This window comes from Fusibacter paucivorans, assembly GCF_018390735.1.
Taxonomy (GTDB): Bacteria; Bacillota; Clostridia; order Peptostreptococcales; family Acidaminobacteraceae; genus Fusibacter; species Fusibacter paucivorans.
On record NZ_JAHBCL010000013.1, the window covers coordinates 1 to 57,671 of the forward strand.

A 57,671-nucleotide genomic window follows, 5' to 3' on the forward strand; every position below is an offset into this window, starting at 1 on the left:
TCAATACATATATGCTATATGTATTGTAACAAATGACTACGGCAAAACAAGGGAGCTATTTCACCGTGGCATTGACAAAGACAAAGAGCAAGGCAAAGTCAAATCACGTGGACTAAAACATTCGATTGCGCCAGCTATTTTCAAATATGCGGACTTCTTCTTTTGCAAGCGCTCTGGAAAGGCCATACTCTTTTTCCAGCATGTCGATTAAAACATCTTCCTGATTAAAAACTTGGTCGAGATTGGCATTGTCCAAACGTTGCCATTTTGCTTGCATTTCATGTCTGATTTGTTCCCATTTGCTTTTAACATCATTGAGTAACATTTTATAACACTCCCTTCGTTAATTAACTCTAATTGTGAAGGTATTATGCTATAGTCTATCTTTCTGATGTAATACAAGATTATGTGACCATGAGGGTTTACATAATACTCGTTCTATTTGTTAGATACCCGAATAGAATGACATATAACCCTGTAAACGTGACTAAATCGTAAAAGAATTGTGAATAAATTATGTAAACTAAAATCAAAAACACCTGAAAATGCAGCTTTTTAAGTTATTGCATCTTCAGGTGTTTCTATTAGAATTGGTGAGTAAATCTATAAGCCGAGTTCTGTATTGGATAATCATCTATCTAGGCCCATCGTTGCCGAAGGGCTCAAGCGACCTACCATTAGGGCGGGACGAGCCGTCCCTTTTTAAAGCCCGTTCTTGGTCTTGCTCCGGGTGGGGTTTACAGAGCCGCAAAGTCGCCAGTGCGCTGGTGAGCTCTTACCTCGCCTTTCCATCCTTACCCTTTCGGGCGGTCTATTTCTGTTGCACTATCCTTGGAGTCGCCTCCACTGGGGATTACCCAGCACCCTTGCTCTATGGAGCTCGGACTTTCCTCGTTTTCACGCGATTATCTGATTTACTCAACGACCATTATACAGCATTTCAAAGGATGTCACAAGCATTTTGCCATGACTGAATATTTGGTCATTTATAATTTCTTTTTTTCTTTTTTTATGCTTTATAGCTTGTGCATGACGCAGTATGATCTAGAAAGTGAGGCTACACCGTATACAGCACGGGTTTTGACTGCTCTGAAACCATGGTCATGACATCGTAGCCCTGAGACATGATTTGCATATCGAGTTTTTCTTTCAGTTTTTGAAGATAAAACACTTCGCTTTCATAGTGACCAACATCGATGAGCACGAGATCGGTATTTTCCACTTGCTGTGCTTCATGGTATTTTAAGTCACCGAGAATAAACACATCTGCTTTGGCGTTGATGGCATCGCTGATAAAATCTGCAGACGCCCCGCTGGAAACGGCAATGCGCTGCACCTTTTCTTTCGGCTGGTAATCGGTGATTTTCAGCGTCTCTATTTCAAAAATCTGTTTGGTCAAATGGATAAAAGCATCGAGGCTAATCGGTTCAGGCAGCTTACCCACGACGCCAAATCCCACGCCTTCGACTTCCGGCACGAGGAGTGTCGTCGATTCTAGTTCAAAGGCTTCGCCAATGGCTTGGTTAATCCCGTGTTCGCCTGATTTATCGAGGTTCGTATGAGCTGAAATGACGGCAATGTCGTTTTCAATGCACTGAATGACTTTTCTGCCGACAGGGTCTTCTGTGGTTACGTGTTTTAAACCCTTAAAGATCGGTGGATGGTGTGTGATGATGAGATCAATGCTTTCTTCAATGGCCTCGCTAATCACGTCGTCACTTAAATCAAGTGCGAGCATAATGCGCGTCGTCTGTTTAGACGGATTGCCGATAATCATCCCGACATTGTCCCACGATTCCGCGGTTTCAAATGGGGCAAGCTGATCCAGTATTTTCATGATCTTTGAAATAGACGTTACCATAAGTGCCTCCTATTCAAATCACGCCATCTACATACTTTATGATGCATGTAATGGCTTCAAGGTTTTGGTGACATGCATGACGTGCTGATTCTGAAACGTTATTGGAACGTTTTAAACCGTTCAAAATTTTTTCGTATTTAAGCTTTTTCTTATGCAGAAATCGCTGATAGTCCGGTAGCGTCTGCTTGGCAATACAGTGTCCGAATTCCAGCATATCGGCATTTATCATATTGGTACCCAGCATATCGGCAACCATAATGAATGCTTCTGATAAACTGCTCTTTTCAATTCTTACAGAAGTATCTGCCTGCGAAATAGTATGATGTGTGAGCGTGGACTGTTGCGACTGTGTATGATCGCTGCTTTCTTTTGGTGTCACATGTGTTGCACCAAGGTCAATGGCAATGACTTCATACATTTTATTGCCTTCGGCGGCAAAATAGTCGGTAAAGACAATCCCTTTCTGCACGAGCCATGATCTGAGTGCGGCTTGCTCGGTCATTGGCTGCAAAACGACGTAATCAGCACTTTGAAACACGGCTGGGGACGCTTCGAGCAGCGATTGAATTAAGCTGCCGCCCATCCCTGCAATGGCTATCATTTTGGCTTCACCCGGGGCTAGAACCGATAAGCCTGAACCCAGTCGGTATTCGATATGCTCTGTAAACGGACTGCCGGCAAAGGTATGTGCTGCGTTATCCAGCGGCCCTTGGTTGATGTCACACAGATAAGCACGGTCGATCTTTCCTTCACACATGAGCACATAAGGAAGATAGCCGTGATCCGTACCGATATCGGCAAAAGTTTTGGCAGTATCAAGTGCTCTAACCGTATCAACAGTGTTTTTCGTATGAGGCTGAGACGTATAACTATCAGCAGTCTCATACTTGATCTTTACGCTATTATCGGCGAGGATATCTGCAATGAGCCGCAGTCTTGGTGTTAAAGTGATTTGACGCATTTTTTAGTACCTCTTACAAAAAAGAAATTCGCCGAAGCGAATTTCTGAAATTTTAGGATTCTGTTACGGCTTGTGTTCAGTCATCTAACTTAATCGTTAAGATGTAGCAATTTTGAGCTTGATCTACTTCGCTTATTCGAGATAATCCTTAAGCTTTTTGCTTCGGCTAGGATGTTTGAGCTTGCGAAGTGCTTTGGCTTCAATTTGGCGAATACGCTCTCTGGTGACGTCGAATTCTTTTCCGACTTCTTCAAGTGTGCGCGCTCTGCCGTCTTCGAGACCGAAACGGAGTTTCAGCACTTTTTGTTCTCTCGGCGTAAGGGTTTCCAGTACTTCCATCAGTTGTTCCTTTAGCATGGAGAATGCTGCTGCATCAGCCGGTGCCGGTGCATCGTTGTCCGGAATGAAATCGCCGAGGTGTGAATCTTCTTCCTCGCCAATTGGTGTTTCCAGCGAAACGGGCTCCTGTGCAATTTTAAGAATTTCGCGTACTTTTTCAACCGGCATATCCATTTCCTTTGCAATTTCTTCAGGAAGCGGTTCTCTGCCGAGCTCTTGCAGGAGTTGTCTTTGAACGCGAATAAGTTTATTAATGGTTTCAACCATATGCACAGGGATACGAATCGTTCTCGCCTGATCGGCAATGGCGCGTGTAATCGCCTGACGAATCCACCAAGTGGCATAGGTAGAAAATTTAAAGCCTTTTGTCCAGTCGAATTTTTCTACGGCTTTGATCAATCCCAGATTACCCTCTTGGATAAGGTCTAGAAAGAGCATGCCGCGGCCGACGTATTTTTTAGCAATACTGACCACGAGTCGCAAGTTGGCTTCACAGAGCTTTTTCTTAGCATCTTCATCGCCGTCTGCCATTCGTTTTGCCAGTTCAACTTCTTCTTCACCGGAAAGGAGCGCAACTTCACCGATTTCCTTAAGGTACATTCTGACTGGGTCGTCGATATTAATACCTTTTGGAAGTGACAAGTCGATGGTGACCTCTTCTTCCTCATCATCAGAGCTGCTGTCATCATCGGAGGCGCTGTCAATATCGTCATCAATATCGTCAATATCTTCGTCGATGTTTTCAAGATCTTCAAGTTCATCTAAATCTTCAATATCAATATCGTCGAGATCTTCATCTTCATCGTCCTCATCGTCATCACTGTCCTCTGAATTGGTGATAACGGTAATATTCATATCGGAAAAAGCTTCGTAGATCTCATCAATCTGATCTTTGTCGAGCTCGAATTCCGATAGTTTTTCCTGAATTTCTTCGATGGTTAAGGAACCTTGTTTTTTCCCTTTTTTAATCAGCGCTTTTACGGTTTCCTGATGACTGGCATTCAATTTATCGTTCAATTGAATGGCCTCCTTTCAATCTTTTTCTCTAACATTAAATTTATCTTTTCAATTGTGTCTGTCGTTTGATTTGATTGCGTTTCAGTATCAGCGACTGCCATTTGGCCTTGGTCGCCTGATCCGGGTTTTGTGCCATATCTGCATTGAGTTTCTCGATTTTTTCATCTAAATTCATGAGCAAGACGAGATTCATGATATGTTCAATATCAATGTGTTCCGGAGCCTGTTCGCTCAAATCCAACAGTTCAATAAGTTGTCTGGCGATTTCAATATCGGCATTTTCAATAATATCCTGCCTTGAAAAAACCTCGTGCGTTTTAAAATACGAGCTGAGATAATCCATAAGCGGCTGTATGCTGCCGGAATATTGGAACATCTCAATAAGCTGCCGTTGTTCGGCAAGCAGTTCTCCAATGTTTTTAATGTAATAGGTCAGCATTTGCTGTTCGAGAACTGTTTTCCTGTCTTTCGGCTGATTGGAAGCCTTTTTTTGCGACCCGGTAAAGCCATAGCGTATGCGCTCGTCGTACTGCTCCTGATAAGCTTCGCGTGCGATGAGTTCTGCATTGATGTTCAGGTCACGGCTCAGGTGTTCAATATAAAGATTTTTTTCGAATTCGTTGGAAACGCCCTTCAAGATTTTTACCGCTTTTGAGATGTACTCAATCTTTTGCGTTTCGTCGCCGAGGTTATAATCCTGTTTGAGGTTTTCCAGACGATATTCGGTGCTCGACATTGCCTGATCCAGCTTTGCCTGCATGCGTTCGACGCCGTATTTCTTAATGTATTCATCGGGGTCGAGGTTTTCGCCGAGTTTGATGACTTTAATCTTATCGATAATGCCCTCTAAAACGTCTAAACTTCTAAGCGTTGCCTTTTGACCTGCGAAGTCAGAATCATAGCAAATGATGATTTCTTCGGCATATCGTTTCATCAGTCGCCCGTGCTCTTTGGTAAGTGCGGTTCCAAGCGTTGCAACGGCTTGGTTAAACCCGTTCATATGCATGGCGATGACATCCATATACCCTTCTGTGATAATCAGTCGTTTCTTATCTGCCAGATTGTTTTTCGCGAGATTTAACCCGTAGAGTGTCTGACTCTTGTTAAACACATCTGTTTCAGGAGAATTTAAGTACTTTGGCAGTGAATCGTCCATGACGCGCCCGCCAAAACCAACGACCTTTCCCTTTGGATTGATGATGGGAAAAATAATGCGGTTTCGAAATCGATCATAAAGCCGTTTCTGATCTTTGCCTCGTGTGGCAAGGCCTGCCTTTTCCAATGTGTCTGCGCCGTATTTTCCGACGAGCAGATTGGTGACATCCTGCCATGCATCATTGGCATAACCGAGGCCGAATTGCTTAATAACGTCAAAACCGATCCCGCGTCTGTCCAAATAAGACAGTGCCGACTGGGCAGTCCTTAAATTCTTATAATAATAAATTGCCGCATCTCTTAATATATCATATAATCCTGTCAAATTGCCAGTATTTTTTTTATCCCCCTTCTTAAAAGCGGAAATATCAATATGATAGCGATCTGCCAGCAATTCTACGGCATCAATGTAATCGAGATTTTCATACTGCATGATAAAGTTGATGGCATTGCCTGCAACGCCGCAACCGAAGCAGTGAAAAAGCTGCTTATCTTCCGAGATGATAAATGAGGCGGTTTTTTCATTGTGAAATGGACAAAGCGCTTTATGGTTTCGGCCTGCCCTTTCTAAATGGATGTAGTGTGACAAAACATCAACGATGTTTACCTGATCCAAGATATATTCAAATATGTTGCCGCCGGAATTGTTTTGCATGAAAAGCCCTTTCTAATGGATAATAGTCATATTCGCCAAAGATGCTCGAAATCCTTTATTAATTGACAAAAAAATTGACGAATTTTTTTAAAAAATTTTAATATAGCCAAAATTTAGGAATAAAGAGCTCTTTATACTTGTTGACAGCATAGCGATCTGACATGCTGGCGACGTAGTCCTTAATAGATTCGATCCCCTCGCCCTCCTGATAATCTTCATAGCGTTCTTCCGGCATATGAGACGGATTCTCAGTATAGTACGTATAAAGTGCTTCAACAATGTGCTCTGCGCGCTTTTCTTCTTTTTTGGCTTCTTTGTTTAAATAGACGTGTTCGAACATAAATTTTCGCAATGCGTTAAAGGCTTCCATGCGTTCGTCGCTTAGAGCGATAACGTCTTGTTCATAGCTGTTTTCAATCAGATCCAAAATAAGTGTGTTAATGCGTTCGCCGTGTGAGGCACCTAATGTATCATTAAATGTCGTTGGCAGATCCTCAGGTTTTAAGACACCTGCTCTAATCGCATCATCAATGTCGTGATTGAGGTAGGCAATGCGGTCACAGATTTTAACGATTTGCCCTTCAAGTGTGAGCGGCTTGCCGGAACCGTTGTGGTTCAGAATGCCGTCGCGCACTTCATGGGTCAAATTGAGCCCATACTTGCTGTTATGGCGCCTTTCGAGAAAATCAACGACGCGAAGACTCTGTTCATTATGCTTAAAGCCCTTAGGGTGAATACGGTTAAGACGTGCTTCACCGCAGTGTCCAAATGGCGTATGGCCTAAATCATGACCAAGCGCAATGGCCTCAGTTAAATCATTGTTGAGATTTAATGCACCGGAGATCGTGCGCGATATCTGTGAAACTTCCAGTGTATGTGTTAAGCGCGTCCGATAATGATCGCCCTCCGGTGATAAAAAGACCTGCGTCTTATGCTTTAATCGCCTAAATGATTTGGAATGAAGGATGCGGTCGCGGTCGCGCTGATAATCGGTACGAATGGGACATTGTTCTTCATCCATGCGTCGACCTTTGGAATCCAGTACGCACATGGCACTTTCAGAGAGGTGTTCGCGTTCAAATGCTTCATGTTGTTCTCGCAGCTTAATCATCTATACCTCCTTTACACAAGATACCCATATTTTATGGCAGATAGACTGCTGTAAGACTATATTATACAAAAAATTTGAAAATCCTTTATATTTTGTATTAAAGTTATATTACAAAAATATTTCGACAGGCGCTGTATTTAAAAAAGTGAAAAATCAGCGTTTTATCCATCGCATTTAATCCATATGGAAATTTGGATAATGCAATTTCCTGAATACGGTAAAAAAGCATGAGCCACCTATTCAATAGATGACTCATGATGTTTAGATGATGACAGCGTTTAGCCGATGAAATTTTTAGATAACACTGAACAGCGCGGTTGTTTAACCGAACTGTTATCTAGTCGAATGGTTTTGCGCGCTGATCCTATAAAATATCGATGTGCTCATTGGCCAGTGCTTTGTTCATGCTGCGGACAGCACAGAATTTCCCGCACATGGAGCATGTGTCCTCGTGTTCCGGCATTCTGTCGGCACGAATGGCTTTGGCGGTTTCGGGGTCGATGGCGCATGACCACTGCCCTTCCCAGTCCAGATTGCGTCTCGCCTCTGCCATACGGTCGTCAATGGCTCTGGCACCGCGAACGCCTTTGGCGATATCAGCCGCATGAGCGGCAATTTTCGATGCGATAATGCCTTGCTTGACATCGTTGACATTAGGTAGTGCCAAGTGTTCTGCCGGCGTTACGTAACAGAGGAATGCAGCACCGGCTGATGCGGCAATAGCACCGCCGATGGCGCCGGTGATATGGTCATAACCCGGTGCGATGTCCGTGACGAGCGGGCCTAAGACATAGAACGGCGCACCGCCGCAAAGCGTTTCCTGAATTTTCATATTGGCGGCGATCTGGTCCAGCGGCATATGACCGGGCCCTTCTACCATAACCTGTACATCGCGTTCCCAGGCGCGCTTGGTAAGTTCACCGAGGCGAACGAGTTCTTCAATCTGACAGACGTCTGAGGCATCGGCGAGGCATCCAGGGCGACAGGCATCCCCCAGTGATATGGTGACATCGTATTCGCGGCAGATCTCTAAAATATCGTCATAGTATTCATAAAATGGATTTTCTTCACCTGTCATGCACATCCATGCGAAGACCAGTGAACCGCCTCTGGAGACGATATTGGTTTTACGCTTGTGCTTTCTGATTTGATCAATGGTCTTGCGCGTGATGCCGCAGTGCAGGGTAACAAAATCGACACCGTCTTCTGCATGCAGGCGGACGACGTCAATAAAATCTTTTGCCGTGAGTGTGCTGAGATCGCGCTGGTAGTGAATGACGGAATCGTAAACGGGTACGGTGCCGATCATGGCCGGGCATTCGGCGGTGAGTTTTCGTCTGAACGGGATGGTATTGCCGTGAGAAGACAGATCCATAATGGCGTGTGCGCCCATTTTAACTGCTTCCATGACCTTCTCAAGCTCGACGTCATAATCCTTGCAGTCTTTAGAAATCCCGAGATTGACATTGATTTTTGTTTTCAGCATTGAACCAATGCCTTCTGGATTGATGACCTTATGGTTTTTATTGGCGCAGATGACCACTTTGCCCGACGCCACCAGCGGCATGAGCTCGTCAACGCGCATCAATTCCTTTTCGGCTACTTTTTCAATGGCTTCCGTTACAATGCCTTTTCTGGCGGCTTCCATTTGTGTCGCATAATGCTTCATGTAAAATCTCCTTTTCTAATCATTTGCTGATGCTTCGCCATAGGCGCAGGAAGCACATGATCGCATTACGAAATAATGAAAAAAAGACTGCCCCATATACCACGTTCGTATATGAGCAGTCTTTCAGTCTTTGCTCGTTCGTAAAACAAAATGTGTCTCTACGAAATATATCCCTACGTTGGCATTATCCATATCAGGTTATGGGTCTAAGCAAATCAGCTTACTCTCAGCCTGCTTTAAGCAAGCTCCCCTTTTACAGACTAATGAAAATTGTGTCATCGCCTTTAATTGATCCATTACGGCAATCTGTTGAATGCCTGTCGTGTGAAAGGCATCATTATTGCGGCGAAAGGATCAAAATAAAAGAATGCAATTTCCTCATTTAAAAAGTCTGCGTTATGCAATTGTTTTTTGGTTCCTCTATCATTATAGCGTAATAAGATTGAAAAGCAATGCCATTGACAATATTTGATCTTCAATTGATTATGAACGCGTTGCCATTACGTAGTAGATTCCTGCGATGACAGCGATTCCCAGCAGCACGAGTAATGCGATTTTTAATGCACTCTTTGGATACTGCCCCTGAACTTCACCTGTTTGACCGTTAATCATAAAATGATAGAGTTTTTCTTTATAGCGGAAACTGGAAAGCCATACGGGCAGCAGAATATGTTTAAACATTACATCGTTATACTGCGTTTGGATATTGAGAGAACTTACCGTATCACCGCCGATTTTGCGAATGACGGCCTGCTCAATGTCGGTATCAATAATTTGAACCGCGTCTTGCCAGCCGTCTTCCAGTGAAACACTGTAGCGTTCTGCAAAGAAGCCGGAGAGAAATGCCGGCTGATATTCAGTTAAAGCATCGAGATGAAAAGGCTGAACTTCGCGAATCAGTTTGTCATCTACTTTATTGGAAGCGCGTACCAGCACATCATCAAAGAAGTGACTGTAATCGCCGCGGACTGGCGTCCAGCGCGTGTGGCGCTCCTGATAAGTTTCAGTCTTGCCGTTTACCGTACGCGTGCGCGTTACATAGTAATAATCGCCGCGCAAGGCTGTATAAAAGGCATAGATATTTGTATCATATGTCCAGTGCGGCACATAAGTGCCGAGCAGACGATCGTTGCGGTAAGTTTCTTTTAAATCTTTTGGTGCCAGCCATCGCTTGCTGATCCACGTGTGAAACCGTTCTCCGGCAGATTTCGAAGTAATGCTGAAAGGCACGAGATAGTGCGGTGGAATGGTTTGCTCACTAGCTTGTTCAACAATGTGCGATGAACCGCAGTAATTGCAAAACTGTGCCTGTGCATCTGGTGAAACGACAATTTCCGCCCCGCAGTTCTTACAGGAAAAGGTTCGGATGTCATCATCATTCCATGTACGAACGCCCTCTGCCAGAGCCGTTTTAAAGCAGTTTTCGATAATTTCTGTCGTATTGGTTTCAATGGCTTTCGTCGTGCCGCAATATGCACATTTCAGTTCACCTGATTCCGGGTCAAAAGCCATGTTGCCACCACAGGAAGGACAAGTGGTTACAATGGTTTGATCCATTTGATCTTCAATGGTATCAACGACGTAATCGTCAGCGGTTTCGTTTAAAGTTTCGTTTAATGTCTCATTTAATGTCTCTTTCATTTTGAACCCCGCCTATTCCGTCTTATTGCCGCAGTGCGGGCAGAATTTAGCACCTGCTTCAACGACCTCACCGCAATTGGTACAGTGTTTTTCCGTTACTTGTGAAGCGCCGCACTCTGTACAAAATTTAGAACCGGATGGCAGTTCTTTGCCGCATTGAATGCATTTGGCCATAAAGCTGTAGCCGCAGTTCGAACAGAACTTTGAACCTTCGGGAACGGTTGTGTGACAAGTTGGACATGCGATTCCAGATGGCTGAGTGTTTCCCTGATTGGATGGTGCAGACGCTTGTTGGTCATCTGTCATCATATCTGTCATCATTTTGCCAATGCCCATGCCCGCACCCATGCCTGCGCCCATACCAGCCATGCCGCCGCCTGGATTTTGTGCTGCATCGCGAATGGCTTCAGCTGTTTGAAACTTCATGTATTGATTTAAATTGCCGAGGGCACCCATTTGTGTGCGCTTGTCAATTGCCTGTTCAACAGACTCTGGGAGCGACAGGTTTTCAATGGCAAAATCGGTAATGGTCAGACCATAGACGTCAAAGCGGTCATTGATTCTCGCCATGGCCAGACTGCCGATCTCATCGTATTGTGTGGCTAAATCCATTGCCGGAATTTTTGCTTCGGCAATGACGTCGGTAATGCTGGAAACAATGAGACTTTTAAGGTATTCATTGATTTGATCAACGGTAAAAAACTTATTGGAGCCAAAGATTTCTTTTAAGAACTGAACGGCCTCTTTGACGCGAAAAGCATAGACGCCGAAACCGCGAAGTCTGAGCATGCCAAAATCAGCATCTCGCATCATAATTGGATTAATGGTTCCCCACTTTTGGTTGGTAAACTGTTTCGTGTTAATAAAATAAACATCTGTTTTAAAATGGTTTTCAAAGAGGTTTTTCCAGTTCGAAAGCGATGTGAAGATGGGCATCGTATCTGTATGTAGTGTGTACTTGCCGGGTTCAAAGACATCGGCAATTTGACCTTCATAGACAAAAATTGCCACTTGGGAAGGCCTGACGACGAGTTGCGCCCCCTCTTTAATTTGCTGCTTACTGGTCAACGGGAATTTGTAAACCATTGTATCTTGTGAATCGTCCTCCCAATGAACGACTTCAATAAATTCACCTTTAAGAAAATTTAAAAGTCCCATGCAATGCTCCTTTATTGTTATTCGGTACTTCTATTCTAACATTTAAAGATTATCATTGCATTAAGAATACCTTAATCATTGTGAAAGTATCAACACGCATCAACCGCCGCCGCATACGGGGAAAAAACAAACCTTATCATCCGGTGTGACACTTGTCTGATAACCCTTCATCTTGAGGATGTTAAAGGTATTGATTGTAATCAGGCTTGATTTCGCCTGCTTTTTCGCTTGTTTGCCATAGGCTTTCTCAATGTGTTGTAACACATCCTGTATCGTTTTTACATCGATGAATTCATCGCTTTTCTGAACCAGATCGCGTAATTCACCGTAATAGAATATTTGCGCCATGTGGCCTCCTTCAATGCTGACCGCCTAAGTAAATTATTTATCACGAGCAATACTTATTATGAGCAATGCTTATAGCCCGAGTTGACGTCTTTTTTGCGGTGTAGGAATACCGTGCGCATCCCATCCCCTGACCCGGTAATAAATGGGAAGCATGGCTTTTAAATTGACGACGGTGGTTTTGTCGTCTTTATCCTGCGGTTCCATTGTCAAGCGATCCGGCAAACTGTCGTCGGCATCGGTGAGGCCTTCGCGCAGATTGAAAAGGCGTTCGATATTATAGCCGCGCTCACCGATTTGAAGAAGCTGTCCGACGGTCATGCGCATGCCTGTTGAAAGCTCAATGGCTTTTGCCTGAGGCAAAATGGGCATGGCGTGAATGGGCATAATGTCCGGCATCAATTTCCAGACTGGCCTCAGAACAAACCGTGAGGCAATGGCGGCCTTGTTCACAAACTGCGTTATGGGATGTGCAGGCCCTAACCGATAGAATATTCCCGGAATGGTCGCCTGCGCAGTAAAAAGACAGAGGCCTGCTGCGGATACGGCTTCCATCATATTTTGAAAGAAAACCGTTAGTTCCGGCTTGCCCTTTGGCGTCTGACTGTCTACAGCCAGTACGCCGACGGATTCAATGAGTGCAAGGTAGCCGCCGTTGAGATGGCAGCCGCCGCGGTTAGAAGTGGCATAACCAAGCCCCATGCCTACGGAACGCCGAGGTTCATATGCGGCGAGTTCCATGCCCTTTGCATGCATGGCAAAAGATTCGCCGCCGTACTTTTCAGAAAGCCATTTACTGCCCATGCCGAGTTCGGCACAGTTGCCTTTGCCGTGCGCAATTTGACGAATGACGCGAAGCAGGCCGTCTGTATTGCCAAAGGAAAGGCCAAAATCTGCAATGCCGCGTTCCTGAAGCTCCATGGCAAAGGCGATGGTACCGCCCAGTGAGATAGTGTCGAGTCCCAGAATATCGGCTTCGTAATTGACGGCGTTAATCCACGAAAGATCCGCATTGTCAATATTGGCGCCAAATAGTCCCACGGTTTCGTATTCCGGCCCTTTTACTTCTTTGTCGTTGACCATGACGCGCCGCTCGCAGCGGATGGGACAACTGATACAGCCGCTGTTTTTAACGAGCAGTGTTTCCGCCAGCGTTTCACCGCTGATGGCGTCAGCGTGCTCAAAATGTCCGCGTTTAAAATTATGTGTCGGCAGTGCATTATTGGCATTGGCGATATTGACAAGCCCTGCAGAGCCGTATCGGCCGAGTGTTCTGCCCGTCATAGGATGGCTTTTCAGAAAATGAACCCATTGTTTGACATAACGATCAAAAGCGGGCTTATTGTAAATTGGCTGCTTTTTTGTACCGAAGGCGACAAGCGCCTTAATGCGCTTCGACCCCATGAGTGCCCCTGCGCCGCCGCGACCGGCTACGCGCTCACCCGAAACGGCACAGGCATAGTGTACGCCGTTTTCACCGGCTGGCCCTATGACGAGTTTGCCGTACTGTTTGTGAAAATGTGTTTGTACTGCTTCTGTATCCAGTCCCCACAAAGCGGTTGCATCGGTAAAGGTTACTTCGCCGTCGACGATAGCAATTGTAACGGGTTTTTCTGAACGACCGGTGATGATGAGCCCGTCGACACCTGCCCTTTTCAGCATGACGCCAAATTGACCGCCGCAGTTTGAAGACGCAATACCGCCGGTAAGTACGTTTTTAAAGGTCATGTTAAAGCGGCTTGACGAGGGTGCGCCGGTTCCGTTCATCGGGCCCGTATTGACGATGAGCACGGCATCGGGAGACAACGGATCGAGGCCTGTGGGCAGTAAATCATAGAGCAGCTTTGCACCGAGAATTTTACCGCCGAGATATTGCGAGAACATCGCTTCATCAATTGGGAAAGGCACCACGCTTTGATCATCTAAATTGATTTTTAAATAATGCGGCAAGTACATCAGGCATCACCTCCTGCGGTCATGGTAATAACATTGAGCGGACACGCTTCTTCACAGAGCCGGCATCCGACACATTTTGCAGGCATCGCCAATTGTGCATAGACGTTTAAGTCACCTTTAAAAGCAGGCGTTGAAATGGCAATGCAGTCAAAATGACAAATGTCGACACAAATGCTGCAAGCACTGCAATTTTCAGTTTTAAAAGCAGGTTTTAACCATTCGCGCCTAGGCTGCTTTATGGCGGTTTTACCGCTGTCATTATGAATGGCGCCAGCCGGACAGACTTTCCCGCAAACACCGCAAGAAACACAGCGCTTTGCATTGATTTGATGCTGTGCTTTGCGCTCGCCGGTGATGGCCATAACGGGACAGACATTTTGACATGCTGTACAGCCTATGCACTGGTCATCAATTGAAAATGCCATTTTTGCCTCCTATATGCTAATCATCTGATAGAGTTTGAACATGTCTTCTTCTTTAAAGAGCTTTGGCACAGGATACAGCGGATGCGCCTCTGACATGGCGCGTTTTACCATTAATGGGATGTCCGATTCGCGAATACCTTCAATGCCCAGTGGAATTTGCATGCGTTTATTCATGTCTTTCACGGCGTCGATAAATTTCACAGCTTTATCTTTTTCAGGATCACCAGGTGCAGTGATACCAACGAGATCTGCTAATTCAGAAAGCGGTTTGTAGACGGCATCGCCAAAATAGTCGAGAACGTAAGGGAGAATAACGGCGTTTGCAAGGCCGTGCGGCGTGCCATAAAAGCCGCCGAGCGTATGTGCGATGGCATGGACGTAGCCGACATAAGCTCTGGTAAAAGCAATCCCTGCATAATGAGATGCTTTTAACATTTCCGTTCTCGCTTCGATATTGCTGCCGTTGGCATAAGCCTCATAGAGATTGTCAAAGATGAGCTTAACGGCTTTTCGGCTGTACAGATGCGTTTCTTTTGTATTGCTTTGGCCGATATAAGCTTCAACAGCATGGGTTAGCGCATCCATGCCAGTGGTGGATGTGATATGCGGCGGCAGTCCCGTGGTAAGCATTGGATCGAGAATGGCATAATGCGGAATGAGCGCCATGTCATTTAACGGATATTTTTCGTGCGTCTGGCTGTTTGTTACAACGGCGGCAATGGTGGTCTCACTTCCCGTCCCGGCAGTTGTCGGAATGGCAAAGAGCGTTGGAATGGTTTTTCGAACTTTAAGAACACCTTTCATCTGTGGAATACTTTTATTGGGTCTGGCGATTCTGGCGCCAACAGCTTTGGCGCAGTCCATTGATGAACCCCCGCCAAATGCGATGAGTGCAGTACACTGATTGGCTTTGTACAGCGTCAGCGCTGCTTCGATATTGTCAATGGTTGGATTGGGCACCGTTTTATCATAGACGGCGTAATGAATGCCGGCGTCTTTCAATGCGCTCAGCAAACCGTTCATCAGTCCCAGTTTAGCGATTCCGGAATCCGTAACGACGAGTATTCGATCAAGCCTCTTGGCTTTAATCACTTCCGGTAATTTTAAAACGCTGTTTACGCCTTCGATCATTTCTGGCTTGCGCCACGGCAAAAAATTCGACCCAACTCTAAAACCAGCCTGGTAAAGTCTGCAATATGCTGCATTCATGCCCTTTCCTCGCTTTCTCTCATTGTAGTATTTTATGGTAAATGGTTAGGGATTTGTGTTTTTATGTGATTGGAAAATCGTTACGGTATTTGTCAGTTATTATAAGCGATATGTTTTCGTGCTGTGGATGTCTAATCTAAATGCCTATTATTTATGTTGCGAATGCTTATTTGTTATGTTGCGAATGCCTATTCCTTGTGCTGTGAATGTCTATTCCATATACTGCAAATGTCTATTCTATATACTGTGTATGACGGTTTGATGCTGCGGTTATGACAGTTCAGCCAAAATCTTTGCGATTCCATCAAGCGGCAGCGGTTCTCTGCTGAACATGCGCTGTACGATTAGGCCATCGAGTGTTGCCAATATAAGGTATGAAAGCATTTCACAGTTCACACATCTGTCTTTCAAGACGAGTTTTAAGCCATGCGCCAGTGTTTTGCGCCAGTCTTCGTATTTTTCAATAAAGCGATCGCGAAGCGCTTCGTTATCTGTAATGGCATTGGCGATTAAATAAAAGTGAAATTTGCCGCGCGTTTCAGCGTAGACGATTTTCTCAAGGATAACTTTAAAAATTTGCTCTGTGGTATTGGTTGATACAGCGGCTTCGTGTTCAATCCAATACAACAGCTGATCGTTGATTTGATTTAAATGTGCATCGGCGAGATCATAGATGATGTCTTCTTTTGCGGCATAGTGGTAGTAGAGTGTTCCCTTGCTGATGCCGACGGTTGACGCGATATCTTTTAGACTTGTTCCCTTAATGCCCTTTTCAATCATCAAATCACTGGCTGATGTTAGAATTTGATTTCGGATATCCAACGCTTGTCCACCTTTCTTAAGGATTTAAAAGCTCAATGACTGTTATCGGTCGGTCGACCGACTCGATAACATGAAAATATCATAAAACGCTGCTATTTTCAATGCGCATTAGCGCTGTTTGGCGCTATGAGTGAAAATTCGCACATATGTTAGCCGGATGTATACAGAATGATGATGACATGCTGCGTCGCGCATGATGAACAATGTGGAATGTGGAAATGCAATGGTGAATAAGATGGTATGGAAAAGATAGAAAAAGATAGAAAAAGATAAATGAAGATAAATAGAGATAAATAAAATAAATAAAACATCAAAAGCATCAAATAGAAATAATCAATATCCAGTATAACAATCAATTTTTGGAAAGTAATCAGATATGATAAAACAATGCCCAAGGAAATTTTGGGCATTGCTAAAAAAGAAAATGATGTAATTTCGTTCATTAAGATGATTGGCTAAAAAGCATAGAGATTGAGACCAACGCCTTCATTAAAGGTGCGCTCAACAGTACCGTCAATGGCGTCAATGACCAGTTCGCAGGTGCCGCTAATCCAGCATTCGTTTAAATGACCGCCAAAGGCATGAAATGATGCATCGCCAAGTGTAATGTGTAGATGCAGGTATGGTTCCCCTTCCTTCGTCGATATATTGCCAGTCAGGTTGGTGATCTCGAAATCACCAGTTAGCGTTTCCTTATGGTATTGTTTTTCAGCGACATTAAAAAGTCCTATGGTAACACGATCTGTTGCACCGAGCCCGCTGATGCTGCCAAGTGAAATATGCTCTGCTTTGCAAAAGGCCATTAGCGAAGCGACGACTTCTTCCCCGCGGTCTATTCTGATGATATACTTGTCGTTAAACTTTTTAAATTCCATTTTATTGCCTCCTTTGAAAAAAGAGATGAAACTGACTAATGATCACATTTTAAAAGATGCCTCTAAAATAGTCAGTATATGGCAGCGCTCAATGGCTTTCGTTACATTAAATTCTCAATTTCCGCTAAGTGTTCTTTTCAATAAACCGCTTTTTCGCACTAGTGATGTCAATGGCGTCAATGACCATGAGGTTGTCGAGTCCTTCTTTTTCATCGAATATCCGTACGGATTGCATTCTGATGATATAATCGAGGAACTGCTTTGCCAAGAGGCCGTTTTTCAGCAGCATGAATTTATTTTGCTGCAGCTCTTCCAACGCCTCTTTTAAAATATCACCGGTCTCATTTTCAAAGGCATACCCTCTTACAGCCAATTCGTTTGCAACAAGCGAATAGAGTTCGGATGGCGTATAGTTTTCAAAGTGAATGTGTACGGGAAAACGGTATGCCAGTGACGGATAGCTGGCGAATAGGTTTTGAACACCATCGGTACTGCAATTCAGGATAAAATAGGTTCTGGTGCGGTTCTTATCAATAAATTTGATAAAGGCTGACATCATGCTTTGAAATTTATCATACGTTGTCAGTTGGTCGGCATTGTCGATGAGAATGACGCGGCCGATGCCCTTGGCAAAGGTGTCTTCAAGTGATTGTCCGCGATCCAGATTGACGATAATTTCCTCGAAGTTGAGTTCATATGGGAATTTTGATTTGGTAAGGCCGAAATTCGTCAACAGTTCGCCAAGCAGGTCAATCATCTTGTGCTTTCCGGTGCCCATTTCGCCTGTAAAGACCAGATTGTTGTATTTGTTGAGATCGACCGTATAACCGAATCGCTTGCGAAGGTCGTTGATCTTCAAGAGTTTATACATATCATTCAGGTATTGTTTTGATTCAGAATTGCCTGAGTACGTTTCCAGCATCGCATTAAAGTTATAGTCCTGATTGCGGTCAGAAAAGTTATAGCGTTCAATATCATTGTCTTTGATTAAATTCATTTCATGAGCGCTGGCATGTTCTTCGGCGATTCGAATACTCTGAATACGTATAAGGTTTTCTACGTAATTGCGGACAAGCCTGCCGTTGCCCGATTGCATATCGGCGTTTTCATAGATATCGATGAAATTTTTTGCCATTTCCTGCTCCGCTCTTTCGGAGATTCGAAAGCCCTTTTGCTTGAAGAGATGTTTTGCCATAGCCAAAAGCTCATCCGGTTTATAATCCTTAAAGGTTGTCCAAAGCGGAAAGCGTGAGCGAAGGCCGATGTTGACATCAAAGAAGGCTTCCATATCTTCTGTATAGCCGGCTAAGATGACGATGACTTCCTTGGAATAGTCTTCAATGAGTTTTAACAGCGTTTCAATGGCTTCGCGCCCGATCGCATCGTTTGCCAGTGTGTAGGCTTCATCAATAAAAAGGATGCCGCCGAGCGCTTCTTTAAATTTTTGCTCTGTTTTCTTTGGCGTTTCTCCGGGGATGTCGGATACAAATCCCGAGCGATCCGTTTCAATTAACTGCCCCTTGCGAAGAAAGCCCATGGTGCGCAGCATCTCAGCGACAAGGCGCGCGATACTCGTTTTGCCCGTTCCGGGATTTCCGGCAAAGACCATATTGAGGTTTTGTTCGATTTCTGTATGCACGCCGACAGAGCGGCGCTTTTCCTGAGCAATCAGCAGTTTGTACTGAGCGCGTAGGAGGTTTTTGACGTCATCAAGGCCGATGATATTGGCCAGTCGCGATTCGAGGTCAAAATCGATGCTGAAATTGAAATTAAAATGCTGTTTTGACAGCGTATCCAGCGGCTGATCGGGATTGTAAAGATAGTTCTTGCGCAGTTCAGCAATGGCGCGGTCGATGACGTTGCGGACGAAACGCGCATTGCCAAGGCCTTTCTTCTCTTTAATCTGTGTTTGGTCAAAGAGATCGATCAGTGATTCTCTGACGTTGGGATCAATGCTATAGCCCTGTTGTTTCGCATAGGTTACAGCCATTTCATACATCTCATTTGGCGTATAGTCGGTGAAGTGTACGCGATTAGGAAAAACATCCGCCAATGCATTTTCCTGCAGCATTTGGAGCATGCCGTCATCTTTGCCGGATAAGATCATCACAATCTGGCTGCCGTATGCGGCATAGCCATCGCTGAGGGCATTGATAAAGGCTTCGCTTTCTTCCGTGCCGAATATGGAAGCGATTTCATCAATAAAGAGAACGCCTCCCCTTGCCTTTTCAAAGAGTGCGGTGAGGTTGTCATTTAGTTTTTCAACATCGCCTGTCATAAAATCTGATTGACTGACGCAGACAAAGGTATCCTTTTCTAAAATGGCTAGTGCCAGCAAGTAGTCATACATCAGTTCAGCAGATTCACTTTTGCCGGTGCCGGCATTGCCTGTAAAGACTGTGTTGAGATTGACGGGAATCGTCTTGAGTCCCATTTGTCTGCGAATGGCCTGAACTTTGTGGTTGTTTTCGATCTGCGTCATGAAGGTTTTAAAAGCCTTTAATCCCGTATGAGCATGCAGGCGGTATTTCACTTCTGAGAGACTGGCTGTTACATAGGCGCTGAGGTTATAGCGCTCTTCTCTGATGCGGCAGTAAATATCATTATTTGTAACATAGAGATAAATGGACTCACCTGGATAATCTACGGTATTCAGAAGTCTTTCGAGTGGGTCACCCAGTTTATAACGCGTATATTCCATAAAGGTAAAGTTTTCGCGTTCTTCAAAGCTGGAGATGTATTTGTAAAGCCGTTTGACAGGTGTCTTGCCGCTTTGCGAATCGGTGTTCAGCTGAATCTTTACGTGGTGTGCGGCTTCAATGTCCTTGAGTACTTTATTGAGTATGCGTTCCATCATTGCAAGCTTTTCTGCTTTTGTGAGGGCTCTCGTGTACAAGACGGTATCACGCTGCGGCAGTTCATTTTCTAAAAACTGCGGCAGTGTATCGTTTGGCCGACGATTGTAATTAAAGATATAGAATTTTTTAGGGCAATTGATCACTTCTATTTTTTCATCGTCGATAATTTCAGCTGCATTTTTATCAACTTCAACCATAAACATATCCCTAGTGGTGTATGGTTTTTCGAGTTTTATGACACCACCCGGTGTGATCTTCGAAAGAACGGTGTGCATCTGATCAGTTGCAAGTTCGACATTTTTAAAAATGATGCCTTTTGCACCCCCCGCAAATACTTTCATCAAATCCGTTAAAAAGACATTGAAACCCAAGCTGAAAAGATAGTGTCCCATGTCCATTTCAACCAATTCAAAACGTCCGAGTAGTCCAGAGGCGTCAATATGGCTAAAGATTGATTTTACACTATTTTTCTTAAATGTATTTGGTTCGCCGACGAGCAGCAGACTGCCAAATTCACCTGCTTGAAGTTTTGAAAGAAAATATTGACACAGCGCTTCAAAATAGGATTCCTGTCCGATAAAATCTGTGTTGAGTTCTGTTGAGATCGTTTCGAATAGTGTTCCAATGGCATGTTGTTTATTATCATGATTGTTTGCATTATTATGGTTGTTCAAATGATCGCCTTGATGAATAGTTTGATGGTTATTTTGATGGTTATTTTGATGGTTGTCTTTATGATGATCTTGGTTGTTTTTCTGATTAATCATGTACATCTCCAATAGTATTTTCGTTTTGTAGACTGCATTTTGGGTAATTTCTACAGTTTGCTGCATCGTTTATATTGAAGTAATTACCCATTAATTATACCCCTGTCATTGTATCATCAAACACGGATGCGAGAAAGTAAAGGTTCTATTAAATTGATTGTCGCCTGCCATGACTGTAAATAATTTTGTTTATAATTGATGAAGTGCTAGAAAAAATCTGTAGATGTGCTCAAAGGATTAAAAAATCCTCTGACCGTAGAGGAACAGAGGATACTTTTAAAATGGTTACAAATGAAAAAACAGGCTATTGCCTTCATAAGATGAGGCAATCCCCTGTTCAAATCCATATATTTCTCAAATCTAGTTGTACTTCTTATGCGCAATGATACATTTTAAATTGCTTGACGATTTTCAAATGCTTCAGAAACCAAATCGTAAACAACTGTCGTTAAAGTCAGTGCTTCCATTGCTGAGAGAAAATCTTCAATTGAATTAAAATTGGATCTGTTGAGGAGTAGATACTTTGTAAGTTTAATGATAAATCTTCGTCCTTTTACCTGTTCTTCAAGGTTGTCTGTTTGCTTGAAGTCAAAAGTCAGATTATAATCGTAAACCCTGGAAAAGCTTGAACATGCAGCAAATCCAATGGTGTCTTTAATCGTTGAATCCATGTACCCTTTTAGGTTTTGATCTTTATGATGCTTTTGACAAAGCTCAATAAATGACCTTTCAAAGGTGTGATACATCTCTGATATCACTTTGAAGACATACGCTTGGTAGTCTTGTCGCTTTTCTTCAGAAATTCGCTTGATGCCGATTAAAGAAGCATAATTTGTTACAAAGCTTCCGATGAGTAAACCGATATCATAAGCAACAGGGCCATAGTGGGCATACTCCCCATCAAAGACTTTCATGTTCTTTTCATCGACAAAAATATTGGAGGTATGTAGGTCTGCGTGGATCAAGGCCTGTTTCTTGTTTATAAAAATGTCTTTAAGAATCGCCACTTCTGCTAACACTTTAGGATTATTGCATATATCATCAATATCCTTTTGCAGCGCATGGTAGATTTCCCGATCTTTATAATTCTTGAATGGCGCTTCGAAGATTAAGTTTTCAAAAATACAACCATCATTATTGAATTCAAAGATATGCGCTAAGCTCATTTTTTCATTTTTACTCAAGAAGCGCTCAGAGGTGAAAAAAGCAGATCGTCCCAAGAATTCGCCGAGTTGACGCGGAAAATCAGAAAACTGCTTCATTTTGATCATTTCATTTCTTAAAATCTTCATCTCACTGAGGTCTTCCATAATGACGATACTGTTTGCTTCATCCCAGAGGTGGATTGTGGGAACTGCACCCGGTATGATTTCGTCAAGTAATTTTGCGTAATAGACTTCTGTATTGATTCTCGCAAGTTTCATGGGCAAAACAATGCCGCGGTCTTTAAGTGCCCTGACATAGGGCATCATTTGCTTCAAAACGACGGAATGACCAGTCGTCATAGACTTAACAAGTACTAAATGATTGCAAAGCCCATCGACACTTTGTCTGTTGCCATCAAATACTTTAGCCGTTAAAATTTCAGATTTTGAGAAAATACTTGTTTTATTTTTTACATATTCAATGGCTGTCTCAGCCGTTAATGTAACATGATTATCCATCAGGCGCCCTTCCTAAAATGACATGAACTATTATGTCATAATCGTACTATATCTGTCCGCTATGGATAAGTGAATTAATTCCTTTTTACGGATACTATTTTTATGAATTTAAGTGCATTAAAGCTGAATTAAAGAAATTTGGATGATGTAATTTTCTCAATTAAGAATTAATGACTTTAACATCATTTAACAAGTGAAATAGACATACCATCAAAACCATTACCACTTGCATTGGTAATAATGGTTGTAGTAGAGCGGTCATCTTCTTCAGAAAATAAATCAGCGATATAAGTATCTATTGCATTAAAATCAATTTGACTCATATTGACCTCCATCTATTCTTTATTCATATGGATATTTAACGCGACGCTAGCATGCCCTTACTATTTGATTAATCATAAAAAGAATGCACATCATGATTGAAACCATATTGAAACCATGATTGAAATAGGCATAAAAAGGGACATCCGTTTGCATATGGATGTCCCTCATTGATTAGATTACTCAAAGTGACTGGCAATTAATTTTAAAACAATTTTCGCATGAAGCATTTTCATTAAGCATTAATAACGAGTACGTTTTTACTTGTTCTTAATAACTGCCTGCGCCGCAGCAAGACGTGCAATCGGCACGCGGAACGGTGAACAAGAAACATAGTTGAGGTCTGTTTTGTAGCAGAACTCAATGGATTTCGGTTCGCCGCCATGCTCGCCGCAAATACCGAGTTTAAGATCGGATTTTACGCCTCGACCGAGTTCGGCAGCCATTTTAACGAGCTTGCCAACACCGGTTTGGTCGATGGATTCAAACGGATCTTTTTCAAAGACTTCTTTCTTCATGTATTCGCCAATGAATTTGCCGGCGTCATCACGAGAGAAACCAAGTGTCATCTGTGTTAAGTCATTGGTACCGAATGAGAAGAAATCTGCATGTTCAGCAATTTGATCAGCAATCAGCGCTGCTCTAGGCACTTCAATCATTGTACCGACTTTGTAAGACAATTCAATGCCGGATTCTTTGATAATCGGATCGGCAATATCGTGAACGAGTTTTTTAAGAATCGTAAACTCTTTAAGATGTCCAACGAGCGGGATCATGATCTCAGGATCAACTTGGATACCGAGGTTTTTCTTGCAGTGAACAGCTGCTTCAACGATAGCGCGAACTTGCATTTCATAGATTTCCGGATAAGTAATTGCCAGACGACATCCTCTGTGACCGAGCATTGGGTTGAATTCACTAAGGCTCATGACTTTTGTCTTCAGGATATCAAATGGGACTTCGAGTTCTTTTGAAAGTACTTGAATATCTTCATCTTTATGCGGCAGGAATTCATGAAGCGGTGGATCTAAGAGTCTGATGGTAACAGGTCTTTCACCCATCGCTTGATAAATGCCGATAAAGTCATCTTTTTGGAATGGCAACAGTTTATCCAGTGCGTTAACACGATCATCCTTTGTTGAAGAAAGAATCATTTGACGTACGTATAAAATACGCTCTTCATCGAAGAACATGTGCTCCGTACGGCAAAGGCCAATCCCTTCAGCGCCGAATTTTACAGCTGTTTCAGAATCCATTGGATTATCTGCATTGGTTCTAATTTTAAGCGTTCTCACATCATCAGCCCAGCCCAATACTTTGGCAAAATCACCTGTCATGCCGACTTCTACTGTTTCGACTTGTCCAAGGTAAACATTACCTGTATTACCATCCAGAGAAATAAAATCCCCTTCTTTATAAACTGAATTATTGACGACAAAGACGCGTTCATCTTCACTGACTTTGATTTCACCGCAGCCTGCAACACAGCATTTACCCATGCCTCTGGCAACGACGGCAGCATGAGAAGTCATCCCGCCTCTTGACGTTAAGATCCCTTCTGCACCAACCATTCCTTCAATATCTTCTGGCGATGTTTCGGTTCTGACGAGAATAGTTTTTAAACCTTTATCTTTATATTTGATAACATCCTCAGAGTGGAAAACAACTTGACCACAAGCTGCACCTGGGGATGCCGGAAGCCCTTTTGCCAAGAGTTCAGCCGCTTTTAATGACTGTTCATTAAAAGTAGGATGAAGCAATTGATCCAATTGCTGAGGTGAAATCCTCATAAGTGCTTCTTCTTTTGAGATAACCCCTTCTTCTTCCATGTCAACCGCCACTTTTAATGCCGCAAAAGCAGTACGTTTACCCGTTCGCGTTTGGAGCATATAGAGCTTGCCGCGTTCGACAGTGAACTCGATATCCTGCATATCACGGTAATGCGCTTCCAAAGTGTTTGAGACATTAATGAATTCTTCATAGACATTAGGCATAACATCTTTGAGTTCATCAATTTTCTGTGGCGTACGAATACCGGCAACAACATCTTCACCCTGTGCATTCATTAAGAATTCACCAAAGAGCCTTGCTTCACCAGTAGATGGGTTCCTTGTAAAGGCAACGCCTGTACCGGAAGTGTTCCCCATGTTGCCGAAGACCATAGACTGAACGTTGACAGCTGTTCCGAGATCATGTGGAATTTCATTGTAGTTACGATAAATAATGGCACGATCGTTGTTCCACGAGTTAAAGACTGCCTCTATTGCCATCATGAGCTGTTCTTTAGGCGCTTGTGGGAAGTCAAAACCCATTTCTGTTTTGACGATGCCTTTATAAGCTTCAATGATTGACTGAAGATCTTCAACGGTGAGCTCCGTATCGGACTCAATACCTTTTGCTTCTTTCTGCCCTTCTAGGACGCGATCGAATTTGTACTTTGGAATTTCCAAAACGACATCACTGAACATTTGGATAAACCGACGATAACAATCGTAGGCAAATCGTTGGTTCTCTGTTAATGCCGCAAGACCTTCCACTGAAATATCGTTGAGCCCAAGGTTAAGTACTGTGTCCATCATTCCAGGCATGGATATGACGGCACCTGATCGAACGCTTACGAGAAGCGGGTTCCCCGTATCCCCAAGCTTCTTTTGAGTCTTTTCTTCAAGCTCAACCAGCTTTGCTTCAATTTGTTGAACAATCGAAGCAGCGATTTTCTTGCCGTCGACATAATATTGGTTACAAGCTTCCGTTGAGATCGTAAAACCATCCGGTACCGGTAATCCAATTTTTTTCATTTCGGCAAGATTGGCTCCTTTCCCACCAAGGAGATCTTTCATTTCTTTACACCCTTCTTCAAAAGCGTAAACGTATTGTTTCATCATTATAACCTTCCCTCACAAAGATTTTTTATATAAAAACCCATAGCACGTGGATGCTATGGGTCATTATCAAAGCTTAGAGCCTTAAATCATACATTCATTATGACCTTTAAATAGCATACAACGAAAACTTCAAATTGTAAAATCATTATTGTGACATCACTTAAATTTCGTATTGAGTCCAGTGATTTCCATAATAATGCTTGCCGTTTCTTCGATTGCCTTGTTCGCGACGTTTATAATTGGGCAGCCTAACTGCTTATAAACGCGATCGGCATATTCAAGTTCTTGTAAGATGCGGTCGTAATTAGCGTATTCGACATCGGATGACAGCCCAAGGGCTTTTAGTCTTTCGATTCGGATCTCATTTAATTTTTCTGGACTGTTAGTCAGCCCGATCAGTTTGTGTTTCGGCACTTGGAAAATTTCTTTTGCAAGTGGTATTTCAGGCACCAGCGGGACATTGGCGACTTTGATATTCTTGTGGGACAGATACATGCTCAGTGGTGTCTTTGATGTCCTGCTGATACCGAGCAGTACCACGTCGGCATGTTTTAGCCCACGCATGTCCTTGCCGTCATCGTACTTGACGGCAAATTCAATTGCCGCTACCCGTTCGAAGTAATCATCATCGAGCTTATACATCGTCCCCGGCGTGGCCATTGGCTTATCGTCAAAGAACTGAGAAAACTGATCCAAGATCGGCGTCAGTATGTCGTGATACTGTATTTTAAAGCGATCGCACTCATCAATGATAATCCGTTTTAAATCGTCCATGACGGTTGTAAATAGAATAATTGACTTGTGCTTGGAGGCTTCGACGACAATTTCTTTAACAGCATCTGCATCCCTGACGTAATTGTACTTCTTAACGATATAATTTTTATTCAGATACTGATTCATTGCTGCCTTAGCAACGTGTGATGCGGTTTCACCCAGTGAATCAGATACTATAAAAACATAGTATTGATAATCCATTTGTGCCCCCATTGTTTAATTTTTAGTGCTTATACCCAAATTATAACATAATCACTAGTTTTTTAAATGTGATTACGCAATTTAGGGTGATATAAATTCTAAAAGATACAGCGTGCAAATGAAACAGAGAGCAGCTGTACAGAAGATTCATCGTATTTAGAAACGCAGACGTTTTTGTATATAGTCTGTCAAGTCGGCTATTTTAACGCGTTCCTGTGTCATGGTGTCGCGATCGCGAATGGTAACGCTTTCGTCTTCTTCTGATTCGAAATCATACGTAATACAGAAAGGCGTTCCAATTTCGTCGTGTCTTCGATAGCGCTTGCCGATGCTGCCGGAATCGTCAAAGTCAACATTAAAGTTTTCATTCAGCATGCTGAAAACTTCTTCCGCTTTATCGTTGAGCTTTTTAGAAAGCGGGAATATAGCCGCTTTAAACGGTGCCAAAGCCGGGTGAAACTTCATGACGATACGCGTTGTACCATCTTCAAGTTCTTCTTCATTAAAAGCATCGACCAAAAAGGCCAACGTTACACGGTCTGCTCCCAATGAAGGCTCAATACAGAATGGGACATACTTCTCATTGGTCATCGGATCTTGATATCTTAAATCGACGCCTGAATGTTCGATATGCGCCTTGAGGTCAAAGTCAGTTCGGTCAGCAATACCCCAGAGTTCACCCCAGCCAAATGGGAATTTATATTCGATATCGGTGGTTGCATTGGAATAGTGCGATAACTCTTCTTGCTCGTGATCTCTGAACTTGACGTTATCAGCATTCATGCTGAGTCTTAAGAGCCAATTCATACAGAATTCTTTCCAGTAGGCAAACCATTTGAGGTCTTCACCCGGTTCACAGAAAAATTCCAATTCCATTTGTTCGAATTCCCGCGTCCTAAAAGTAAAGTTCCCCGGTGTAATCTCGTTACGGAATGACTTACCGATTTGGCCGATGCCGAACGGTACCTTCTTTCTGGCAGCTCTTTGAACCGCTTTAAAATTGACAAATATGCCTTGTGCTGTTTCAGGTCTAAGGTAAATCTGTGTTGAAGAATCTTCAACGACACCTTGGAATGTTTTAAACATTAGGTTGAATTGTCGGATATTTGTAAAGTCATGTGAACCGCAGTTTTCACACTTGATGTCGTTCTCTGCAATAAACTGTTCCATGCGTTCATTGCCCCAAGCATCGATAGCTTCTGGCGTTTCACCTTTTGCGATCAGAAATTCTTCAATGAGTTTATCAGCGCGGTATCGCGTTTTACATTTTTTGCAGTCCATTAGCGGGTCATTAAAACCGCCGACGTGGCCTGATGCTACCCATGTTTGCGGATTCATAAGGATGGCGCTGTCGAGACCGACATTATAGGGTGATCCTTGAATAAACTTTTGCCACCAAGCGCGTTTAACATTGTTCTTAAGTTCCACGCCAAGCGGACCGTAATCCCACGTGTTAGCCAATCCACCATAAATATCAGAACCCGGAAAAATAAAACCCCTTGATTTTGCCAATGAAACGATTTTGTCCATGGTTACTTGCTTCATATAAAAGCCTCCCTATCCTCTTTCTTCTTTAAAATGTACGTTGATAACATGATCGGTGTCATAAGTTGCATTTTCACGGTAAAATAACGATAAGAATACCCAACGTTTAAATTTTCTTTCAAAAATAAAAAAACTTCCATCCCTACATTACGTAGGGACGAAAGATTTCCGCGGTTCCACCCTTATTGGCATTAAGCCCACTTGCTCATGTATTAACTCCAAAGCGCCTTCAGTGTTGATTCCTGTCAATTTCCACCAGCCATTGACTCGCTATAAGGAACGCTCACTTACTACTCTTTATCAACGTCACCGATATATTTTTAATGATTTTAACATAAAAAAGTTGCGCTGTAAATAGTTTAATACTGTAATTCACTTAAGCCATATATTGCAAAATAAATTTAGCAGCTTAGCTTTGATACCATTCGTCTTTTTCTTCATCGTTTTTTTCAACAGTTTCTTCTGGATATATTTCTGTTGCTTCTTCATCTGATTCTTCGGATTCTTCTGTTTTATGACTTTTAAAGACTTGGTCAAACTTTTCTTGTGTAAATTCATTGATGTTGACGATATCGCCGTCTTCTTTGACAATCTTAATCGTACATCCGGTTGCGACGGCTGCAATAATGCCCGCTACGGTTGGCACTGTAAAAATAACAGCTGTTAATGCGCCAGCAACAACGGGAATATCCAATACTTTTCGATCATTGCGTTCAATGATAATTTGTGTCACGATGCCCTCGTTGACAAGTGCTTTTAATTTGTTGACAATTTCTTGGCCGTTGAGTCTGCGGTCAGCTTTTGGTTCTGAAGTTTCTGTCTTTAAATCCTCCATATATACCAGTGCTTTTAGGATATCGCCATCACAAGCTTCAAGTGCTTCTTTCGCTTCTTTATAAGTTGCGCCGGTACGGTTGATAATTTCGTCTACCATTTCAAGTGTAATTTGCATTTGATCACCTCATTTTAATCATTACGATTCATCGTCGCCCTATATGTACTATGAATCGGTTTTTATAAGTTTCATTGATTGCTTATCCATATTATATCACTCGTCTGTTAATAAAAAACCTGGATTCCTAAACCTTAGTTGAATTTTAATGAAATCTTAATGCATCTTATTCAATGAGAGAATTGAGAAAATCCAGGGCATTTATTTTATATATTTGATTATGATATTGATGATAGGACTCAAACAGATTGATTAATTTTGATAAATAGCCTTCATGTATTTTCGTTTTGGCACTAATGCGGATGTCTTTGATATGCAAATAGTTGATGACATCAATAAAGGCGCGATTTAGCTTGGTTACCTGTTTACCTTCCTTACGGCAGTGTTCACAAATGAGTCCGCCGTCTTCAATGGAGAAATAAAAATCGTCTATTTCAGATTGACAGACTGTACATTGATTACTTAAGTTAGGAAAGTGTCCAGTAAACTGTGTGAGTTTAATCAGATAGGCGCAGCGCATGATCCGATAATTGCCTTGCTGCTTTGCCAAGAGATCAATGATTTCTGCCAGAAGCTGAAAGTGTTCGATGTCAGACATATTGTCTCGAATGGTATAATTGCAAAGTTCCAGAAAATAATAGCCATATGCCAGCGTATTTAAGTCATCCGTAATGCGAAAATGTGAATCATAAATGCTTACGTTCTGAACTTTAGGTGTCTTTGACTTTGTATTAAGGACAAACTGACCAAATACAAATGGTTTTGAAGCTGCTGCCAAATGATTGCGCGAACTCTTTGCGCCCATGGCAACAGCTTCCATTTTTCCGGCTTTTTTTGTAAAGAGCGTCAGAAATATATCATTGTTTTGTGCCTTCACCGTTTTAATCACGATGGCATCGGTTTCAAAGTACATTGCTGCCCTCTTTGCTTTCTTATCGAAAGGTTTTCAAATCGCTTAAGATCTGCGAAAAAAACGCAATAGATTTGTATAAAATACGTATTAGGTCTGCGTAAAATGCGTATTGGATCTGCATTATAAGTTAGCAATCATCATGGTTGCCAGCGTGAAGTAGATGGTTAAACCAGTGAGGTCAATCGTCGTCGTAATAAATGGTGCTGATGCAACCGCCGGATCAACGCCGATGCGCTTAAAGATTAACGGCACGATTGTGCCGATGGTAGCAGCTGTAACCATATTGGCGCACATTGAAATGCCGACGATAATGGCAATATGATATTCAGCATGCATAAAGAGTGCCGCAGTACCGACGATTATCGCACAAAACATACCGACGAGCATACCGACAGAGATTTCGTGAATAAGTGTTCTTAAGATATCGGCACCTTCAATCATATGTGTTGCTATATTTCGGACAGTGATGGTAGAAGACTGGGTTCCGACGTTCCCGCCCATTCCTGCCAGTAACGGCATGAACATCGCCAGTGATGCATTAGCGCTAATGGTCGTTTGATAAGATGCCAGCACTTTTGCTGAAAGCAAACCGCCAAAGATCGTAATAACCAACCATGGCAGTCTTGAACGAACGGAGTTTTTAACACGATCAAACAGTGTGTCGTCGTGTTCGTATACTTCTTCGTCGGAAGTACCGGCAAATTTATAGATATCTTCTGTTGCCTCTTCTTCAATGACATCCAAGACGTCATCAATGGTAATGATCCCGTGCATCACATTCCCATTATCCACGACTGGAACTGCTAAGAGGTCATATTTGGAAACAATGCGTGCAACTTCTTCCTGATCGTCGTTTATATTCACCGTAATGACATTTTCGTTCATTACAGATTCAACCGAACGATTCGGTGAGGCAATGATCAGCTCTCTTAGGGAAATAACCCCTACTAAGCGCTCAGCATCGTCTACGACATATATATAGTAGATTGTTTCCGCATCCGGCGCAATGGCACGGAGAGTTTCAATCGCATAGTAAATGGAATAGTCTTTTTGAATGGACACGTAGTCCTTCGTCATGATCCCGCCGGCAGTATCTTCTTCATAAAGAAGCAGGTCTTTGACATCAGCAGCATCCTCGTAATCGAGGAATGCGATAATTTCTTTCTGACGGCTTTCCGGCAGTTCGTTAAGTTTATCGACAATATCATCTTGCGACATTAAGTCGAGGAGTGTTACTTTCTTTTCATAAGTCAATGCTTTAATGAGTTCACTAAAGTCATCGGAGTTCAATTCTTCAAGAACTTCGGTTGCTTTTTCATCCGTTAGCAAGCCGAAAACTTGACGCTGCTCATCGGATTCGAGGTTTTCCAGAACCTCTGCAATGTCAGCAGCATGCATGGCGTCGAGATAGTTATGAAGGCCAATGTCATCGTGTTTTTCTATTAGCGCTTCTATCCTTGATAAATATTCATAAAACATCAACAAACCCATGTTGCCACCTCCTATTTAAATCATATTTTTTATGGCTATTCTTTATAGCCATAATTCTTTAAGAGCCCTGTGTGATCACGCCACCCCTCTCTTACTTTGACCCATAACTGGAGATTGACTTTTGTACGCAGAAATCGTTCAATTTCTTCACGTGCACTCTTGCCAATGCCCTTCAATTTGCGGCCGTTCTTGCCAATGATAATGCCTTTATGTGAATTTTTTTCACAAATAATGTTCGCTTCAATGTCAATAATATCCTTGTTCGGTCGCTGTTTAAAGCTTTGAATTTCAACGGCGACACCATGCGGCACTTCTTCATCCAAGTACCGAAGCAGTTTTTCACGGATAATCTCTGAGACGATAGTGCGCTCGGTTTGATCTGTCATTGTGTCTGTTGGATAGTAAGGCGGACCGGCAGGTAGACTCTCTTTAATAGAAGCAATCAGTGCATCGACGCCTTTTTGGTTGATGGCAGACAAACCGATCACATCAATAACAAAATCAAATGCGCAATAAGTGTCATAAATGGTTTTAAACGCTTCTGGCGTTATCAAATCCGTTTTATTAATGGCTAAAATAACCTTTGTCTTTGACGTTTTGACTAAATCAATAAGATACTGATCACCGGGGCCTATTTTCAAAGATTCATCCACCATTAGAATGACGACATCGACGTCTTTCATGGCACTGATGGCGCTGTTTACCATAATATCGCCGAGTTTATTTTTAGGCTTGTGAATACCGGGGGTATCGACAAAAATAATCTGACTGTCTTCATCGTTATACATCGCCGTTATCTTATGACGCGTCGTTTGGGGCTTGTCCGACATAATGGCAATTTTCTCGCCGATGATACCGTTTAATAGTGTTGATTTACCGACATTTGGTCTTCCGATAATGGTGACGAAACCGGATTTAAACGTCATAGATCCTCCGTTTCTCAATGGCTGCCGCAGCAGCGCTGCTTGCATACTACATTTGCACAATAGGCAATGATTTTGTGTTTAGCTACTTTGTTATTTGATATCAATCTGTGTAAAAGAATGCGGCAATAAGTCATCAATTTTATAGACTTCATAATCATAATCCTTACTAATAATGATGTCAATATCTTTTGAGAACTCAACAATGACTTGTCGGCAGATACCGCAAGGATAGGTGTAATCATGGCTCGAAGACACAATGGCAATTGCGGTAAAGTCGTGCTCACCTTCTGATATTGCTTTAAAAATGGCGGTTCGTTCAGCGCAGTTAGTAGCGCCAAATGATGCAATTTCAATATTACAGCCGGTATAAACCTTGCCGCTCTTCGTCAGAAGCGCCGCACCGACTTTGAATTTAGAATACGGCACATAGGCCATTTCAGCTGCTTCATATGCCTTTTCAACTAAAGCTTTGTAGTCCATGATTTGCCTCCTAGATGTATTGTGTATCAAGGTGAAACCGTTTCAGTTTTGCCTTTTGGCATTATCTGAAACCACGTTTTACCCGGATTAAGCTTAATGGCATTGTTATCTGCATCTTTAAAATAGGTAGTTGCATATGAATCTGCTTTTGACCATGTAACAGGGATTCCTTTTCCGCCAGTGTAATACATACCCTTCCCTTCACCGACTAATCCCAGTTGTAAACGCCCTTCGCTGTCGAGCACTTTTTGACTGGCGTACTGCACGAGAATATTGGTTGCATACAGCTGTTCACCGGTATCCTCATCAATATGCGGTTTGCCGTTTGTATGACGCATATAAAGTGTTGTCTCAGGATCATAAACATAGGTTGTAAAATAACCTACTTTATCAGAAGATGTGGGTGCTTTATATAAAAACTTGATGGTATTGGCATCCGTACCATCTTTCGGGATGAGAAACGCATCGTTAAAATCAAGAAAGTCAATGTCTACTTTTTCATAGTATTGTCTGCGATTAGCATCTTTGATCAGTGTGCTTGCTTCGGTGTACATATTGTGTGGGATCTTCTTGTGCGATTCACGATGAAAGGCGCCGCTGGATAGACCGTCAATATCTGCCATTTTATAGGTTTTTATATCACTGAGCGCCTGCATGGAACCACCGACGTGAACATAATACGGATTGTATTCAAGCGCCTTTTGTAGATAATAGGGCCTTGCACTTCGAACAGGACCAATATGTTCCGGTTGGCTGCTGTAGAAAATCCCCATGTACCTTGTAATAAGACCTTCTACCAGCATTTCATAGGCAACATCGGCTTCAATAAGTCCCGCTTGAGGACGGGCACTATATTGGTTGTCGAGCATAACGGCAATCGGTCTTCCCAGTGTCCCCGCTTCAACATATTCACCTGTTAAGGGATTGATGATCCCATCATTTTCGCTGGTGTTGATTTCATCAGCAACTGTACTTTCATCTAATTCATCTTCAACTTCATTCTCAACTGTATTTTCAAGATCTGTATCAATCGTCTCGGGAACAGTCTCAGCAAGATCAGCTTTATTGTTTTCACTAAGTGTTGCGGCAGCAGGTGCGCTGATCTCGTTATTTGACTGGCACGCTGTTAAAATCATGATGCCCAATATCAGGCACAGCCATAATCGTAATCGCTTTTTCAAGTGTGAACCTCCTATGTGTCAATGCGTTATTTAAAAATACCTAGATGCTTTAAAGCACTTTTCTCTTTCTCGCGCATGATACGCTTGTCGGTTTCTTCCATATGGTCGCACCCCAACAAATGCAGGACACTGTGTACGACGAGATAAAAAATTTCGCGTTCAAGTGAATGACCAAAGGATTCAGCCTGCTGGGAGGCTTGTTCAAGAGAAATAACGATATCCCCTAAATAGAGAAAGACCGGCATGTCACTTAGCGCATAGAGATCATCGTACTGTGGGAAAGACAGTACGTCTGTCGGTGTATCCTTTTGGCGGTATTCGGCGTTGAGCGCTTGAATGCCAACATTGTCGGTGAACAGCACACTGACTTCACCATCGACATCAAAGCCTTCTTGTTCAAGAACTGCCGAAACAACTTCTTCAATCCGTGCATTAATGAATGCCGGCAATGCTAGTTCGGTTTCGTTTGACAGTTCAATATTCATCTTATGCTTCATTATGACCTGGGTTTCCTTCCTGATCTGAACTGATCTCTTTATGTTTTGTATAATTATCTTTCACATTCTCTTTTACATTATCTTTCAAGTTGCTGTTCAAGCTTTCTTTCGTTTTGCTACTATCATTTTGATGCGCTGTTGTGTTCTCTTCTTCTTTATCTCTTTGCGGCAGCGTCACATCCGGATAAGCAATCCGTTCATGAAAAATACCGCTGAGTACTCTGATAAAGCTTTCTTTAACGGTTTCGAGTTCTTTTAAGGTAATATTAGATTCGTTAAGCTGCCCCTCTTCACGTTTTTGATCAACAATTTTATCAATTAATGCACGGACCGTGGGTTTTGTCGGACTGTCCAACGTTCTAACGGCGGCTTCAACGGAATCGGCCAGCATTATAATGACTTCTTCACGTGTTACGGGTTTCGGTCCGTCATAGGCAAATATTTTATAGTCGACGTGTTCATTCTTCTGCTGTTCAAGATGATAGAAATATTTAATAATCGATGTACCGTGATGTGATGTAATAACCTTTTGAATTTCAATAGGCAGCTTGTGACGTTTTGAAAGTGCAAGACCATGTGCAACATGTTGTTTAATAATGCCGGCACTAATTTGCGGCGGCAGCATATCATGTGGATTTTCACCTGCAATTTGGTTCTCTTTAAAGTAATATGGACGCTCTAGTTTGCCAATATCATGATAAAAAGACGCCACGCGAGCGAGCACGTTATCTGCGCCAATATCATGTGCAGCGGTTTCGGCCATATTGCCGACGAGAATACTGTGATGATATGTCCCCGGTGCTTCCAGCATTAGTCTTTTTAGAATATCGCGATTCGGGTTAGAAAGTTCCAAAAGACGCAAAGGTGTTAAGATCCCAAAGAGCGATTCAAATATCGGCATCACACCAATCGTAATGATGGCACTAATAATCCCATTGGCCATTGTCATCAATAATGTAATCAGCAGTGTGTTTAAATCCATTCGGTTAAAGAGTACCCAAGCGCTGATAAAAAAAGTCATCACAAGCGATGTATAAACGCCATTCATCATAAGCTGTGACCGCTGACGTATATTTTTAGAAAGCAGTGTACTGAAGATCAGTCCGAGCAGGTACATAATGGATAATCCAACAGAAAGATTGTGCCAAAGTGTCACGATGATTAACAAGCCAATGCCAAAAGGGACAGCAACTGCCGGATTTAGCATAATACTGATTAGCATGCTGAATAGCGGCAATGGAATGAGGTATGGTGATACATTATTAAAAAATGGCGTTAGCAACAGGACAAAAGTGAACGTCGCCATGAGCAAGCCATATTTTTTAACGGTGAACAATACGGGTGGATAATATTCATAAAGGTAAAAATGCATAATTAACCAAAGCAATATCACGATTAAGCCAATGCCCAAGAAAATCATCCAAGCATAATCAATTGAAGCATAGAGCATTTCACCGTCGGAGAGAATCTGGTACTGTTTCTCAGTCAGCATTTCCCCCTTGTAAGCTAGCGGTGTCCCTTTCTTATAAATGACATCGCTTACTTGTTCTGCGGCAGCACTCTGTTTATCCTTTGTGGCTTCAATGTCTATAAATCGATTAACGGTCAATGCCCCGTGTACCAATTTTTTTAGAATTGTCTGCTCAACTTCTCTCAAATCTGTCAGTTCTGCTATGAAACGGTCAATATTGGCGGATGCTTCTATAATACCGTCATTTGATATCCCGTTTGCCATATTTTCCGAGGTAATGTCAACGGCATAATTTTGGAGCACTGCCGTACGTTCCTGACTGAGAAGTGCCATTGTATGGAGTTCATCTTCTGTTAAGGCAAATGCATTGTCTTTTTCAATGCCGGCATAAACCCTCGTTAATAGTTCGCGGTCTTCTGCATAGGTTTCTTTAATTTCACCAAGCGTTGTAAAGTAATCCGTTAATTTTTTCTTGGCTTCAACGAGTTTAGAAAAGTCAATATAAGTAACCGGCTCGGTTTTATCAATCGCCTGCGCTCTCAAAGCTTCCGTTTCAAGTGTATCGACAACATCTGATTTTAAATAGATGTCTTCTTTTACCTCGCTGCCGACTTCATAATTATAGAGCCCCGACAAGACCGCACGCGTCAGCAGAAAAAAAACGAGGCATAATGAACACGCCATCACGACACCGTTGATTAGTTTTGGATTCTGTTGCAATCGTTTGTAGTGATGTTTGAGCGTAAAGTTCATAAGACCTCCGAATTAACGATTCCTGCGAGACATATTTTTATTTTTTTGCGTGGTCTTTGTTTCAAATGACTTTTGTTTTTGTTCATATGAGTCATAACTCTTTATGATTTTCTTAACGAGTTCATGTCTGACAACATCGCGTTCAGTCAAATACATAAAACTAATGCCCTTAACGTGTTTCAGGACTTCAATGGCATTTTTTAAACCTGATTTTTTACCAGATGGTAGGTCGATTTGTGTGATATCACCGTTGACGACAACTTTTGAGCCAAAGCCGAAGCGTGTCAAAAACATCTTCATTTGTTCTTTTGTCGTATTCTGTGCTTCGTCTAGTATAATAAAGGAATTGTCAAGAGTACGACCGCGCATATAGGCAAGCGGCGCTACTTCAATTAATCCGCGTTCTCTAAAATTATTATAGGTATCCGCTCCCAATATTTCATAAAGCGCGTCGTAAAGCGGTCTTAAATAAGGATCGACTTTCATTTGGAGATCACCCGGCAAGAAGCCTAAGCTTTCGCCTGCTTCAACCGCTGGTCTGGTGATGATAATTCGATTGACTTCATTATTTTTAAAGGCGCGAACGGCCATCGCAACTGCTAGGAATGTTTTTCCCGTTCCGGCTGGGCCAATGCCAAAAGTGACATCGTTTTCCTGTATTGCTTTAATATAAGCATTTTGACCAAGCGTTTTCGGTTTAATGTATTTGCCTTTTGTCGTCACCACGATAAAAGACTTACTGAGATCTTCAATGCGCGATCCCTCACCGACTTTTACGGTTGAAATCACGTAATTGACCTTTTGCTGATCGATTACTTCTCCTGCTTGAATGGCTCTAATAAGAATTTGTATAATCTCTTCGACTGCGGAAATATGGTTGGGATCACCCTTTACGATAATTTCACCATCACGCGAAGCGATATTGACGTCAAAGTGCTTCTCGATTGTTTTTATATTTTCATCCAGATTGCCAAACAGGATGTGCAGTGCGCTGAAATCGTTTAAAACGATGCGCTTAACCATGCCTTCAGTTACCATTCAGTCACCTCAATTTTGCATTTTCTTTCATTATTTTAGCACAAAAATATTTTAATGTAAAAATGTTCAACGCCGTCGAAAGAGTATTCTCAAAAAAGGTTTTTCTGCCCAGTGATTAACCAAATGAATATGCCCACATAACGGTTTCACAGTGGCAAACAGCTATTTTTGAGAAAATTAAAGGCACTTCCCAAGTTGGAAAGTGCCAAGGTTAACTGTTTTTCAACAGAAGCTATTTAACCAAAGACTTTTTAACCATATCCGCAATGCGCTTATTATCAGCTTGACCTTTCGTCTTGCCAGTAACAATGCCCATAACTTTGCCCATATCTTTAATCGTTGATGCACCCGTTGATTGAATCGCATCGGCGACAATCGCTTCAAGTGCCTCGTCAGACAATTGCTCAGGCATATAGTTCATTAGGATGTCGATTTCCGTTTTCGTCAAATCGACGAGATCTTCACGACCCCCGTTTGTAAAATCTTCAATAGCGTTGTTTTTCTGCTTGACCTGTTTTGCAATGATATCAAGGATTTCATCGTCAGTAAGCTCTTTACGTTCGTCAACTTCGATCTGTTTAATAGCAGCACGAAGCATCGTAACCGTTGATTTCTTGACTTGATCCTTAGATTTCATAGCGCTTTTGAGGTCTTCAGTCAGCTTATCCTTTAGTGACATGATCTCACCCTTTCATTAAGACTGACGTTTCTTTTTCTTTCTTGCAGCTTCAGATTTTTTCTTACGTCTTACGCTAGGCTTTTCGTAATGTCTTCTTTTCTTAATCTCAGCCATTACGCCAGCTTTTGAAGTTTCCCTCTTAAATCTTTTTAAAGCACTATCAATGCTTTCATTTTCTCCTACTTTGATGCCAGACATTCACATTCCCTCCCTCCGTTAATAGATTCTTAAATAGTACAGAGGAATGTACCTAGAACATACTAAAACAGTATACACTAATCCAATTGAAAAATCAATAGATTATTCCTCAAATTTAGCCGGGTGGCCATTGTAATTGGCGGCCGCCAAGCAAATGGTAATGTAGGTGATGAACGCTTTGTCCACCATCTTCACCAATGTTGGTTACGAGTCGATAGCCGGTTTCGTCAATATTTTTATCGCGAGCAATTTCCGCAGCGATGAGATGTAAATGTCCAATGAGGTTTTTATGTGAAATCGTCAGTGCTTTCACGGATTCGATGTGCTCCTTCGGAACAATAATGACATGAACCGGCGCTTCAGGATTGATGTCTTCAAAGGCGTAGACAAATTCGTCTTCATAAACCTTTGTAGATGGAATTTCTCCTTTTATAATCTTACAAAATATACAATCCATTTTTACCACCTCCTTCATGCGTATATACTTTATTATATCAAAAAACACCGCCTCTTTGCGATGTTTTTTTGGTACAATATGATAATTTCGAGGATTATGATGCTTGGACAGATGCAATTAGTTTGCCATCTGCAATGGTTTCAATCTTAGCAGATACAATACTTCCAGCGTAAACGAACGGCGTACTGTCTTTTAAATATAGTTTTAAATAATTGGTTGTATGCCCAATCCAAAAACCGTCTTTAAACTCTTCAATAAGAACATCTAATGTATGCCCGACAAATGCTGTTTGATAAGCTTCTGTATTTTGGCGTCCTTTTGCAATAAGTTTTTCGCTGCGTTCTTTTTTGAGGTCTCCAGAGCATTGTTCATCCATCTTGGCGGCGGGTGTTCCCTTTCGCGGTGAAAAAGGAAAAACGTGTAATTCGCTGAAAGCGACGGTATCAACAATATCAAGTGACTGTTCGAAGTCTTTCTCGGTTTCACCGGGAAAGCCAACAATAATATCGGTTGTAATTGCGGGTGCATTATAAAGCTGCTTTAATCGACGGACACTCGCCAAGAAATCTTCACGGGTATATTTGCGGTTCATTTTTTTTAAAACTTGATTCGAACCGCTTTGCAGGGATAAGTGGAAATGATCGCATACTTTATCCAGCTTAGACAGCCGGTGGACAAAGGCGTCATCAATGAGTCGTGGTTCCAATGATCCGAGGCGGATGCGTTTAACACCGTTAATGGCATTGAGTGCTTCGATGAGATCAATTAATGAGGTTTCATCTTTAAAGTCAATCCCATACGATCCAATGTGGATTCCGGTAAGCACAAATTCAACGTAACCTGATGCGACGAGTTTTTTCACCTCGCTGACCACAGCATCTAGCTTCCTTGAACGGACACGACCTCTGGCATATGGAATAATACAGTAACTGCAAAATTGATTGCATCCTTCTTGTATCTTTATAAATGCACGTGTATGTGTATAGACCTTTGAAACGGTTAATTCTTCAAACTGTGTGACTTTGCTAATATCTTCAACGATAACGATTGGTACATCCGGCTTTTCCGTAGATACTGCTGCAATGTGCTTTAAAATGCTATGACGATCATTGGTGCCGAGAACGAGATCGACACCTTCCAACGCTGCTATTTCATCCGGTGAAATTTGAGCGTAACACCCCATCGCCACAGTAATGGCATCGGGATTGTGCTTCTTAGCACGGCGAATCATCTGGCGTGATTTTCGATCACTAACTTGTGTAACTGTACAAGTATTGATGATGTATAAATCAGCTATTTCATCGAAGTCTACAATGAGGTCGCCGTTTTTATGAAAAAGATCCATTAATGCATCAGTTTCGTATTGATTTGTTTTGCACCCAAGGGTTGCAAAAGCAACGCGTTTCATAGTCTTGCTCACTTTCTGTAATGATCTATAAGGTTACGGCAGTCAAAATGGAAAGTATACCGCGAACTGACTGCAATGGGTTTACGGAATAGACGACTAGGACAAATCGCCGATTTCATATTGAATGCAGGCAATTGCCGCCATCCCCGCTGTTTCTGTACGAAGAATACGATTGCCAAGCGTGATAATTTCAGCGCCGCTATCTTTCAGCAATGCGATTTCATTAGGGTCAAAGCCGCCTTCGGGACCGACTATAACAGCAATATTGCCAAAAACATTTTTTTTAAGAAGCGGCTTCAGTGTCTGATGGCGTTCATCTTCATAAAGGACGATAATAAGATCATAACTTTGAAGCCTATCCGTTAATGCTTTCAATGGTAAAATGCCATCGACGTCAGGCACCATGAGCCGTTTTGACTGCTTTGCCGCCTCTTCCGCAATTTTTCGATAGCGCAAAAGCTTCTTTTCGACGTCCTTATGTTTGAAATCGACAACGCATCGCTTAGCGTCGACGAGATAAATTGCATGAATACCGAGTTCAACGTTTTTTTGTATGATGAGTTCGAGTTTCTGCCCCTTTGGCAGACATTGGTAGAGATCAATGTCAATGGGTGATTCGTAAGCACGGTCGATTGTCGACAGGATATTTAGCTCGATTGCAGCATCATGAAAACTTACGATTTCAGAATGATAGGCCATGTGATTCGCAATGACTTCACATTGCTCGCCAACAGGCATTCTCAGCACGTTTAGCATATGATGGCGTGTTGCCTCATGGTAAATGATAATATGATTTTGTTCAATTTGATCGTGTTCGGATAGGAAAAACCGGTGCATTATGCCCCTCTTTTCTGAGCTGTTATGGCAACCCATTCCCCTTTTTCGACGATTTCTTTGACGACAAACCCCTTGTCAGACAAGGCGTCCAATACCATTTGACTTTTGGTGTTGATAATGCCGGAACAAATGAACGTCGCTTCAGGCTTTAATACTTTCTCAATATCACCAAGTAGGATGAGTATAATTTCTGCAATAATGTTGGCAACGACGAGGTCGCCTTGCTCATCAACAACTTCAATGAGATTGCCGTGTCGTACACTGGCAATCTCACCGAGACCATTATTGGCAAGATTGTCTCTAGCAGTATAAACGGCTGTTTCGTCAATATCAACGGCAATTAGCGACGAGGCGCCGAGTTTACCGGCTGCAATGGCGAGAATGCCGCTGCCGCATCCAACATCAATAACTGTTTTACCTTGCGGCTGGTATTTCTCTATCTGCTCAATACACATGGATGTTGTTTCATGTGTTCCGGAGCCAAAGGCATTTCCGGGATCAATTTCAATTAGAATGTCGTCAGGTGCGAGTTCAAACGATTCCCAAGATGGTTTGACAACCATATGACGTCCCAAGCGAAAAGGTTTAAAATATTTTTTCCATTCATTTTCCCAATCACTTGAGTTTACAGGTGATGCGGTTACTTCTGCAAGACCGATATCGAGGCCGAATGCCGTCAGTCCTTTTATTTTAGTTTCTAAGTCTTCTAATACCGGCTCGATTGATTCTTTATCCAGATAGGCGGTAATTAATACGCCGTCAAAATCAAGTTTAATATTTTGTGGATCGTAAAAGTCCCATTTGCCCTCATCTTGATTGGTAAAATCCGGATCATTTGGATTTAGAATCATAACGCCATTGGCTCCGGCTTCCGTTAAGATATATGTAACGGCATCAATACTCATTTCAGCTGTTTTAACTTTAATTTCATACCACTGCATTGTTTATTCCTTCCATCCAGTTTGCAATATAAATTGAGGAAATTACATCATTTAATTTTAATCATGTTTGAAATAACAATCGATTATAGCATATATTCGCCTTTTCGTCCATGAATGTCCTTGAAATTATAACGTTGTGATTTTGGTATAAAAGGCATATAATCCATATAGAAATCAATTTTATGAAAGTGAGTTATATCATGAGTTTAGATAGACGAAATGCCGTGCTCTTCTTAATTATGACCAGTTTTCTGTGGAGTTTTGGCGGCCTTTTTATTAAAATTATACCATGGTCTCCGTTTGTGATTGCAGGTATTCGCAGTTGGATTTCCGCAATTGTCTTTTTCGTCTATATGCGTGGGAAAGTCAAACGACTGAACAAAAAACTTATTATCGGTGCGCTGATCTATACGGCAACATTGGTTTGTTATGTGACGGCGACAAAGCTGACAACCTCTGCTAATGCGATTTTATTGCAGTATACTGCGCCGATTTGGGCAGCTGTTTTTGGTTACCTCTTTTTTAAAGAACGTATTACAAAACTCGATATATTTTCGCTGACGTTTGTCGGCATCGGTATCATCCTCTTTTTTATGTCAAGTATTGACGGCGGTATGATGATCGGCAATGTGATTGCACTGCTCAGTGGTGTTGCCTTTGCAGGCATTCCAATGAGTTTAAAGCGCATGCCCGCTGGCAGCGACCTCAGCATGGTTTTTTACGGCAACCTTTTAACCGGTTTTTTTGCTGTCCCGGGGCTCATGCATACAACGGTTACGCTGCCAAGCATCGGCGGAATCCTTTTTCTCGGTATCTTTCAGCTTGGTATCTCATACATTCTCTATACCAAGGCAGTCAAACATGTATCTGCGATTGATGCGGTTTTAATTCCTATTATTGAACCGCTTTTTAATCCTCTTTGGGTTTTTATGGCGACAAGCGAACGTCCAGGTATTCTGGCGGTTTATGGTGGTGTCATTGTTCTGGCAACGATTGTTTTCAGAAGTCTTTATCTCATTCGACAGTCCGCTTCAAAAGCGCATCGTTTTGTTTAGTCTGAAATGAATCAAGAAAGGGATCAGCATTGAGTTCATACAAACACAAAATAAAAGGTTGCTCAAGTAATATTGAAGCAACCTTTTTTGATTAAAATATGATATAACGTGTACTGAGCGATTCAGAATGGTTAATATTTTTTTGTTTACCTCAATTTTGTCTAGCTCAATGCATCCTTCATTTTGTCGAAGAACGTTTTATCGTCTTTTTTTTTTCCCTTTGTTGACTTGGAAGAATCTGTTGAAACGCCTGTACTTTTACCGGTCATCTCTTCGTCAAAGGCTTCTAACAATTCCTTTTGGCGCTTTGTTAGCCCTTTAGGGATTTCAACGTTGACTTTGACATACTGATCGCCTCGACCGAAGCCGTTAAGCACCGGAATACCCTTGCCTTTTAATTTGAACTGTCTTCCGTTTGGCGTTCCTTCCGGAATGGTAAATTTCGCTTTGCTTTCCAACGTAGGCACCAACACCTCTGCACCTAAAACTGCCTGCGAATAGCTGATCCACAAATCGTAATAGATATCATTGCCGTCACGCTTAAAGTGCTCATGCGGTGTCACGCGAAGGACGATAATGACATCGCCGCGAGGGCCGTTGTTGCTGCCTAAATCACCTTCATTACGGATTTGCATATTGGCGCCATGGAAAACACCAGCGGGAATTTCAATGGTTTTTGAAAAACGTTTTTTAATCTTGCCATGTCCTTTACATTGATGACATGGTGTGTCAAAGACTTCACCTTGCCCTTTACAAGTTGGACAAGGCTTGACGCTGATCGACTCACCGAATAGTGAACGCTGAGCGTATCGCACTTCGCCAGTACCGTTACAAGTCGTACACTTATGTTTATCCGTACCAGGCTCTGCACCAGACCCATGGCATACATCACAATCTTCAGTTCTTAAAAACTCAATATCCTTGCTCGTTCCAAAAGCTGCTTCTTCAAAAGAAAGCGTTAAATCAACGCGAATATCACGGCCTTTTCGCGGGCCATTTCTTCTACCGGATGAAAAACCGCCACCGCCGAAGCCGCCGAACATTTCATTGATGATATCTTCAAACCCGCCAAAACCATCAAAACCTGAAAATCCACCGCCTGCGCCTCCGTTTTGATTGACGCCAGCATGACCGAACTGGTCATAAAGCCGTCTCTTTTCAGAATCGCTTAATACTTCATAAGCCTCATTTATTTCTTTAAACTTAGCCTCAGCTTCCTTATTGTCTGGATTTCTGTCCGGATGGTATTGCATCGCAAGTTTTCGGTAGGCTTTCTTCAGCTCTGCCTCGTCAGCACCCTTCTGGACGCCAAGGACTTCATAATAATCCTTTTTACTCACTTCAATACCGCCTTTCTATACGTACATGATAAAATGTTGTTCGTAATTTGGAAAGGCACCGAAAGGTGCCTTCCACTAGTCTACCACTTCGTAATCTGCTTCGTCAACATTATCATCTGCGTCTGAATCCATATTTGGCGCTTCACCGGATGCTTGTGTTTTAGCATAGAGCTTCTGTGCCAACGGTTGGAAGGCGTTCGTCAATGCTTCAAAGTCGCTCTTGATTTTATCAACATCATCAGCGTTCATTGATGTTCTAAGCGCCTCGATTTTAGCGTTGATGTCTGCTTTTTCACTTTCTGAAGCTTCATCGCCAAGTTCTGTCAATGATTTTTCGATTTCGTAGATCATGTTATCTGCTTTATTTTTTTCTTCAATCAATTCTTTGCGTTTTTTATCATCATCAGCATGTGCTTCCGCTTCTTTGACTTTTCTTTCGATTTCTTCATCCGAAAGATTCGTAGAAGCAGTAATGGTAATGTGCTGTTCTTTGCCTGTACCCAAGTCTTTTGCCGATACGTTGACGATACCATTCGCATCAATATCAAATGTTACTTCAACTTGTGGGACACCTCTTCTTGCCGGTGGGATACCATCTAGTTGGAAACGGCCTAATGTTGCGTTGTCCTGTGCCATTTGGCGTTCACCTTGAAGCACGTGGATATCAACGGCTGTTTGATTATCAGCAGCTGTTGAGAACACTTGACTTTTCTTAGAAGGAATGGTTGTATTGCGTTCAATGAGTTTTGTAAAGACGCCGCCGAGTGTTTCGATACCAAGTGAAAGCGGTGTAACATCTAGCAGGAGAACGTCTTTGACGTCGCCGGATAAGACGCCGCCTTGGATTGCTGCCCCTAATGCAACACATTCGTCTGGGTTAACACCTTTATGCGGATCTTTATTGGTAAATTTTTTAACGGCTTCTTGTACAGCTGGAATTCTCGTAGAACCGCCGACAAGGATAACTTGATCAATATCGGTTGGTGATAGAGCGGCATCTTTTAACGCTTTTTTTGTTGGTTCCATTGTCATATCAACGAGTTTTTTCGTTAATTGTTCGAATTTAGAACGCGTTACGTCGATGTTAAGATGCAGCGGGCCATCTGCTGTCGCTGTGATAAACGGCAGGTTGACATTCGTTGATTGCGTTGAAGAAAGTTCTTTTTTAGCTTTTTCAGCAGCTTCTTTTAAACGTTGGAGTGCCATTTTATCATTTCGAAGATCAACGCCGTGTTCAGCTTTGAATGTTTCAGCCAAGTGATCCATTACCACTTTGTCAAAGTCGTCGCCGCCGAGGTGGTTATTGCCGTTTGTCGCCAATACTTCAAAAACACCATCGCCTATTTCGAGAATAGAAACGTCGAATGTACCGCCGCCTAAGTCAAATACCATAATTTTTTGTTGTTGTTCTGTTTTATCAAGACCATATGAAAGTGATGCAGCAGTCGGTTCATTGATAATACGTTTTACATCGAGTCCGGCAATTTTTCCGGCGTCTTTTGTTGCTTGTCTTTGAGCATCTGTAAAGTAAGCCGGTACTGTGATGACGGCTTCTGTGACGCCTTCGCCTAAATAGCTTTCAGCATCCGCTTTAAGTTTTTGAAGAATCATTGCTGAAATTTCCTGTGGTGTATATGTTTTGTCATCAACTTTCACTTTGTGGTCTGTACCCATTTCACGTTTGATTGAAATAATGGTTCTGTCCGGATTTGTGATCGCTTGTCTTTTGGCAGTTTCACCGACGAGTCTTTCGCCTGTTTTTGTAAATGCAACTATTGACGGTGTTGTTCTGTTACCTTCGGCATTAGGGATAACAACGGCTTCGCCGCCCTCCAGTACCGATACACATGAATTAGTAGTTCCTAAGTCAATACCTATTATTTTACCCATTTTAATGGCCTCCTTATTGTTTTCATCATTTATTTTGAACGGTTATTTCGTAACCTTAACCATGCTTGGACGAATGACTTTTTCATTGAGTGCATAGCCTTCTTGAAAGATTTCGATGACTGTTTCAACCTCGAAGTCGTCTGAGTCTTCACTCATGACGGCATGATGTTTATCGGGATCAAAAGGCGCATGCATTGCTTCAATTTTTTTGACGCCGTTTTTCTCAAAGAATTCATCAAGTGATTTCTTGATGAGTTTTACACCGCTGAGTACTTTATCATCTGCTTGGCTTTCATCAGCAGCAGAAAGTGCACGTTCAAAGTTGTCCATAATCGGCAGCATTTCGACAAGCAGTTTTTCATTGCCGAATTTAAAAATATCATTTTTTTCCTTTTCAACGCGTTTGCGATAGTTTTGGAACTCTGCGTTAAGCCTTAAATATTTGTCATTGAGTTCATCATAAGCAGCTTGAAGCTTTATTAAAGCAGATTCCGGCGTTACGATTTCCGCTTCAGTTTTAGCGTCATCGGTTGCCGTTTCCGTTGTGTTTTCATTGCTGGCTTCTGTTTCAGAAACAGCTTCTTCTACATTCGGCACTTCATTTTCAGGCATTTCTTTTTCTGATGTTTGTTTCGTCATATCGTCATTTTCCTCTTTTATTTCTTTTTTCTTCCTTGGACTCAAACTGAATCACTCCTTTACAAATTGATACCGGAGAATAGTTCGGATAGTGTATTGCTGATGTAATTGACGATGGAAATGACGTTGCCATAGTCCATACGCTTCGGCCCGATGACGAGGATTTTACCGTCGCTCTTCCCGTCTACCTTGTAAGAAGAAGTGATTATACTACAGGCCTCCAGCACGTCAATGCCAATCTCGCTGCCAATTTTTATAGAGATGCGGTTGGGGTCAACGGTTTTTAAAAGCTCTAACAGTGATTCTTCACTTTTAAAAAAGTTAAAGAGCTGTCTCGCCTTATCAGAATCATTAAACTCAGAGATGGTCAATAGGTTCTCTTCACCTTTGAGGTAGAGTTCCGTTTCGTTTAATCCTTTAAGTGCATCACGTAAAATTGGAATGAGGTAATCGACAATATTGCCAAACCCCTGAAGCTTTTCCTTCATTTTTAAAATGGACCGAACATCAATATTCTCAATGGTTTCACCAATTAAACTGTTGAGCAGCGTGTCGGAAATTTTATCGAGAATAAACTGATCCGTATTGGTAAGCGCGAGCTGCAAGCTCTTGACGACCCCTGTGTTTGTGACTAGAATCAGCAGTACTTTTGCATCGGTAATCTTCATCATTTTAAGATTGGCCAGTTTGCATTTATTGAACTGCGGAATAGTAACAATCGAAACGAGGTGCGTGAAATTTGCAATGAGCTCGGAAGCTTGGTTTGCGACGTCTGTAGCTTCAATGATCTTATGCAGCAGCAGTGATTGAATGAGTTCCTTTTCTTCCACGCTGATAGAATGCGGATTGATCAAAGAGTCGACGTACAGGCGATAGCCTAAATCAGAAGGAATACGCCCGGCAGAAGTATGCGGTTGCTGCAAATATCCGAGTTCTTCCAAATCAGCCATTTCATTGCGTATAGTTGCTGAACTGATGCCCAACGGATACTTTTTTGAAATGGTTCGCGATCCGACGGGCTGCGCCGTATCAATAAAGTCATTGATAATGGCTTTTAAGATGCGTAGCTGTCGATCTGAAATCATTTTATCGCCTCCTTTTGTTAGCACTCACATATCACGAGTGCTAATCCTATATATAATATAATGCGAAGACCGCAGTTTGTCAACGCTTTTTCTAATTATTCATAGGTTATTCATAATTCCTTTACGGCATTTTTGACGATACGCTTCTTGAAAGCTGCCTGTAAAAAAATAACGGCAAAAAATAAACGAACCTTTTCGCATGTTAAAATACCGCGCATACGTCAAATAGCTCGTCTATGTTTTTTAGATATTTTGATTTTTAAGGCTTACTCAGATTTCAATAACAGTCGTTAATCCTTCATAAAGGCAACGAAAACTCTATTGGAAACGTCCATTCCCAAGGGGGTTAAACGAATATTGTGTTTCGTTTGATCAACTTCAATGAGCGCTTCTGCCGATAGAGATGTGATTTCACTGGCATATGCATCTAAAAAGTCAATGCCGTATCGATCGTTAAGGGATTGATAATCAAGACCATTCGTCAATCGGAGTCCTAACATAATCGTTTCAAAAAGATCTTCTTTTTCATCAATATATGCAGCTTCATAAGTGATCAGCGACGCTGCTTTTTTTTGAATAACGTTTGCTTTCACTTGATAATCTTCAAGGTATTGATCAATTGATAAAGCATTGTGGTAACGCGTTTGGTGCATTTTGCTGTGTGCTGAAACACCGAGTCCAATATACGGTGTATTTTGCCAATAGATTAAGTTATGCCGTGATTCATAGTGCGGCAGTGCAAAGTTCGAAATTTCATATTGATGGTAGCCAAGAAGCGTCAGTTCACGCTGTAAAGTATGATACATCGCGCGTTCTGTCTCTTCATCCGGCAATGTAATCTTTCCCTTTCGGTGTGCTTCAAAAAGCGGTGTTCCCTCCTCCAGCTTTAACGCATAGGCTGAAATATGTTTTGGTTTAACCGCCCCGATAAATTTTATGGTGTGTTCAAGTTGCTCAATACTTTGACCGGGAAGTCCAAACATAATATCAACGTTTATATTGTCAATGCCTTCTTCTACGAGGCCTTGATAAGATGTCAGAAAATCATTGACATTGTGTATACGTCCAATTGTCTTCAACAGTTTTGGGTCAGATGTCTGGAGTCCCAAACTGACGCGATTAATGCCAGAGGCAAGGTATTGGTTAATCTTTTCTTGAGACAGGGTTCCAGGGTTAGCCTCAAGCGTTATTTCTGCATCTTTCGTCAATGTCGCCATTTGTTTGATTTGCTGCATTATACCAGCAATGTGCTTGGCATTGACGCTGCTCGGCGTCCCGCCGCCGAAAAAAATGCTTTTAACAGAATATTGTGCCAGTTCTTCGGCATAACAGGATAGTTCCCTGCTGAGTGCCTGAAAATACGCTTCTATAAGATCGTCTTTCATCTTTGAAAATGAGATAAAATCACAGTAAAGACATTTTTGAATGCAAAAGGGAACGTGAATATAAATACCAATGCTTTGATTTGCTTTCATAGGATCACCTCAATTCTATTATATAGGAAGATAGCATGTGAACCTATGTCAAAAATCGATAAAATTATGTAAAAGTTTAATCATTTATTAAGACGCTGATGCAATGCCTTCCATAATTGATTACAAAAATTGATTACAAAAATTGATTACAAAAATTGATTACAAAAAATAAACGCCAATGCCAGCTTGCAGTGTGGGAAACTGCAAACGGCACTGGCGACTAGGTGGTTAGCGGTTAGCAATCACCGTGATGCTGATGTTCATGGCAGACTGATCCAGTTGACTTTAGCGAACCATTTAAATAGTTCGCAGCAGCTTGTGCTGCATCGCCTGTGGCGCCGGTTACGACTTCAATGCCCTTTTCATTAAAAATATCAATGGCACCACCGCCCATGCCGCCAGAAATAATAACATTGACATTGAGATCATTTAAGTAATTTGGCAAGAAGCCAGGTCGATGACCGGGATTGGGAACGGAAGAACTCTTTGTAATCTTCTGTCCTTCCGATTCATAGATGTTGAAATTCTCACAATGGCCAAAGTGCCCTGTGACGATGCTACCTTCAGATGCTACTGCAATTTTTAACATATGATAATACCTCCAGAATTTATTGACGTTCAATAGACGCCGAGTTTTTTATTTATTGAAGAGCCGTAATGGATTTGACAATGCCAGTATCGCTGGTCGGCTGTTCATTTAAAGCTTTGACTGCTTTTAGATATATTTGTTTGACAGCGTTGCCTGCATTGTTGGCGCTGTCGATGATTGAAAACCCTTCATTAATAAGATGCGGAACTTGTTCATCAAACGGAATAGCGCCAAAGTATGGGATAGCATTCGTCTCGCAATACCTTTCAATTTCTGCACCAATCTTCTCATTCACATCATACTTATTAATGCATACCGCTGCACGTGTGCCCATCTTCTTAGAAGTTTCTAGAATTCGAAGCATATCACTCATACCGGAGAGTGTAGGCTCTGCAACGACAAGTACCATGTCAACGCCGCTGATTGAGGCGATAACCGGACATCCAATCCCTGGTGAGCCATCGATTATGACGATTTCTTCACCTTTTTGATCTGAGTAATTGGCAGTTGTACCGTTTTTTATTGAATCTTTCAACTGTGTTTTAACAGCTGTAACGAGCTTTCCGGATGTACCGCTGCCAACACTTAATTTCGCCGTGGAAAATGCTTTCGCTTCATCTTGATAGAGCTTTAACGTCCCGTCAACCATGGCAGTCATCTGAACGGCATTAACTGGACACTGGTATTCACAGACTCCGCATCCTTCACAGGCAAAGGCATTAACGTGATAGTTCGGGTCAACAGCAATGGCATCAAATCGGCAGTGCTCATAACATAGTCCGCATGAAATGCACAGTTCCTGATTGATAACTGCTTTTGGCATACCCGAGTAATCTGATTGTGTTGGTGTACGATCACGCATCATCAGCAAATGAAGATTTGGCGCATCGACATCGCAGTCAGCAAAGAATCGCGCTCGGGATAATTTGATAAAAGCACTTGCAACGGTTGTCTTGCCAGTGCCGCCTTTTCCGCTAAGAATTAGCATTTGTTTCATGCGACACCTCCCAAATGATTTTATCCAATAATCCTTTGAAAAACAATTGATAGTATGTTAATTGACGTACGGCAATTTTGCCCTCAGAACCCAATTTACCCAAAATCGGATCATAGGTGATTTTACCGAGAATTGTAATCGCTTCGCTTTGGCAAAAAGCCTCAGCAGGGTTTTTATCCGCGGTGCACTTATTAAGTACAACGCCAAGAGGCTTATGCATCCCTTCAACCAATTCGTAAACCATCTTCAAATTGTGGACGCCAAATGTTGTCGGTTCTGCAACCAAAACACAGTAGTCCGCATCTTCAATACTTTCAATGACGCTGCATGCACTGCCAGGTGGGCAGTCTACAACGGTTAATTCTGATCGAAATGTGTTCAGGGCTTTGATAATGGGAACTCCAGAAATCTTACCGATATCCATCATCCCCGTTACTACGCTAACGTTTTCAGAATGTCCGAGGGTATAGACACCGAGGCGATCGTCTCTTTCAGTAATAGCGTGTTCAGGACAGACTAAAGCGCAACCGCCGCAGCTGTGACATATGTCGTCAAAGACCATGACGCCTTTTTTCACATATGCAAGGGCATTAAAATTACAAAATTCAACACATGCTTGACAGCCAATGCACTTGTCATTATCGACAACAGGGCGCTTAACGTTGACGACATGGGTTTCATCTACAACTGGGTTAAAAAACAAGTGGCCATTTGGCGCTTCAACATCACAGTCTACATATTGCGCACTAGAGGCAGCAGACGCGAGATTAACGGCGACAAATGTTTTGCCTGTTCCACCCTTTCCGCTTAAAACGGCAATTTTCATGCTTATTTGCCCCCATGATTATGAAAACCTTCGTGAATAGCACTCAGCGGTGATAAGCCATCATTTAAGTATAAGGCAACGTTATCTTTGCCAAGTCCTTTTTTTGACTGATACATTTGAATATCTGCAGCTTTGAGGACATCTGCAGCGTTTTCACCGCATCTTGGCGTAATCAAAACTTCGACACCTTGATTGACAATAGACTGAGACGCTTTAATCCCTGCCCCGCCAGAACTAGCGGCAGCGCTGTTATCGAGAAAGTCATATTGTTTTGATGTCGTATCGTAAATCATAAAAAAAGGCGCGCGGCCAAATGAAACACAAACGGTTGTGTTGAGATCTTTTTCATCAACGGGTATGGCAATTTTCATTTTTACCTCCATATAGATATATGTTTTGACAATTAAGGGAATTACATCATTGCCTTCTTGGGTCCTTCACTAAAATATCATGAATGCTCATATGATGAAAATCATCCATATATAAGTAGAATAATTATAAACAGCATTTGGAAAGATTTAAAACGGCATAATGTAATTTTTAAATTAAAAGGCAAATCGCCTTAAGATAAGAAGCAAATGTTCTTTATAATACTATCATACGCTATTATGGGCATATGTCAATTAAAAAATCATCTGTAAACGATTATTTTTCTTGTCACTAAAGTGTATGCTATCCAGCTGTATAGAAAGGCAGGCAATTTCTTTGAAAACTTCGTTTTAAAAATGCATCAAAGCATACAATCAAAAAAACACTCAAATGATCAAATGTCAATTGAGTGCTTTGCTTTTAATGCTACTGATTCTTTTTTTGTCATGTTTCTGCTTTATCAATAAACAGCATTAAATAGAAAAAACGCCATCTTTCAAATTTTAATCCTTAATTATCATCAAATTTGAGAACAGAGAGAAAGGCTTGCTGCGGTACTTCAACATTACCAAATTGCCGCATGCGCTTCTTCCCTTCCTTTTGTTTTTCGAGCAGTTTCTTCTTACGCGAGATATCACCGCCGTAGCATTTTGCCAAGACATCTTTTCGAAGGGCACTGATCGATTCGCGCGCAATAATTTTATTGCCGATTGCAGCTTGGATCGGAATCATAAACATCTGTCTCGGAATGACATCTTTGAGGCGTTCACAGATCTGTCTGCCTCTCGATTCAGCTTTTGTTCGGTGAACAATCATCGAAAAGGCATCAATCAATTCTTTATTTAATAAGATATCCATTTTTACCAAATCTGATTCACGGTATTCTTTAAACTCATAATCTAATGAGCCGTAGCCTCGTGTTTTTGATTTAATGGCATCGAAGAAGTCGTAAATAACCTCATTCAGCGGCATATCATAATGCAGAATAACACGTCTTGGATCAAGGTAATCCATATGCAGCATGACGCCTCGTCTGTTTTGGCAAAGCTCCATGATATTGCCAACGTACTCATTCGGCACGATAATGCGCGCTTCTACGATTGGTTCTTCAAACATTTGAATCTCCGTTGGATCCGGTAAGTTAGAAGGGTTTTGAATCATTTGAACTTCATCAGAGGTGGTTGTAACGCGATAAATAACACTTGGTGCCGTCGCAATGATGTCGAGATCAAATTCACGTTCCAAACGCTGCTCTATGATTTCCAGATGTAATAATCCCAAGAAGCCACATCGGAAGCCAAATCCAAGGGCGACTGAAGTCTCCGGTTCAAAGGAGAGTGCCGCATCGTTAAGTTGCAGTTTTTCAAGTGCATCACGCACTTCATCATAGCTTTCACCTTCAGCTGGATAAATACCGCAGAAGACCATCGAAGTCGCTTTTTTATATCCCGGCAGTGCTTTTGCGGTTGGTCGACTTGCAAATGTAATGGTATCTCCGACACGACAGTCTATAACGTTTTTAATGCTGGCAGTGATGTATCCAACATCACCTGCACTCAGTACATCAAGCGGCATCGTCCCAGGTACAAATACGCCGACTTCAGTGACTTCAAAACGTTTATTGGCCGCCATCATTAAAATCTTATCGCCTTTTTTGACACTGCCTTCGACGATGCGCACGTAAGCAACGGCTCCTTTATAGCTATCATAATAGGAATCAAAGATTAATGCCTTAAGCGGTGCATCTTCATCGCCATTCGGCGCCGGAATCGACTTGACTATTTTTTCGAGGACATCTTCAATATTGATGCCGTCGCGTGCGGAAATACGCGGTGCATCTTCTGCAAGAATGCCGACAACCTCTTCTATTTCTTCAATGATTTCTTCCGGTCTTGCACTTGGCAAGTCTATTTTATTGAGGACCGGTACAATTTCAAGTCCTTGCTCATCAGCTAAATGAACATTGGCGAGTGTCTGAGCCTCGACGCCTTGCGTTGCATCAACGACGAGAACGGCGCCTTCACAGGCGGCCAGCGATCTCGAAACTTCATAGGTGAAGTCGACGTGTCCCGGCGTGTCAATGAGGTTAAGCATATATTCATGGCCATCTACTGCTTTGTAAACGAGTCGCGTTGTCTGCAATTTTATTGTAATACCACGTTCACGTTCCAAGTCCATGCTGTCGAGGATTTGATCCTTCATCTCGCGCTGCGTTAAAAGACCTGTCTTTTCAATCAGGCGATCTGCCAGTGTGGATTTACCGTGGTCAATATGTGCAATAATTGAAAAATTTCTAATATATTTTTGTCTGTCGCTGGACATAAAATGCCTCCTCCAAAATTACTCATCAATTATAACACAGTCTTTATGCCGACTCAAATACTTCCTTGTTAGGATGAAAAAAAACTTGATTAACGCAATCTATCATGATAAAATTAGTCTGTTGAAAATCTACCGGGGAGGTGAATCACAAATGGCTAATATTAAATCTGCTAAAAAAAGAATTAATGTCATCAACAAAAAAACTGCAGTTAATAAATCTAGAAAATCAGCACTCAAAACAGCTGAAAAGAGATTTTTAGAAGCTTTAGCGGCTGGAGATGTACAAACTGCAACGCAAAGAATGGTATTCTTTGAAAAGAAAATGGCACAAGCTGCTGCAAAAGGCACTTACCATGCAAATGCAGCATCAAGAAAAATTTCAAGATTGAAAAAGAAATTAAACGCTGCGGCTGAATAATCGTTTAATTTTGGATTTAACTTGAATCCCCGATATGAGACCGTGTTCATTTAATATTTGATCAAATATTAAAAGCGTGCAATTTAGATTGCACGCTTTCGTCTTTTTTGCTTTATTACTTTATAAAACACTATAAAGAACACTGACTTCCTTTTTTGTTTTTCCGATCTTCTCTCACTTCTTTTTTTATTACTTCATTCTTGCCTCAGAAGAGTCCGCCATTGTATCTTTTCTGTGCCATCAAAATCATCGTAAACCCAAAGACAAAACATACGACAAAACAAAGCCATCCAATAGAAGAAACAGTTATATAATTGATGAGGCCGCATAGAGCCAATCCGATTCCAATTACAATACAGGCCTTACCCATTTTCTCTGCATAAGCTTTTCGATCTTTTTTTGAAACTTTCTTATAGTGATAACGATGGATCAGAGTCAGTTGTTCATGTTTCCAAATACGCCATCCGATTATACAAAATGCTGCTCCTAGAACCAAAAAAATAATAAAATCAAACATAATAACCTCTTTCATTCATCAAATTGATAAGCCATCGTCTTTATAAAATCATTAATAATGCGATCATCGGTAACAATAGTACATGCAGTAGTACATTTAATAATGTCATTTCCTGCACTATGGTATATTAATTGATCATCCAAACGCTTATAAGTAATACGAAAATCAGTCTATTGATTGAATAATCAGCGTACACATTAAGTGATACCTTTACTTAGCCAGTGATTGTAAATAAGCAGTCAATGCGTTTGAAAAGTCTGTCTCGTGCTCATACCCTAACACCGTATAATCATTTGGACTTGCCATGTATGTCTTATATTTTAAATAATCCATATCGAAGCATTCTTCAATGATGAACTTAGCCTTATAACCAGCTAAGTTATACTGCATTCTTATCTGATCACCCTCTCCTTGATAAGTGATGATATTGACAACATTTGTTGGGATATCGTCAGTTGAAAAATCTTTTAACTGATCGGCCAAGTAATATGCCAAACCTTCTCTGATATCCAGTGTATTACTTGGCAGCAAAATATGAACAAGTTCATGTACAGGCACTTTCAGCATGTCTGCTTCCGATTTTATACTGATATCTGTCGGTGATGTCAAATGCACAATATTTTCCACGTGATTGGCAAAGCCGGTTGTGATACCGTTATTTTCACCGCCAAAAACACGTTCCCAAAATTCCTTTTGATCCTTATAGATTTTAAAGGTTATATCACTGTCAAAAGTCATTTCAAAATCATCTGTTAGCTTTTGATAAGCTTGGTTGACGATTTTTTCAATACGCGCATCTCTTTCTGTATCAATATATTCAAATTTCAGATTAGCAGCTATTGGAATGGCATCATCATCAGATTCCCCGATTTCTTGAGCAGGATCCAAAACATTTTCATCATTACCCTCAGCGGCTGTTGACGTCGCTGGGGATACTTCTATTGCATCGTCTTGTTCATCGATATTTTCTTTTATCGCGTTTTCAGATTTTAAATCAGTTGCTGTTTGATTACTGTTAATCTTTGAATCTGCTGTATTTGTTAGATCAGTATCTTTCGTACAGCCAATGACTAACGAGCAGATAAACAGTAACATTATTACTTTTTTATGGATGATCATCTAAACCTGCTTTCTAATAAATTTAATGGCTCCATTGTTATCATCTACCCACTTAATCTCTTTAATCGTGCCATTTAATTCTTTTAACGATGAAGTTCACTGTTCTTTTTCGCCATGTAGATTTCTAGAATCCCCTTTTCGATAATCAATTGTGACCGAACACCGCTTGATTTTAAATCACGATCCATCTTTTCTAAAATTGACATGATCTTTGTCAAGGTCTCATTGCTGAATTGGCCTGCAAAATGAGATGCTTTTTTAGCAACGTAAGGATGAATGCCAAGCTTTGAAGCAATACTGGCACTGGAGTGCCCTGCGGCCATTAATTGCTTGCATTTATAGATATTGCGGAATTGTGAGCTCATCATAAAAAAGATTTTGATTTCCGCTTCGCCGTTTTCGACAAGGTGATTAAAAATAAAGAGCACTTCTTTCATCTTATTAGAACTGAGGGCATCCATCATCTTAAAAATGTTATTCTCAATTGGAATTTCCACATATTGATCAACCAGTTTTTGTGTAATAGGTTCTTTTAAATTGGATAGTGCATTAATATATTGCTCAACTTCATAAAGATTTCTCGACGATTCAGGA

51 protein-coding genes, 1 other RNA gene and 1 riboswitch (1 of these 53 running past the window's edge) are annotated in these 57,671 nt (G+C 41.8%); of the genes, 2 read left to right on the forward strand and 50 right to left on the reverse strand.

Annotation, left to right across the window (positions count from 1 at the left end):
• Positions 1-112: 112 nt before the first annotated feature.
• From KHM83_RS08625 to prmA, 37 genes are all read right to left on the reverse strand, one after another.
• Complete coding sequence (locus KHM83_RS08625; RefSeq protein ID WP_213236603.1) at positions 113-325, reverse strand: hypothetical protein; 213 nt, start codon at positions 323-325, stop codon at positions 113-115.
• A gap of 265 nt (positions 326-590) precedes the next feature.
• Positions 591-921, reverse strand: an RNA gene (gene rnpB / locus KHM83_RS08630) — RNase P RNA component class A.
• Positions 922-1,057: 136 nt separating this feature from the next.
• Positions 1,058-1,861 carry a Nif3-like dinuclear metal center hexameric protein gene (locus tag KHM83_RS08635; protein ID WP_213236604.1) on the reverse strand — a complete coding sequence of 268 codons (804 nt, stop codon included), beginning with the start codon at positions 1,859-1,861 and terminating at the stop codon, positions 1,058-1,060.
• A 13-nt stretch (positions 1,862-1,874) separates the two neighbouring features.
• Positions 1,875-2,822: a tRNA (adenine(22)-N(1))-methyltransferase gene (locus KHM83_RS08640; RefSeq protein WP_213236605.1), complete on the reverse strand. Its 948-nt coding sequence runs from the start codon at positions 2,820-2,822 to the stop codon at positions 1,875-1,877.
• 132 nt (positions 2,823-2,954) lie between these two features.
• The gene (gene rpoD, locus KHM83_RS08645) at positions 2,955-4,178 is read right to left on the reverse strand and encodes an RNA polymerase sigma factor RpoD (RefSeq protein ID WP_213236606.1); all 1,224 of its coding nucleotides are present in this window, start codon (positions 4,176-4,178) and stop codon (positions 2,955-2,957) included.
• Between the two features lie 40 nt (positions 4,179-4,218).
• On the reverse strand, positions 4,219-5,988 hold the full coding sequence (gene dnaG / locus KHM83_RS08650) for a DNA primase (RefSeq protein ID WP_213236607.1): 1,770 nt from the start codon (positions 5,986-5,988) through the stop codon (positions 4,219-4,221).
• Positions 5,989-6,085: 97 nt separating this feature from the next.
• The gene (locus KHM83_RS08655) at positions 6,086-7,099 is read right to left on the reverse strand and encodes a deoxyguanosinetriphosphate triphosphohydrolase (RefSeq protein WP_246542969.1); all 1,014 of its coding nucleotides are present in this window, start codon (positions 7,097-7,099) and stop codon (positions 6,086-6,088) included.
• 364 nt (positions 7,100-7,463) lie between these two features.
• Entirely contained in the window at positions 7,464-8,768 is a 1,305-nt protein-coding gene (thiC, locus tag KHM83_RS08660) for a phosphomethylpyrimidine synthase ThiC (protein WP_213236608.1), read from the reverse strand.
• Positions 8,769-8,921: 153 nt separating this feature from the next.
• Positions 8,922-9,030, reverse strand: a riboswitch (TPP riboswitch).
• Between the two features lie 221 nt (positions 9,031-9,251).
• Positions 9,252-10,409 carry a TFIIB-type zinc ribbon-containing protein gene (locus tag KHM83_RS08665; protein ID WP_213236609.1) on the reverse strand — a complete coding sequence of 386 codons (1,158 nt, stop codon included), beginning with the start codon at positions 10,407-10,409 and terminating at the stop codon, positions 9,252-9,254.
• 12 nt (positions 10,410-10,421) lie between these two features.
• Entirely contained in the window at positions 10,422-11,567 is a 1,146-nt protein-coding gene (locus tag KHM83_RS08670; RefSeq protein ID WP_213236610.1) for an SPFH domain-containing protein, read from the reverse strand.
• A 99-nt stretch (positions 11,568-11,666) separates the two neighbouring features.
• Entirely contained in the window at positions 11,667-11,915 is a 249-nt protein-coding gene (locus tag KHM83_RS08675; RefSeq protein ID WP_213236611.1) for a MoaD/ThiS family protein, read from the reverse strand.
• A gap of 69 nt (positions 11,916-11,984) precedes the next feature.
• Positions 11,985-13,868, reverse strand: a complete 1,884-nt coding sequence (locus KHM83_RS08680; RefSeq protein WP_213236612.1) for an aldehyde ferredoxin oxidoreductase family protein — start codon at positions 13,866-13,868, stop codon at positions 11,985-11,987.
• Positions 13,868-14,293, reverse strand: a complete 426-nt coding sequence (locus KHM83_RS08685; protein WP_213236613.1) for a 4Fe-4S binding protein — start codon at positions 14,291-14,293, stop codon at positions 13,868-13,870. The genes KHM83_RS08680 and KHM83_RS08685 overlap by 1 nt, the downstream gene beginning before the upstream one ends.
• A gap of 9 nt (positions 14,294-14,302) precedes the next feature.
• On the reverse strand, positions 14,303-15,502 hold the full coding sequence (locus KHM83_RS08690; protein ID WP_213236614.1) for an iron-containing alcohol dehydrogenase: 1,200 nt from the start codon (positions 15,500-15,502) through the stop codon (positions 14,303-14,305).
• A gap of 270 nt (positions 15,503-15,772) precedes the next feature.
• Positions 15,773-16,324 (reverse strand): TetR/AcrR family transcriptional regulator, encoded by a 552-nt coding sequence (locus KHM83_RS08695; protein WP_246542971.1) that lies wholly within the window; start codon positions 16,322-16,324, stop codon positions 15,773-15,775.
• A 455-nt stretch (positions 16,325-16,779) separates the two neighbouring features.
• Positions 16,780-17,199: a PPC domain-containing DNA-binding protein gene (locus KHM83_RS08700; RefSeq protein ID WP_213236615.1), complete on the reverse strand. Its 420-nt coding sequence runs from the start codon at positions 17,197-17,199 to the stop codon at positions 16,780-16,782.
• 124 nt (positions 17,200-17,323) lie between these two features.
• The gene (locus tag KHM83_RS08705; RefSeq protein ID WP_213236616.1) at positions 17,324-20,824 is read right to left on the reverse strand and encodes an AAA family ATPase; all 3,501 of its coding nucleotides are present in this window, start codon (positions 20,822-20,824) and stop codon (positions 17,324-17,326) included.
• Positions 20,825-21,216: 392 nt separating this feature from the next.
• Entirely contained in the window at positions 21,217-22,488 is a 1,272-nt protein-coding gene (locus KHM83_RS08715) for a phosphotransferase (protein WP_213236618.1), read from the reverse strand.
• Positions 22,489-22,670: 182 nt separating this feature from the next.
• Complete coding sequence (locus KHM83_RS08720; RefSeq protein WP_213236619.1) at positions 22,671-22,811, reverse strand: hypothetical protein; 141 nt, start codon at positions 22,809-22,811, stop codon at positions 22,671-22,673.
• Positions 22,812-23,069: 258 nt separating this feature from the next.
• Complete coding sequence (gene ppdK, locus KHM83_RS08725; protein WP_213236709.1) at positions 23,070-25,697, reverse strand: pyruvate, phosphate dikinase; 2,628 nt, start codon at positions 25,695-25,697, stop codon at positions 23,070-23,072.
• A gap of 153 nt (positions 25,698-25,850) precedes the next feature.
• Positions 25,851-26,669 carry a pyruvate, water dikinase regulatory protein gene (locus tag KHM83_RS08730; RefSeq protein WP_213236620.1) on the reverse strand — a complete coding sequence of 273 codons (819 nt, stop codon included), beginning with the start codon at positions 26,667-26,669 and terminating at the stop codon, positions 25,851-25,853.
• A 156-nt stretch (positions 26,670-26,825) separates the two neighbouring features.
• Complete coding sequence (locus KHM83_RS08735; RefSeq protein WP_213236621.1) at positions 26,826-28,214, reverse strand: glycine--tRNA ligase; 1,389 nt, start codon at positions 28,212-28,214, stop codon at positions 26,826-26,828.
• A gap of 409 nt (positions 28,215-28,623) precedes the next feature.
• Entirely contained in the window at positions 28,624-29,166 is a 543-nt protein-coding gene (locus KHM83_RS08740; RefSeq protein WP_213236622.1) for a DUF4342 domain-containing protein, read from the reverse strand.
• A gap of 166 nt (positions 29,167-29,332) precedes the next feature.
• On the reverse strand, positions 29,333-30,079 hold the full coding sequence (recO, locus tag KHM83_RS08745; protein WP_213236623.1) for a DNA repair protein RecO: 747 nt from the start codon (positions 30,077-30,079) through the stop codon (positions 29,333-29,335).
• Positions 30,080-30,199: 120 nt separating this feature from the next.
• A complete protein-coding gene (gene mgtE / locus KHM83_RS08750; protein ID WP_213236624.1) occupies positions 30,200-31,570 on the reverse strand; it encodes a magnesium transporter in 1,371 nt (456 codons plus the stop codon).
• Between the two features lie 35 nt (positions 31,571-31,605).
• Positions 31,606-32,496 (reverse strand): GTPase Era, encoded by an 891-nt coding sequence (era, locus tag KHM83_RS08755; protein WP_213236625.1) that lies wholly within the window; start codon positions 32,494-32,496, stop codon positions 31,606-31,608.
• A gap of 90 nt (positions 32,497-32,586) precedes the next feature.
• Complete coding sequence (locus KHM83_RS08760) at positions 32,587-32,976, reverse strand: cytidine deaminase (protein WP_213236626.1); 390 nt, start codon at positions 32,974-32,976, stop codon at positions 32,587-32,589.
• A 26-nt stretch (positions 32,977-33,002) separates the two neighbouring features.
• Positions 33,003-34,157 carry a DUF3048 domain-containing protein gene (locus tag KHM83_RS08765; protein ID WP_213236627.1) on the reverse strand — a complete coding sequence of 385 codons (1,155 nt, stop codon included), beginning with the start codon at positions 34,155-34,157 and terminating at the stop codon, positions 33,003-33,005.
• 26 nt (positions 34,158-34,183) lie between these two features.
• The gene (ybeY, locus tag KHM83_RS08770) at positions 34,184-34,642 is read right to left on the reverse strand and encodes an rRNA maturation RNase YbeY (RefSeq protein ID WP_246542974.1); all 459 of its coding nucleotides are present in this window, start codon (positions 34,640-34,642) and stop codon (positions 34,184-34,186) included.
• Position 34,643: 1 nt separating this feature from the next.
• Positions 34,644-36,878 carry an HD family phosphohydrolase gene (locus tag KHM83_RS08775; protein WP_213236629.1) on the reverse strand — a complete coding sequence of 745 codons (2,235 nt, stop codon included), beginning with the start codon at positions 36,876-36,878 and terminating at the stop codon, positions 34,644-34,646.
• Positions 36,879-36,890: 12 nt separating this feature from the next.
• Positions 36,891-37,916 (reverse strand): PhoH family protein, encoded by a 1,026-nt coding sequence (locus KHM83_RS08780; RefSeq protein WP_246542976.1) that lies wholly within the window; start codon positions 37,914-37,916, stop codon positions 36,891-36,893.
• Between the two features lie 232 nt (positions 37,917-38,148).
• The gene (locus KHM83_RS08785) at positions 38,149-38,595 is read right to left on the reverse strand and encodes a GatB/YqeY domain-containing protein (protein ID WP_213236630.1); all 447 of its coding nucleotides are present in this window, start codon (positions 38,593-38,595) and stop codon (positions 38,149-38,151) included.
• Between the two features lie 15 nt (positions 38,596-38,610).
• A complete protein-coding gene (rpsU, locus tag KHM83_RS08790; RefSeq protein ID WP_213236631.1) occupies positions 38,611-38,793 on the reverse strand; it encodes a 30S ribosomal protein S21 in 183 nt (60 codons plus the stop codon).
• Positions 38,794-38,908: 115 nt separating this feature from the next.
• Positions 38,909-39,250 (reverse strand): histidine triad nucleotide-binding protein, encoded by a 342-nt coding sequence (locus KHM83_RS08795; RefSeq protein WP_213236632.1) that lies wholly within the window; start codon positions 39,248-39,250, stop codon positions 38,909-38,911.
• Between the two features lie 94 nt (positions 39,251-39,344).
• Positions 39,345-40,658 carry a tRNA (N(6)-L-threonylcarbamoyladenosine(37)-C(2))-methylthiotransferase MtaB gene (mtaB, locus tag KHM83_RS08800; protein WP_213236633.1) on the reverse strand — a complete coding sequence of 438 codons (1,314 nt, stop codon included), beginning with the start codon at positions 40,656-40,658 and terminating at the stop codon, positions 39,345-39,347.
• A gap of 96 nt (positions 40,659-40,754) precedes the next feature.
• Complete coding sequence (locus tag KHM83_RS08805) at positions 40,755-41,495, reverse strand: RsmE family RNA methyltransferase (RefSeq protein WP_213236634.1); 741 nt, start codon at positions 41,493-41,495, stop codon at positions 40,755-40,757.
• Positions 41,495-42,436 (reverse strand): 50S ribosomal protein L11 methyltransferase, encoded by a 942-nt coding sequence (gene prmA, locus KHM83_RS08810; protein WP_213236635.1) that lies wholly within the window; start codon positions 42,434-42,436, stop codon positions 41,495-41,497. Before prmA ends, KHM83_RS08805 begins: the two co-directional genes overlap by 1 nt.
• Before the next feature lie 200 nt (positions 42,437-42,636).
• On the opposite strand from prmA, the gene KHM83_RS08815 reads away from it, so the two are divergent.
• The gene (locus KHM83_RS08815; protein WP_213236636.1) at positions 42,637-43,491 is read left to right on the forward strand and encodes a DMT family transporter; all 855 of its coding nucleotides are present in this window, start codon (positions 42,637-42,639) and stop codon (positions 43,489-43,491) included.
• 161 nt (positions 43,492-43,652) lie between these two features.
• Here KHM83_RS08815 and dnaJ read toward each other — a convergent pair whose 3' ends face one another.
• The 10 genes from dnaJ to lepA form a co-directional block, all read right to left on the reverse strand.
• Positions 43,653-44,831, reverse strand: a complete 1,179-nt coding sequence (dnaJ, locus tag KHM83_RS08820) for a molecular chaperone DnaJ (RefSeq protein ID WP_213236637.1) — start codon at positions 44,829-44,831, stop codon at positions 43,653-43,655.
• A 75-nt stretch (positions 44,832-44,906) separates the two neighbouring features.
• Positions 44,907-46,721 (reverse strand): molecular chaperone DnaK, encoded by a 1,815-nt coding sequence (dnaK, locus tag KHM83_RS08825; RefSeq protein ID WP_213236638.1) that lies wholly within the window; start codon positions 46,719-46,721, stop codon positions 44,907-44,909.
• A gap of 42 nt (positions 46,722-46,763) precedes the next feature.
• Positions 46,764-47,405: a nucleotide exchange factor GrpE gene (gene grpE, locus KHM83_RS08830; RefSeq protein ID WP_213236639.1), complete on the reverse strand. Its 642-nt coding sequence runs from the start codon at positions 47,403-47,405 to the stop codon at positions 46,764-46,766.
• Between the two features lie 14 nt (positions 47,406-47,419).
• Positions 47,420-48,445: a heat-inducible transcriptional repressor HrcA gene (gene hrcA, locus KHM83_RS08835; protein ID WP_213236640.1), complete on the reverse strand. Its 1,026-nt coding sequence runs from the start codon at positions 48,443-48,445 to the stop codon at positions 47,420-47,422.
• A 290-nt stretch (positions 48,446-48,735) separates the two neighbouring features.
• A complete protein-coding gene (gene hemW, locus KHM83_RS08840) occupies positions 48,736-49,920 on the reverse strand; it encodes a radical SAM family heme chaperone HemW (protein WP_213236641.1) in 1,185 nt (394 codons plus the stop codon).
• 235 nt (positions 49,921-50,155) lie between these two features.
• On the reverse strand, positions 50,156-50,509 hold the full coding sequence (locus tag KHM83_RS08845; RefSeq protein ID WP_213236642.1) for a NifB/NifX family molybdenum-iron cluster-binding protein: 354 nt from the start codon (positions 50,507-50,509) through the stop codon (positions 50,156-50,158).
• A gap of 52 nt (positions 50,510-50,561) precedes the next feature.
• Positions 50,562-51,506 (reverse strand): ATP-binding protein, encoded by a 945-nt coding sequence (locus KHM83_RS08850; RefSeq protein ID WP_213236643.1) that lies wholly within the window; start codon positions 51,504-51,506, stop codon positions 50,562-50,564.
• Positions 51,484-52,332: a nucleotide-binding protein gene (locus tag KHM83_RS08855; protein ID WP_213236644.1), complete on the reverse strand. Its 849-nt coding sequence runs from the start codon at positions 52,330-52,332 to the stop codon at positions 51,484-51,486. The genes KHM83_RS08850 and KHM83_RS08855 overlap by 23 nt, the downstream gene beginning before the upstream one ends.
• Positions 52,333-52,334: 2 nt before the next feature.
• On the reverse strand, positions 52,335-52,703 hold the full coding sequence (locus KHM83_RS08860) for a NifB/NifX family molybdenum-iron cluster-binding protein (RefSeq protein WP_213236645.1): 369 nt from the start codon (positions 52,701-52,703) through the stop codon (positions 52,335-52,337).
• A gap of 508 nt (positions 52,704-53,211) precedes the next feature.
• Positions 53,212-55,023, reverse strand: a complete 1,812-nt coding sequence (gene lepA / locus KHM83_RS08865) for a translation elongation factor 4 (RefSeq protein ID WP_213236646.1) — start codon at positions 55,021-55,023, stop codon at positions 53,212-53,214.
• A 151-nt stretch (positions 55,024-55,174) separates the two neighbouring features.
• Between lepA and rpsT the strand changes: the two genes are divergently transcribed.
• On the forward strand, positions 55,175-55,441 hold the full coding sequence (gene rpsT / locus KHM83_RS08870; protein ID WP_213236647.1) for a 30S ribosomal protein S20: 267 nt from the start codon (positions 55,175-55,177) through the stop codon (positions 55,439-55,441).
• Positions 55,442-55,646: 205 nt separating this feature from the next.
• Here rpsT and KHM83_RS08875 read toward each other — a convergent pair whose 3' ends face one another.
• The 3 genes from KHM83_RS08875 to holA all read right to left on the reverse strand — a co-directional run.
• Positions 55,647-55,958 (reverse strand): DUF3784 domain-containing protein, encoded by a 312-nt coding sequence (locus KHM83_RS08875; RefSeq protein ID WP_213236648.1) that lies wholly within the window; start codon positions 55,956-55,958, stop codon positions 55,647-55,649.
• A 210-nt stretch (positions 55,959-56,168) separates the two neighbouring features.
• Positions 56,169-57,077, reverse strand: coding sequence for a hypothetical protein (locus KHM83_RS08880; RefSeq protein WP_213236649.1), 909 nt, complete (start codon positions 57,075-57,077; stop codon positions 56,169-56,171).
• Between the two features lie 83 nt (positions 57,078-57,160).
• Positions 57,161-57,671, reverse strand: partial view of a DNA polymerase III subunit delta gene (holA, locus tag KHM83_RS08885; RefSeq protein ID WP_213236650.1) — the 3' end only. The gene runs 515 nt beyond the window's last position; the window shows 511 of its 1,026 coding nt (coding positions 516-1,026); the start codon falls outside the window, past its right edge; its stop codon occupies positions 57,161-57,163.

Excerpts from the sequence above, each read along its gene's own strand:
- KHM83_RS08680 (WP_213236612.1), bottom strand. The coding sequence starts at position 13,868 with ATGTACTTGCCGCATTATTTAAAAATCAATTTAGATGATCAAAGCGTG.
- KHM83_RS08880 (WP_213236649.1), bottom strand. The coding sequence starts at position 57,077 with ATGATCATCCATAAAAAAGTAATAATGTTACTGTTTATCTGCTCGTTA.
- dnaG (WP_213236607.1), bottom strand. The coding sequence starts at position 5,988 with ATGCAAAACAATTCCGGCGGCAACATATTTGAATATATCTTGGATCAG.
- mgtE (WP_213236624.1), bottom strand. The coding sequence starts at position 31,570 with ATGGGTTTGTTGATGTTTTATGAATATTTATCAAGGATAGAAGCGCTA.
- KHM83_RS08850 (WP_213236643.1), bottom strand. The coding sequence starts at position 51,506 with ATGAAACAAATGCTAATTCTTAGCGGAAAAGGCGGCACTGGCAAGACA.
- KHM83_RS08675 (WP_213236611.1), bottom strand. The coding sequence starts at position 11,915 with ATGGCGCAAATATTCTATTACGGTGAATTACGCGATCTGGTTCAGAAA.
- era (WP_213236625.1), bottom strand. The coding sequence starts at position 32,496 with ATGACGTTTAAATCCGGTTTCGTCACCATTATCGGAAGACCAAATGTC.
- KHM83_RS08785 (WP_213236630.1), bottom strand. The coding sequence starts at position 38,595 with ATGTCACTAAAGGATAAGCTGACTGAAGACCTCAAAAGCGCTATGAAA.
- thiC (WP_213236608.1), bottom strand. The coding sequence starts at position 8,768 with ATGAAGCATTATGCGACACAAATGGAAGCCGCCAGAAAAGGCATTGTA.
- KHM83_RS08715 (WP_213236618.1), bottom strand. The coding sequence starts at position 22,488 with ATGGATAATCATGTTACATTAACGGCTGAGACAGCCATTGAATATGTA.
- rpsT (WP_213236647.1), top strand. The coding sequence starts at position 55,175 with ATGGCTAATATTAAATCTGCTAAAAAAAGAATTAATGTCATCAACAAA.
- KHM83_RS08860 (WP_213236645.1), bottom strand. The coding sequence starts at position 52,703 with ATGAAAATTGCCATACCCGTTGATGAAAAAGATCTCAACACAACCGTT.
- KHM83_RS08670 (WP_213236610.1), bottom strand. The coding sequence starts at position 11,567 with ATGGGACTTTTAAATTTTCTTAAAGGTGAATTTATTGAAGTCGTTCAT.
- KHM83_RS08705 (WP_213236616.1), bottom strand. The coding sequence starts at position 20,824 with ATGATTAATCAGAAAAACAACCAAGATCATCATAAAGACAACCATCAA.
- prmA (WP_213236635.1), bottom strand. The coding sequence starts at position 42,436 with ATGCAGTGGTATGAAATTAAAGTTAAAACAGCTGAAATGAGTATTGAT.
- KHM83_RS08640 (WP_213236605.1), bottom strand. The coding sequence starts at position 2,822 with ATGCGTCAAATCACTTTAACACCAAGACTGCGGCTCATTGCAGATATC.
- KHM83_RS08805 (WP_213236634.1), bottom strand. The coding sequence starts at position 41,495 with ATGCACCGGTTTTTCCTATCCGAACACGATCAAATTGAACAAAATCAT.
- KHM83_RS08760 (WP_213236626.1), bottom strand. The coding sequence starts at position 32,976 with ATGGACTACAAAGCTTTAGTTGAAAAGGCATATGAAGCAGCTGAAATG.
- KHM83_RS08700 (WP_213236615.1), bottom strand. The coding sequence starts at position 17,199 with ATGGAATTTAAAAAGTTTAACGACAAGTATATCATCAGAATAGACCGC.
- KHM83_RS08735 (WP_213236621.1), bottom strand. The coding sequence starts at position 28,214 with ATGAAGCAAGTAACCATGGACAAAATCGTTTCATTGGCAAAATCAAGG.
- KHM83_RS08635 (WP_213236604.1), bottom strand. The coding sequence starts at position 1,861 with ATGGTAACGTCTATTTCAAAGATCATGAAAATACTGGATCAGCTTGCC.
- dnaK (WP_213236638.1), bottom strand. The coding sequence starts at position 46,721 with ATGGGTAAAATAATAGGTATTGACTTAGGAACTACTAATTCATGTGTA.
- ybeY (WP_246542974.1), bottom strand. The coding sequence starts at position 34,642 with ATGAATATTGAACTGTCAAACGAAACCGAACTAGCATTGCCGGCATTC.
- KHM83_RS08685 (WP_213236613.1), bottom strand. The coding sequence starts at position 14,293 with ATGGCATTTTCAATTGATGACCAGTGCATAGGCTGTACAGCATGTCAA.
- KHM83_RS08665 (WP_213236609.1), bottom strand. The coding sequence starts at position 10,409 with ATGAAAGAGACATTAAATGAGACATTAAACGAAACTTTAAACGAAACC.
- recO (WP_213236623.1), bottom strand. The coding sequence starts at position 30,079 with ATGTACTTTGAAACCGATGCCATCGTGATTAAAACGGTGAAGGCACAA.
- KHM83_RS08855 (WP_213236644.1), bottom strand. The coding sequence starts at position 52,332 with ATGAAAATTGCCGTTTTAAGCGGAAAGGGTGGAACAGGCAAAACATTT.
- KHM83_RS08740 (WP_213236622.1), bottom strand. The coding sequence starts at position 29,166 with ATGCAAATTACACTTGAAATGGTAGACGAAATTATCAACCGTACCGGC.
- KHM83_RS08795 (WP_213236632.1), bottom strand. The coding sequence starts at position 39,250 with ATGGATTGTATATTTTGTAAGATTATAAAAGGAGAAATTCCATCTACA.
- KHM83_RS08775 (WP_213236629.1), bottom strand. The coding sequence starts at position 36,878 with ATGAACTTTACGCTCAAACATCACTACAAACGATTGCAACAGAATCCA.
- mtaB (WP_213236633.1), bottom strand. The coding sequence starts at position 40,658 with ATGAAACGCGTTGCTTTTGCAACCCTTGGGTGCAAAACAAATCAATAC.
- KHM83_RS08625 (WP_213236603.1), bottom strand. The coding sequence starts at position 325 with ATGTTACTCAATGATGTTAAAAGCAAATGGGAACAAATCAGACATGAA.
- KHM83_RS08730 (WP_213236620.1), bottom strand. The coding sequence starts at position 26,669 with ATGGATTATCAATACTATGTTTTTATAGTATCTGATTCACTGGGTGAA.
- KHM83_RS08845 (WP_213236642.1), bottom strand. The coding sequence starts at position 50,509 with ATGTTAAAAATTGCAGTAGCATCTGAAGGTAGCATCGTCACAGGGCAC.
- KHM83_RS08655 (WP_246542969.1), bottom strand. The coding sequence starts at position 7,099 with ATGATTAAGCTGCGAGAACAACATGAAGCATTTGAACGCGAACACCTC.
- KHM83_RS08815 (WP_213236636.1), top strand. The coding sequence starts at position 42,637 with ATGAGTTTAGATAGACGAAATGCCGTGCTCTTCTTAATTATGACCAGT.
- rpsU (WP_213236631.1), bottom strand. The coding sequence starts at position 38,793 with ATGTCTGGCATCAAAGTAGGAGAAAATGAAAGCATTGATAGTGCTTTA.
- KHM83_RS08720 (WP_213236619.1), bottom strand. The coding sequence starts at position 22,811 with ATGAGTCAAATTGATTTTAATGCAATAGATACTTATATCGCTGATTTA.
- lepA (WP_213236646.1), bottom strand. The coding sequence starts at position 55,023 with ATGTCCAGCGACAGACAAAAATATATTAGAAATTTTTCAATTATTGCA.
- KHM83_RS08780 (WP_246542976.1), bottom strand. The coding sequence starts at position 37,916 with ATGGTAACTGAAGGCATGGTTAAGCGCATCGTTTTAAACGATTTCAGC.
- KHM83_RS08690 (WP_213236614.1), bottom strand. The coding sequence starts at position 15,502 with ATGAATGCAGCATATTGCAGACTTTACCAGGCTGGTTTTAGAGTTGGG.
- hemW (WP_213236641.1), bottom strand. The coding sequence starts at position 49,920 with ATGAAAGCAAATCAAAGCATTGGTATTTATATTCACGTTCCCTTTTGC.
- hrcA (WP_213236640.1), bottom strand. The coding sequence starts at position 48,445 with ATGATTTCAGATCGACAGCTACGCATCTTAAAAGCCATTATCAATGAC.
- KHM83_RS08875 (WP_213236648.1), bottom strand. The coding sequence starts at position 55,958 with ATGTTTGATTTTATTATTTTTTTGGTTCTAGGAGCAGCATTTTGTATA.